43 protein-coding genes and 2 pseudogenes (1 of these 45 running past the window's edge) are annotated in these 57,671 nt (G+C 70.2%); 23 read left to right on the top strand and 22 right to left on the bottom strand.

The genetic code is table 11. From position 1 onward, the window contains the following. The 4 genes from HHX35_RS38290 to HHX35_RS38275 form a co-directional block, all read right to left on the bottom strand. A protein-coding gene (locus HHX35_RS38290; RefSeq protein WP_182903486.1) for a WD40 repeat domain-containing serine/threonine protein kinase crosses the window boundary here: on the bottom strand, positions 1–676 show its 5' portion. It extends 2,891 nt beyond the left edge of the window; only the first 676 of its 3,567 coding nucleotides appear in the window; the start codon lies at positions 674–676; its stop codon lies beyond the left edge, outside the window. Positions 677–1,033: 357 nt separating this feature from the next. Further along, entirely contained in the window at positions 1,034–3,133 is a 2,100-nt protein-coding gene (locus HHX35_RS38285) for a S8 family serine peptidase (RefSeq protein WP_182903485.1), read from the bottom strand. Positions 3,134–3,695: 562 nt separating this feature from the next. After that, a complete protein-coding gene (locus HHX35_RS38280) occupies positions 3,696–5,744 on the bottom strand; it encodes a bifunctional aldolase/short-chain dehydrogenase (RefSeq protein ID WP_182903484.1) in 2,049 nt (682 codons plus the stop codon). Between the two features lie 476 nt (positions 5,745–6,220). Further along, positions 6,221–7,027, bottom strand: a complete 807-nt coding sequence (locus HHX35_RS38275; protein ID WP_310739589.1) for an SAM-dependent methyltransferase — start codon at positions 7,025–7,027, stop codon at positions 6,221–6,223. 669 nt (positions 7,028–7,696) lie between these two features. On the opposite strand from HHX35_RS38275, the gene HHX35_RS44945 reads away from it, so the two are divergent. The 5 genes from HHX35_RS44945 to HHX35_RS38250 all read left to right on the top strand — a co-directional run bounded on the left by HHX35_RS44945 (position 7,697) and on the right by HHX35_RS38250 (position 16,090). After that, positions 7,697–10,630 carry a family 43 glycosylhydrolase gene (locus tag HHX35_RS44945; RefSeq protein ID WP_220506366.1) on the top strand — a complete coding sequence of 978 codons (2,934 nt, stop codon included), beginning with the start codon at positions 7,697–7,699 and terminating at the stop codon, positions 10,628–10,630. Between the two features lie 235 nt (positions 10,631–10,865). Next, positions 10,866–13,250, top strand: a complete 2,385-nt coding sequence (locus HHX35_RS38265) for a family 43 glycosylhydrolase (RefSeq protein ID WP_182903483.1) — start codon at positions 10,866–10,868, stop codon at positions 13,248–13,250. 144 nt (positions 13,251–13,394) lie between these two features. After that, on the top strand, positions 13,395–14,036 hold the full coding sequence (locus HHX35_RS38260) for a hypothetical protein (RefSeq protein ID WP_182903482.1): 642 nt from the start codon (positions 13,395–13,397) through the stop codon (positions 14,034–14,036). 42 nt (positions 14,037–14,078) lie between these two features. Continuing rightward, the gene (locus tag HHX35_RS38255; RefSeq protein WP_182903481.1) at positions 14,079–14,261 is read left to right on the top strand and encodes a hypothetical protein; all 183 of its coding nucleotides are present in this window, start codon (positions 14,079–14,081) and stop codon (positions 14,259–14,261) included. Between the two features lie 125 nt (positions 14,262–14,386). Continuing rightward, positions 14,387–16,090 (top strand): immunoglobulin-like domain-containing protein, encoded by a 1,704-nt coding sequence (locus HHX35_RS38250; protein ID WP_182903480.1) that lies wholly within the window; start codon positions 14,387–14,389, stop codon positions 16,088–16,090. Between the two features lie 81 nt (positions 16,091–16,171). Here the strand turns inward: HHX35_RS38250 and HHX35_RS38245 are convergent, their stop codons facing one another. Further along, entirely contained in the window at positions 16,172–17,626 is a 1,455-nt protein-coding gene (locus HHX35_RS38245; RefSeq protein ID WP_182903479.1) for an arabinofuranosidase catalytic domain-containing protein, read from the bottom strand. 718 nt (positions 17,627–18,344) lie between these two features. Between HHX35_RS38245 and HHX35_RS38240 the strand changes: the two genes are divergently transcribed. The 3 genes from HHX35_RS38240 to HHX35_RS38230 all read left to right on the top strand — a co-directional run bounded on the left by HHX35_RS38240 (position 18,345) and on the right by HHX35_RS38230 (position 22,453). Next, positions 18,345–19,166 (top strand): pectate lyase, encoded by an 822-nt coding sequence (locus HHX35_RS38240; protein WP_182903478.1) that lies wholly within the window; start codon positions 18,345–18,347, stop codon positions 19,164–19,166. A gap of 133 nt (positions 19,167–19,299) precedes the next feature. Further along, complete coding sequence (locus HHX35_RS38235; RefSeq protein ID WP_220506365.1) at positions 19,300–20,922, top strand: cellulose binding domain-containing protein; 1,623 nt, start codon at positions 19,300–19,302, stop codon at positions 20,920–20,922. Between the two features lie 55 nt (positions 20,923–20,977). Beyond that, positions 20,978–22,453, top strand: coding sequence for an arabinofuranosidase catalytic domain-containing protein (locus tag HHX35_RS38230; RefSeq protein ID WP_182903477.1), 1,476 nt, complete (start codon positions 20,978–20,980; stop codon positions 22,451–22,453). Between the two features lie 78 nt (positions 22,454–22,531). Here the strand turns inward: HHX35_RS38230 and HHX35_RS38225 are convergent, their stop codons facing one another. Next, a complete protein-coding gene (locus HHX35_RS38225; RefSeq protein ID WP_182903476.1) occupies positions 22,532–23,965 on the bottom strand; it encodes a hypothetical protein in 1,434 nt (477 codons plus the stop codon). Positions 23,966–24,180: 215 nt separating this feature from the next. Here HHX35_RS38225 and HHX35_RS38220 point away from each other — a divergent pair, with 215 nt between their 5' ends. Continuing rightward, the gene (locus HHX35_RS38220; protein ID WP_310739588.1) at positions 24,181–24,759 is read left to right on the top strand and encodes an NADAR family protein; all 579 of its coding nucleotides are present in this window, start codon (positions 24,181–24,183) and stop codon (positions 24,757–24,759) included. Positions 24,760–24,839: 80 nt separating this feature from the next. After that, entirely contained in the window at positions 24,840–25,298 is a 459-nt protein-coding gene (locus tag HHX35_RS38215; RefSeq protein ID WP_310739587.1) for a GNAT family N-acetyltransferase, read from the top strand. Positions 25,299–25,317: 19 nt separating this feature from the next. Here the strand turns inward: HHX35_RS38215 and HHX35_RS38210 are convergent, their stop codons facing one another. Next, the gene (locus tag HHX35_RS38210; RefSeq protein WP_182903475.1) at positions 25,318–28,062 is read right to left on the bottom strand and encodes a beta-L-arabinofuranosidase domain-containing protein; all 2,745 of its coding nucleotides are present in this window, start codon (positions 28,060–28,062) and stop codon (positions 25,318–25,320) included. Positions 28,063–28,626: 564 nt separating this feature from the next. On the opposite strand from HHX35_RS38210, the gene HHX35_RS38205 reads away from it, so the two are divergent. From HHX35_RS38205 to HHX35_RS45255, 6 genes and pseudogenes are all read left to right on the top strand, one after another. Beyond that, entirely contained in the window at positions 28,627–30,225 is a 1,599-nt protein-coding gene (locus tag HHX35_RS38205; RefSeq protein WP_182903474.1) for a lectin, read from the top strand. 227 nt (positions 30,226–30,452) lie between these two features. Beyond that, positions 30,453–31,124, top strand: coding sequence for a FadR/GntR family transcriptional regulator (locus tag HHX35_RS38200; protein WP_182903473.1), 672 nt, complete (start codon positions 30,453–30,455; stop codon positions 31,122–31,124). 73 nt (positions 31,125–31,197) lie between these two features. After that, entirely contained in the window at positions 31,198–33,411 is a 2,214-nt protein-coding gene (locus HHX35_RS38195) for a glycosyl hydrolase family 95 catalytic domain-containing protein (RefSeq protein WP_310739586.1), read from the top strand. 64 nt (positions 33,412–33,475) lie between these two features. Continuing rightward, on the top strand, positions 33,476–34,126 hold the full coding sequence (locus HHX35_RS38190) for a hypothetical protein (protein WP_182903472.1): 651 nt from the start codon (positions 33,476–33,478) through the stop codon (positions 34,124–34,126). A 244-nt stretch (positions 34,127–34,370) separates the two neighbouring features. Next, positions 34,371–35,648: a vanadium-dependent haloperoxidase gene (locus tag HHX35_RS38185; RefSeq protein ID WP_182903471.1), complete on the top strand. Its 1,278-nt coding sequence runs from the start codon at positions 34,371–34,373 to the stop codon at positions 35,646–35,648. Between the two features lie 597 nt (positions 35,649–36,245). Beyond that, positions 36,246–37,076: pseudogene (locus HHX35_RS45255) on the top strand (glycoside hydrolase family 44 protein); the annotation flags it as partial. Positions 37,077–37,621: 545 nt separating this feature from the next. On the opposite strand, the gene HHX35_RS45250 reads toward HHX35_RS45255, so the two are convergent. After that, positions 37,622–37,930: a hypothetical protein gene (locus tag HHX35_RS45250; protein ID WP_396781674.1), complete on the bottom strand. Its 309-nt coding sequence runs from the start codon at positions 37,928–37,930 to the stop codon at positions 37,622–37,624. A 1-nt stretch (position 37,931) separates the two neighbouring features. Here HHX35_RS45250 and HHX35_RS45245 point away from each other — a divergent pair, with 1 nt between their 5' ends. Further along, complete coding sequence (locus tag HHX35_RS45245; RefSeq protein WP_396781672.1) at positions 37,932–38,246, top strand: cellulose binding domain-containing protein; 315 nt, start codon at positions 37,932–37,934, stop codon at positions 38,244–38,246. Between the two features lie 42 nt (positions 38,247–38,288). Here the strand turns inward: HHX35_RS45245 and HHX35_RS38175 are convergent, their stop codons facing one another. Beyond that, positions 38,289–38,777, bottom strand: a complete 489-nt coding sequence (locus HHX35_RS38175) for a hypothetical protein (RefSeq protein ID WP_182903470.1) — start codon at positions 38,775–38,777, stop codon at positions 38,289–38,291. A 220-nt stretch (positions 38,778–38,997) separates the two neighbouring features. Between HHX35_RS38175 and HHX35_RS38170 the strand changes: the two genes are divergently transcribed. After that, positions 38,998–40,338: a M1 family metallopeptidase gene (locus HHX35_RS38170; protein WP_182903469.1), complete on the top strand. Its 1,341-nt coding sequence runs from the start codon at positions 38,998–39,000 to the stop codon at positions 40,336–40,338. A 132-nt stretch (positions 40,339–40,470) separates the two neighbouring features. Further along, a complete protein-coding gene (locus tag HHX35_RS38165) occupies positions 40,471–40,992 on the top strand; it encodes a YbhB/YbcL family Raf kinase inhibitor-like protein (RefSeq protein ID WP_182903468.1) in 522 nt (173 codons plus the stop codon). Positions 40,993–41,084: 92 nt separating this feature from the next. Here HHX35_RS38165 and HHX35_RS38160 read toward each other — a convergent pair whose 3' ends face one another. Then, entirely contained in the window at positions 41,085–41,474 is a 390-nt protein-coding gene (locus HHX35_RS38160) for a VOC family protein (RefSeq protein WP_182903467.1), read from the bottom strand. 136 nt (positions 41,475–41,610) lie between these two features. Here HHX35_RS38160 and HHX35_RS38155 point away from each other — a divergent pair, with 136 nt between their 5' ends. After that, on the top strand, positions 41,611–42,483 hold the full coding sequence (locus HHX35_RS38155; RefSeq protein ID WP_182903466.1) for a sigma-70 family RNA polymerase sigma factor: 873 nt from the start codon (positions 41,611–41,613) through the stop codon (positions 42,481–42,483). Between the two features lie 100 nt (positions 42,484–42,583). Here HHX35_RS38155 and HHX35_RS38150 read toward each other — a convergent pair whose 3' ends face one another. The 5 genes from HHX35_RS38150 to HHX35_RS38130 are packed head-to-tail and all read right to left on the bottom strand — an operon-like array spanning position 42,584 to position 47,803. Further along, positions 42,584–43,567, bottom strand: coding sequence for a PDR/VanB family oxidoreductase (locus tag HHX35_RS38150; protein WP_182903465.1), 984 nt, complete (start codon positions 43,565–43,567; stop codon positions 42,584–42,586). 37 nt (positions 43,568–43,604) lie between these two features. Continuing rightward, positions 43,605–43,826, bottom strand: a complete 222-nt coding sequence (locus tag HHX35_RS38145; RefSeq protein ID WP_142560815.1) for a hypothetical protein — start codon at positions 43,824–43,826, stop codon at positions 43,605–43,607. Further along, positions 43,823–44,899 carry an aromatic ring-hydroxylating dioxygenase subunit alpha gene (locus tag HHX35_RS44940; RefSeq protein ID WP_220506362.1) on the bottom strand — a complete coding sequence of 359 codons (1,077 nt, stop codon included), beginning with the start codon at positions 44,897–44,899 and terminating at the stop codon, positions 43,823–43,825. The genes HHX35_RS38145 and HHX35_RS44940 overlap by 4 nt, the downstream gene beginning before the upstream one ends. Before the next feature lie 3 nt (positions 44,900–44,902). Beyond that, the gene (locus HHX35_RS38135) at positions 44,903–46,438 is read right to left on the bottom strand and encodes a long-chain fatty acid--CoA ligase (RefSeq protein ID WP_182903464.1); all 1,536 of its coding nucleotides are present in this window, start codon (positions 46,436–46,438) and stop codon (positions 44,903–44,905) included. Between the two features lie 15 nt (positions 46,439–46,453). Continuing rightward, positions 46,454–47,803 carry an MFS transporter gene (locus HHX35_RS38130; RefSeq protein WP_182903463.1) on the bottom strand — a complete coding sequence of 450 codons (1,350 nt, stop codon included), beginning with the start codon at positions 47,801–47,803 and terminating at the stop codon, positions 46,454–46,456. A 447-nt stretch (positions 47,804–48,250) separates the two neighbouring features. Between HHX35_RS38130 and HHX35_RS38125 the strand changes: the two genes are divergently transcribed. The 3 genes and pseudogenes from HHX35_RS38125 to HHX35_RS44185 all read left to right on the top strand — a co-directional run bounded on the left by HHX35_RS38125 (position 48,251) and on the right by HHX35_RS44185 (position 49,540). Next, the gene (locus HHX35_RS38125; RefSeq protein ID WP_259405783.1) at positions 48,251–48,679 is read left to right on the top strand and encodes an SDR family NAD(P)-dependent oxidoreductase; all 429 of its coding nucleotides are present in this window, start codon (positions 48,251–48,253) and stop codon (positions 48,677–48,679) included. 32 nt (positions 48,680–48,711) lie between these two features. Continuing rightward, positions 48,712–48,873, top strand: a pseudogene (locus HHX35_RS44935) (sigma factor); the annotation flags it as partial. A 127-nt stretch (positions 48,874–49,000) separates the two neighbouring features. Further along, on the top strand, positions 49,001–49,540 hold the full coding sequence (locus tag HHX35_RS44185; RefSeq protein WP_259405782.1) for a sigma factor-like helix-turn-helix DNA-binding protein: 540 nt from the start codon (positions 49,001–49,003) through the stop codon (positions 49,538–49,540). Here the strand turns inward: HHX35_RS44185 and HHX35_RS38115 are convergent. The 7 genes from HHX35_RS38115 to HHX35_RS38085 all read right to left on the bottom strand — a co-directional run. After that, positions 49,468–52,008, bottom strand: a complete 2,541-nt coding sequence (locus HHX35_RS38115; RefSeq protein ID WP_182903462.1) for a CehA/McbA family metallohydrolase — start codon at positions 52,006–52,008, stop codon at positions 49,468–49,470. The genes HHX35_RS44185 and HHX35_RS38115 overlap by 73 nt on opposite strands. Next, positions 52,001–53,491, bottom strand: a complete 1,491-nt coding sequence (locus HHX35_RS38110) for an APC family permease (protein WP_182903461.1) — start codon at positions 53,489–53,491, stop codon at positions 52,001–52,003. Before HHX35_RS38110 ends, HHX35_RS38115 begins: the two co-directional genes overlap by 8 nt. Positions 53,492–53,563: 72 nt before the next feature. After that, positions 53,564–53,944 carry a cupin domain-containing protein gene (locus HHX35_RS44930; protein WP_220506361.1) on the bottom strand — a complete coding sequence of 127 codons (381 nt, stop codon included), beginning with the start codon at positions 53,942–53,944 and terminating at the stop codon, positions 53,564–53,566. After that, the gene (locus tag HHX35_RS38100; RefSeq protein ID WP_182903460.1) at positions 53,941–55,590 is read right to left on the bottom strand and encodes a N,N-dimethylformamidase beta subunit family domain-containing protein; all 1,650 of its coding nucleotides are present in this window, start codon (positions 55,588–55,590) and stop codon (positions 53,941–53,943) included. The genes HHX35_RS44930 and HHX35_RS38100 overlap by 4 nt, the downstream gene beginning before the upstream one ends. Then, positions 55,587–56,534: an agmatinase gene (gene speB, locus HHX35_RS38095; RefSeq protein WP_182903459.1), complete on the bottom strand. Its 948-nt coding sequence runs from the start codon at positions 56,532–56,534 to the stop codon at positions 55,587–55,589. Before speB ends, HHX35_RS38100 begins: the two co-directional genes overlap by 4 nt. A gap of 215 nt (positions 56,535–56,749) precedes the next feature. Further along, entirely contained in the window at positions 56,750–57,208 is a 459-nt protein-coding gene (locus tag HHX35_RS38090) for a MaoC family dehydratase (protein ID WP_182903458.1), read from the bottom strand. Further along, a partial coding sequence (locus tag HHX35_RS38085; RefSeq protein WP_182903457.1) for an amidohydrolase family protein occupies positions 57,205–57,671 on the bottom strand: 467 nt, incomplete at its 5' end. The genes HHX35_RS38090 and HHX35_RS38085, both read right to left, overlap by 4 nt.

The following is a 57,671-nucleotide window of genomic DNA, read 5'->3' as shown; positions in this document are numbered from 1 at the left end:
CGCGATGCATGACCGCACCGAGGCTCTCCGCCCGGAAGGGGTCGTCGCCGATCGCGGCGTACAGGACGACGGCTCCCCAGGAGAAGACGTCGGCCGGGGCTCCGGCGCGCCCGCCCATGAAGACCTCCGGCGCCATGTAGGTGGGCGTTCCGGTCACGAGCCCGCTCGCGGTGAGGGACATCTCCAGCGTCCTAGCGATGCCGAAGTCGATGACCCGCGGGCCGTCGGGCCCGAGCAGGACGTTGTCGGGCTTGAGATCGCGGTGGATGACGCCGGCGTCGTGGATGGCCGCCAGCGCGGTCGCGACGCCTGTCGCCAGGCGGTGCAGCTCGTCCCCCCGGAACCGGCGGCCGGACGCGATCGCCTGACGCAGGCTGGGGCCCTCGACGTACTCGCTGACGATGTACGGCTTGGGCCCTACGAGGTCGACGGCGAGAACCCGGGCCGTGCAGAAGGAGGCGACACGACGTGCCGCCATGGCCTCCTTGCCGAAGCGCGACCGCAGGCCGGGATCGCTCGCCGTGTCGCCGTGGAGGACCTTGACGGCGACGCGGACGCCGTCGGGATCGTATGCCTCGTACACGACTCCCTGGCCGCCCGCGCCGAGACGCCCGGCGAGCCAGAAGTCCCCCAGGCGCGGCGGGTCGCCGGGGAGCAGGGCGGACGCCGCGGCCATGCGACCACTCCCTCCGTCTCGTGACCGGTACGAGCGGTTGGACACCGGTCGGGGCGGAGAAGTTCTGCCCGCGACTCACGGCGGTGCGGGACGGGCAGTCCCGGCGCCCGCTCCATCATGCGGGTGCCGGGACCATTCTCACTCGTGATCAGCCGGCCCAGGGCGCACACCGTGTGGCCGCTGCGCGAGTACTCCAGCCTGCCCGGGTCGTGACCCTCGACCCGCCGGATTACGATTCCTTCTCGCGAGCCACGCCGCACGCCAGGTCACCGGTCGGAACATCGACGCCTGCGGCTTCGGACGCGTGACGCGCGAACGCCCTGCCGGCCACGGCCGGCAGGGCGTTGATGCGAACGCTCAGAAGCTGGGATAGATGTCGTAGGTCTGTCCGCCGACGCCGTAGTAGTTGGAGCCGGTGGACCAGAGGCTGTCGTTGACCAGGGGCTTGTAGAAGAACTGCTGCCCCACGGGGACGTTCACCCCGCACTCCCACAGATCGGCCGCCTTGCTGACACAGTCCTGGCCGGCCGTCCAGCTCAGGGGTGCGTCACCGCGGAGAACGATCCTGTTGCCCGCGCCCGGGTTGTAGTGGACGCGGACGGTGGTCGTGGTGGAAGGCACCTCGATGCTCGCGCCGAGCGCGGTGCGCAGCGACGCGCCGCCGGTCGCGGTGGCGGTCAGCACACCCCCGTACACGCTGGTGGTGCTGTTCACCTGGTGCAGGGTGACGGTGGCCTGGGCGGTGCCGTTGGCCGGCACCGTCACCTGGTTGGCGCTCAGGGTGAACAGGCCGGACGGGGCGGACGCGCTGCCGGTGGAGTCGGTGGCCGACACAGCCAGGTTGAGCGTGACCGGGGTCGCGGAGTCGTTGGTGTAGGTCACGGTCTGCGTGGCCGTGGGCTGGGCGGCGGTGACCGACAGGGCGGCGCTCGGCGGGTTCGCGGTGACCTGCTGGCTCACCGCGCGGGCCGCGTCGACCCGCCCGGTGCCGTAGGTGTAGGGGGTGGACCCGGCGGCGGCCGCGGCCGTGCCCATCAGGGCATCCTTCAGCCGCTGCGCGCCCCAGGCGGGGTGCCGCTGCTTGACGAGCGCGGCGGTGCCCGCGACGTGCGGGGTGGCCATCGAGCATCCGCTCATCGTGCCGTAGCCACCACCGGGCACGGCCGCGGTGATGTCCACCCCCGGCCCGGTCATGTCGGGCTTCAGGCCCTGGGTGCCGACGGGGCCGCGGCTGGAGAAGCCCGCCACGGTGTCGGTCAGGTCCACCGCACCCACGGTCAACGCCGACGCCGCAACGCCGATGGAGCTGATGGTGGACGTGCCGGGGCCGTAGTTGCCCGAGCATACGACGAACAGCGCATCGTACTGCGAGGTCAGCGTGTTGATCGCCGCGGCGACCGGGTGGTCGGTGTAGGCCGGGTCGCTCTGGATGCTCATGCTGACGATCTTCGCGCCCTCCTCTCCGACCGCCCATTCCATGCCCGCGATGATCGCGGAACTGGTGCCCCAGCTGTCGTCGCCGAGGACCTTGCCGACGACCAGGCTCGCGCCCGGGGCGACCCCCTTGTACAGCCCGCCCGAGGCGGCGCCGGACCCGGCGACGGTCGAGGCGACGTGGGTGCCGTGCGAATTGCCGTCCTCGACGCCGTTCGCGTTGCCGGTGAAGTCGGCGGAGGCGACGACCTTGCCCTGCAGGTCGGGGTGGTCGGTGTCGTATCCGGTGTCCAGCACCGCGACCTTGACGCCGGTTCCGTCGTATCCGCTCGCCCACGCGGTCGGCGCGCCGATGTGCGGGACGCTCTGGTCGAGGCCGGCCGACACCTTGCCGTCCAGCCACAGCTTGGTGACACCGCCGCGCAGGGTGCTCGGCGCGGCCGAGCCGCCGGTCAGGCCGCGCCAGCCGTCGGGGGCTGACTTCTTGCCGACGGCGAACGCGCTGACACCCAGGCGGGGGAAGGCGCGCCGGCGCTTGGCCGCCGAACCGAACGCGGCGTCGGCCCGCTCGGCGTTCTGGCTGGTGGTGCTCTTGGGGTAGGTGGTCAGGACCGGGATGGTCTGGCTACGCGCGTCGTCGTAGCCGTCCGCGATCAGCGTGCCCACCTCGAAGAGCTGGGGGTCGAGCCGGTTGGCCCGGATGAGGGGGGCCGCGTCCGACGGGACCACCGACACCTGGTCACCGCGGTCGGTGACCGCGAAGGTGATGCCCGTACGTCCCTCACCCGGCTCGACCGACAGGACGCGCAGGTCGTGGTTCTCCAGGTGCGCCTTCACCGTGTCACCGGTGACGAGGGTGACCGTGTGGTCGCCACCCGCGGCGGCTCCCGACGCCGCGGAAGGACCGGAGGGGGCAGAGGGGCTTGAGGGGTTTGAGGGGCCGGTCTGCGCCGCGGCGGACACGGCGGGCAGGCCGAGGAGGGCGGCAGTCGTGACGACGACGGCCACGGATGATCTCCGCAAGGGTTGTCTCCCGAGTGGTCGAGTTGATCACTACGGGAAACAGGCTAGGTTTTTTCGCGCAATTCTGAAATGTGCGGAATTCGTGTTATTTCATCGAGCCCATGATCATGAACTCGGCGCGCCGCGCGCCGATGTAAACGGTTTCCGTGATGATCGGCCCCGCAGGACGACGAGATCGGCAGACATACGCAGACATGTGGCTTCGATCACATCTGCCGATATTGTTTTCTTCGTTGCCCCTGGTATACAGGGCCACAGGGTGTCACCACAAGGAAGCGAAGCGCGTTATCCACCGCGAAACAAGGAGAGATTTCAACCTGCCGAACAATGCGTGAAAGAGATGTAACAGATTTTTATTTCATGAACCTTCTACTACTTCACGCGGCGGGGTGGCGATGACCGGTTACGCGAGCCCGGAAACACCGACAAGACCAAGCCGCTCGTCGTCCAGCTGTGGCATGACGACCTGGGCCGTCAGGCCGCCCACGACCATGGCGCCGAACCCGGCTGCGACCTGCCCGTCGGTCCGGCCGGCATCTCGTGCCGGCCGGGCACCGGCTCGTCAGCGCAGGAACGCGGCGGCCACTCCGGCGTCGACGGGGATGTGCAGGCCGGTGGTGAGGGACAGGTCGCCGCCGGTGACGGCGAAGACGGCGGCGGCGACGTGCTCGGGCAGCACCTCCCGCTTGAGCAGGGTGCGCTGGACGTAGAACTCGCCCAGCTCGTCCTCCGGCCCGCCGCAGACGGACGCCCGGTTAGCGCCCCAGCCGGAGGCGAAGATGCCGGAGCCGCGGACCACCCCGTCGGGGTTGATCCCGTTGACCCGGATGCCGTGCTCGCCGAGCTCGGCCGCGAGCAGGCGCACCTGGTGGGCCTGGTCGGCCTTGGCCGCTCCGTAGGCCACGTTGTCCGGCCCGGCGAACACGGCGTTCGTGGAGACGATGTAGACGATGTCGCCGCCCATGCCTTGTTCGATCATGATGCGGGCCGTCTCGCGGGAGACGAGGAACGAGCCGCGGGCCATCACGTCGTGCTGGAGGTCCCAGTCGTCCACGGTGGTCTCCAGCAGGGAGCGCGACAGGGACAGCCCGGCGTTGTTGACCACCAGGTCCACCCCGCCGAAGGCCAGCACGGCCTGCCGTACGGCCTCGGTGACCTGGGCCTCGTCGGTGACGTCGGCCTGCACGGCCACGGCGGCGTCGGCGGGGCGGTACGCGCGGGCCCCGATCTCGGCGGCGACCTTCTCGGCGGCGGCGAGGTCGCGGTCGGCGACCACCACGCAGGCGCCCTCGGCGGCCAGGCGGCGGGCGGTGGCCGCGCCGATGCCCGAGCCGCCGCCGGCGACCAGCGCGATCCGGGTGGCCAGCGGTTTGGGCGCCGGCAGGCGGCGCAGCTTGGCCTCCTCCAGTTCCCAGTATTCGATGCGGAACTTCTCCGACTCCTCGATGGGGGCGTAGACCGACAGCGCCTCGGCACCGCGCATCACGTTGATCGCGTTGAGGAAGAACTCACCGGCGACGCGGGCGGTCTGCTTGTCCTTGCCGAAGGAGAACATGCCGACGCCCGGAACCAGCACGATGGCGGGGTCGGCGCCGCGCAGCGGCGGCGAGGTGGGGATGGCGTTCCGCTCGTAGTAGGCGCGGTAGTCCTCGCGGTAGGCGGCGTGCAGCTCGCCGAGGCGGGAGATCGCGTCCTCCAGCGGTGCGCCGGCGGGCAGGTCGAGCACCATCGGCGCGACCTTGGTGCGCAGGAAGTGATCGGGGCAGGAGGTGCCGCGCTCAGCGAGCTCGGGGTGGCGTTCGCGGGACAGGAAGTCGAGCACCTCTGGGGTGTCGGTGTAGTGGCCGACCTGGCGGACGTCGGTCGAGCACAGGCCGCGCAGCACCGGGAACAGCGCCGCCGCCCGCTCGTGCCTGGCCGCCTCCGGCAGCGGCTCCCAGCCCGGCCTGACCGCGCCGAACGGCTCGGGCCTGCCGTGCTCGGCGATGTACGCCTCGGCGGTGCGGGTGATCCACAGGGAGTTGTCCGCGCATTCGGCGGAGGTGGCGCCCCAGGCGGTGATGCCGTGCCCGCCGAGGACGCAACCGACGGCCTGGGGGTTGGCGTCCTTGATGGCGGCGATGTCCAGGCCGAGCTGGAAACCGGGCCGCCGCCACGGCACCCAGACCACCCGGTCGCCGTAGACGCGCCGGGTCAGCTCCTCCCCGTCGGCGGCGGCCGCGATGGCGAGCCCCGCGTCGGGGTGCAGGTGGTCGACGTGCGCCGCGTCGACCAGGCCGTGCATCGTGGTGTCGATCGACGGCGCGGCCCCTCCCTTGCCGAAGGCGCAGTGGTCGAAGGCCGCGACCATCTCGTCCTCGCGTTCGACGCCGGGGTAGACGCCGGTAAGCGCGCGCAGCCGGTCGAGCCGGAGCACGGCCAGGCCGGCCTCGGTGAGCGTGCCGAGGTCGCCGCCCGACCCCTTCACCCACATCAGTTCCACGTCGGAGCCGGTGACCGGGTCGAGGGCCGTTCCCTTGGCCGAGGCGTTGCCCCCGGCGAAGTTCGTGTTGCGGGGATCGGCTCCCAGCAGGTGCGCGCGTTCGAGCAGCTGCTCAACCGGCGTGGTCATGAAATTTCCCCCTACGAGTGGTTCGATGGGTCCGGACGATGATGGCCTTATGGGATGAGTTATGACAAAACGGGCGACCGGCGGCAGGCTACAGCGACGGGCCGAGCGGCCGGAGACCGGCCCCCGGACCTGGCAGGCGGACCTGGCCGGCGGTAAGGCGCGACCGGTGAGGCGCGCCCGGTGAGGCGCGGAAGGATTCCGCAAGACGTCAGGCGCCCCAGTCGGCCCTGGTGCCGCCGACCCGCTCAGCCGGATCTCGCAGAAGCAGCCCGACCGGGCGTAGGCCCCGCATGGGGCCCACCGGGCGTAGGCCCGCATGGGATCGGGATCGAGTCTCATCTCCGGACGACTCCGCGACCTGGCGCGTCACAGCGCACCACTCCAGACCTGTCGTCCCCTCAGCGGGGAGACCGCCTGGGACCACGCCGAAGCCCGCCTGCCCACTCTCCCGTGAGCCGGGGTGTCCCGCTTCGGCGTCAGCGGACGCGGGCCACGCCGCCGAGCGCGCCGGCCTTCCCCTCCTGTACGAAGGGGTAGTCGGTGTCGGGCCTCCACTCCTGCAGCGGCACCACTCCCGGCTCGACCAGGTCGAGACCGTCGAAGAACGCGAGGATCTGGTCGTACGACCGGGAGGTGGTGCCGGGGACGGAGGTCCGGCTGAAGACCTTGCGGCCCTCCTCCTCCTGGTCATCGCTCAGGTCGCCGAGGGAGCCGTGCGACACGACCAGATAGCCGCCCGGCACGAGCGGGTCCTGGAGCGCCGCGACGATCTTCATCGCCTCGTCGTCGTCCGGGATGAAGTGCAGCACACCGAGCAGGAGGACGGCGACCGGCTGGGAGAAGTCGATGTGCTCCCGGACCTCCGGATGCCGCAGCAGCGCCTCGGGGTCGCGCATGTCCGCCTCGATCGCGCGCACCCGCTCGTTCTCGGCGAGGATGGCCCGCGCGTGGACGAGGACGATGGGGTCGTTGTCCACATAGACGACCCGGGACTCCGGGGCCAGTTCCTGGGCGACCTGGTGGACGTTGCGCTGCGTCGGAAGCCCGGCGCCGACGTCGAGGAACTGGCGGATGCCCTGCCGCGCGAGGTAGGTGACGGCCCGGATCAGGAACTCGCGGTTCTCCCGGGCGATGTCGGGGAGGTTGGGCAGGATCTCGATGATCTTCTCGGCGGCCTCGCGATCCGCCGCGAAATTGTCCTTGCCGCCCAGGTAGTAGTCGTACATCCGGGCCACGCTCGGCGTAAACGGGTCGACGCCCGCCGGCGCCTTACGCTCGTCCACAACACTCCCCTCGTCGTACATCAAGGATGGTACGTCCTTGATCGCGACAAGGGGGACGCGTCACCAATTCGTCATCGAACGCCAGAAACCGGCACGAAGAGGCTGAGTGTAGGCGAATCCGTTATCCACCTCGATGGACCGCTCCCTGACGTGCCGAGACGGTAATTTACCGACTTACGGACAGTACGTTACCGGCCTCGACGCACGTCTCACACTCTTGACAGTGCGCGCCGTCCCCACCTACGGTCACGGAAACATCGCCGCCATCCACCCGCAGCCCAAAATGTTAGCGCTAACAGGTCGAGGAGCCCCCACTGATGAGAGCGGTCCCCCCGCCGCAGCTCACCCCGCCCCTCCGCGGGAACGTTTCACGCCGCCCCGCCCTCACGAATACGACCTCCCTCATGCGCGATCGCCTCATGACCGCCTTACCTGCGCACCTGAGGTGAACGCCACCCTCTCCACCACGGCATAACCGGCAGGACATCGCCTTCGCCGCGAGTCCGCACGCTCCGCCCCTTCCAGCGGGACCGCCACCCCGGCCGGACCCGGGACGAGTCCTCCTTCGCGGGCCGACGCTTCGCCCGCATACCAGTCGACCGCCCGCTCAGATCCCACCCCCCACTCCCGTCAGGCATTTCCTGGCATTGCTCATCAGAGGAGTTTCGCGTGCCCGAAAATCGCCGATCCACGGCGATCCCCCGACGGTTCCGGAGGATCTCGCTCGCGACGGCCGCCACGCTCGTGTGCGGCGGTCTCGTGTCCAACGGTGGTGTGGCGAACGCCTCCGACGGATGGTCGCCGAAGCCGTCGTACACCTCGACCGACAAGGGTGACGGCACCTATACGGTGCCGATCCTCAACTCCGACGTGCCGGACATCAGCGTGGAGCGCGTTCCGGCGGCGGAGAACAAGGAGCACCGGGACGTCTACTACATGATCAGCACAACGATGCACCTGAGCCCGGGCGCGCCGATCATGAAGTCGTACGACCTGGTCAACTGGGAGATCGTCAACTACGTGTTCGACCGGGCCGACATCGGCGACGCGTTCTCCCTCCGCAACGGGCAGAACTCCTACGGCCAGGGCCAGTGGGCGTCGTCGCTGCGCTACCACGACGGCAGGTTCTACGTCGTCTTCAACACCAACAACCTCGGCGGCGCATACCTCTACAGCACCGACGACGTCGAGAACGGCAAGTGGACGCGCACGCCGCTGGGCCGCGCCCTGCACGACCCGTCGCTGTTCTTCGACGACGACGGCACGGCGTACATCTTCTACGGCTCCGGCAGCACGAGCGCCGTGCGCCTGAAGTCCGATATGTCGGGCATCGACAAGGACTTTCCAAGCATCTTCGCGGCGAGCGACTACGCCGGCAAGCCGTTCATCGGCGGCCTGTTCGAGGGCGCCCAGGTCTTCCACATCAACGGCTACTACTACGTGGTCATCATCACCTGGCCCTCCGGGCAGGGACGCCAGGTCGCCATGTTCCGCTCGAAGGACCTGCTCGGGCGCTACACCTCGGCGGACGGCTCGAACACCTACGAGGCGCGCGGGGTGCTCAACTCCAACGGCTTCGCCCAGGGCAGCCTCGTGCCGATCTCCCGCAACGGCGGCACCGACTGGTATGGCATGTTCTTCCGGGACAACTTCCCGATCGGGCGCACCCCGGCGCTCATCCCCGCCACCTGGCAGGACGGGTGGCCGACGTTCGGCAACAACGGGGTCGTGCCGGTGGGCGGCGCGTTCGACAAGCCGATCAAGCTGAGCGCGGAGGAGGAGAGGTTCGAGCAGCAGAAGAGCCTCGTCGCCTCCGACGACTTCGCCAACGACGCTCCGCACAAGGCGTACATGGACGAGCAGTGGACGATCCCTGACCCGCCCACGTACGACGACTCGCTCATCGGCGTCGAGCTCCTGCAGAACGCCGGGTTCGAGTCCGACGCGGTCGCGCCGTGGGCCGGGCAGTTCGGCGCGACGCTCAGCCGCGACACGAGCGATCCGGCCGCGGGCTCGGCGGCGCTGAAGGTGAGCAACCGCACGCTCAACGGGTCCGGGCCGAACCAGTACCTGAACGGGAAGGTGCAGCGCGGTGTGACCTACACCGTGTCGGCGAAGATCAAGTACGCCTCGGGCCCGAGCAGCATCCGGTTCAATCTCGTGGCCGACTGGGGCGCGGGCGTCCAGACGATGGCGTCCGGGAACGTTCCGGCCGGGCAGTGGACGACCGTGACGGGCCAGTACACCGTCCCGGCGACGGCGAACGTGGACAACTTCAAGTTCGCGGTCGAGACCCCGTGGGGCAACCCGCAGCCGGCGTCGTCGAGCGTGGACTACCTGATCGACGACGTCTCGATCGTCGGTCAGCCGGTGACGACCGAGAACCCCTCCAAGGAGGAGATCGCCCCCAACGGGTCGCGGCTCGGCCCGGTGTGGGAGTGGAACCACGCCCCCGACAACCGCTACTGGTCGCTCACGGACCGGGACGGATGGCTGCGGCTGACGACCGGCAAGGTGGTCACCGGCAAGTACGTCTACACCAAGCTGTCCAACCGGGACGAGCTGACCTGGTTGGAGGAGGCGCGGAACACGCTGTCACAGCGGACGTTCGGGCCGCGGCAGTCCGTCGAGACCAGGATGGACATCTCCGGCATGAAGAACGGTGACGTCGCCGGCCTGGCCGCCTACAACCGCGGGTTCTCCTACGTGGCGGTCAAGCGCGTCGACGGCCAGAACACCCTCGGCGTCGTCAACCGGGTGCAGCCGTTCGCGGTCGACATCGACCAGTCGGCGATCGAGAACTTCGTGCCGGGCACGACGGTGCCGCTGGGAGACGCGACCCAGGTGTACGTGAAGGCGGACCTCGACTTCAGCTCGCCGGTCGGGCAGCTGTGGACGACGTTCTACTACAGCCTCGACGGGCTGAAGTGGACCCAGCTGGGCAGCCGGGTGGGCCCGCAGACGCTGGACGGCAGCCTCTCGCACTTCATGGGACACCGGGTCGGCCTGTTCGACTACGCGACGAAGGAGAAGGGCGGGCACGTCGACTTCGACTACTACGAGCTCAGCGACACGCTGACCGCCCAGAACAAGCCGCTCGACACGAGCGCCCTCGACGCGGCCATCGCGTACGCGGGCACGCTCGACAAGCGCGACTACCCGGCGGACGCCTGGGCCGGCATGCAGGCCGCGCTCGACGGTGCGAAGGCGGCGCGGGCCGGTCAGTTCGGCACCCAGAACCAGATCGACGCGCCGGAGCGGGCGCTCAGCTACCAGCTGGCCCGGCTCGGCACGCTCAAGGCCGCCTCGCCGGAGGTCAAGCTGACCGTCACCGCCGCCTCGCGCTGCATCGGCACCTCGGCCTACGTGGCGGTCACGGCCGTCAACAACGGCGATGTGCCGGCGACGATCACGCTGACCACCCCGTTCGGGTCCAAGACCGTGGCCGACGTGGCCCCGGGCAAGCAGGCCTACCAGTCCTTCAACACCCGCGCCGCCCACATCGACGCCGGCACGGCGACCGCGAAGGGCACCGCCACGATCGACGGCAAGCAGGTCACCACGTCCTACGACGCCGCCTACACCGCGGCCGGCTGCGACTGAGCCGCTCACCCCGCGGCCGGCCACGGCCGGCCGCACCGGCGGTGACCACCGTCCACGTGTAGGGGACACCGCCACAGCACAACCGGGGCCGGCCGGCCGACCGGCTCCGCCCCCTAACACGTCGCGCGCGTCCGCGCGGTTCGCCGGGGCGGCTGCCCATCCCTGTCCGCAGTGAGCCGACCCGCCCCGGGGCGTCCGTGTCCCCGGAAAAGGCTGAGGTCAAGGAGGATATTTCGTGTTGAAGCGTGTTCGAAGGACGACCCGCCGACGAGTCGCCGCTATGGCGGTGGCCGGCGCCATGCTGGCCGCGGCGGTCGCCGCGACGGCGGGGCCGGCCCAGGCCGCCGCCCCGAACATCATCGTGAACGGCGGGTTCGAGGACGGCCTCGGCAGCTGGTTCGTCAACAACGGCAATGCGACCGACGGCGCCACGCTGTCGCCCACAACGGACGCGTACGCGGGCGCGAGCGCCGTGCTCGTCACCGGCCGCAAGACGACCGGATCCGGTCCGATGCAGGACCTGTCCGGCAAGGTGCAGGCCGGCAAGACGTACGCGATCACGGCGCGGGTGAAGTACGAGAACCCCAACAGCCCGGCGACCAAGCAGTTCTTCGCCACCATGCACTACGGCGGCTCGACCTACACGAACGTCGGCACGGTGACGGTGGCACGCGGACAGTGGGGGCTCATCCAGGGCACCTTCACGATTCCCGCCGGGCAGAGCGTCTCCACCGCGAGGCTGTTCTTCGAGACGCCCTGGACGTCGGACCCCGCGTCCGCCCCGGACACGCACCTCATGGACTTCAAGGTCGACGACGTGTCCGTCTCCGAGTTCGTGCCGTCGACGACCATCGAGGCGCTCGGCAAGAACCCCGGAGAGGGCAACCCGCTTATCTCGCACAAGTTCGGCGCGGACGGCAACGCGTTCGTCCACAACGGCCGCGTGTACATCTACATGACCAACGACACGCAGGAGTACAAGCCCGGTCCCACCGGGGTCTCCTCGACGAACACCTACGCCAGCATCAACACGATCACGGTCATCTCGTCCGACGACCTCATGAACTGGGTCGACCACGGCGAGATTCCCGTCGCGGGCCCGAGCGGGATCGCCCGCTACGCGAACAACTCGTGGGCCCCCGCCATGGAGAGCAAGGTCGTCGACGGCAAGGAGAAGTTCTTCCTCTACTTCGCCAACAGCGGCGGCGGCTCGGGCGTCATCGTCGGCGACTCGCCGGTCGGTCCGTGGCACGACGAGCGCGGCAACCTGCTCATCACCAGTGCGACGCCAGGTGCGTCGGACGGCAAGAACTGGCTCTTCGATCCCGGCGTGTTCATCGACGACGACGGCCAGGGCTACCTCGTCTTCGGTGGTGGCGGCGACGACGGGTCGCGCAGCGCCGAGAACACCAACCATCCGAAGTCCACGCGTGTGATCAAGCTCGGCGACGACATGATCAGCACCGAGGGCTCGGCGGAGGTCATCGACGCGCCGCTCGTGTTCGAGGCCGGCTACCTGTTCAAGCGCGACGGCAAGTACTACTACTCGTACTCGTCGAACTTCGGCTTCGGCGGCCCGATCGACCCCAACGGCCCGCCGACCGGGGCCATCGCGTACCTCATGGCCGACAGCCCGATGGGCCCCTGGACGCCGGAGACGTACAAGGGCGTCATCTTCCGCAACCCGGGCACCTACTTCGGCGCCGGCGGCAACAACCACCAATCGGTGTTCAAGCTCGGCGACCAGTACTACTTCACCTACCACGCCCAGACCCTCAACAGCCGCATCACGGGCGGCGCCACGCAGGGCTTCCGCAGCCCGCACCTCGCCAAGCTCGACTTCAACGCGGACGGCACGATCAAGGAGGTGAAGGGCGACTACAAGGGCGTCGAGCAGATCCGCAACCTCAACCCGTACCGAGTGATCGAGGCCGAAACGATCGCCTGGCAGCAGGGCATCGCGACGAAGAAGATCGACGGCGGGTCGGAGGAGTTCGGCGCGCAGGCCCCGAACCTCGTCGTGCACGACATCGACAACGGCGACTGGACGTCGCTCGCGAAGGTCGACTTCGGCACGGACGGCGCCGGGGCAGTCACCGCCAAGGTGCGCCCGCTCGTGGCCGACGGGAAGATCGAGATCCGTCTCGACGGCCGCACCTCGCCCGTGGTGGCGACCATCCCCGTCGACGCGCCGCTTGGCGAGTGGACGAAGCTGACCGCCAAGCTCGACGGCGTCAAGGGCGTGCACGACGTGTACTTCACCTACGCCGGGCCCGACGGAGCGGACCTCTTCGAGGTCGACTCCTGGTCCTTCGCGACCGCCTCGTCGCCGGTCAAGCTGACCGTGACGGCCTCGCCGCGCTGCATCGGCGCCTCGGCGTACCTGGCGGTCACGGCCGTCAACAACGGCGATGTGCCGGCGACGATCACGCTGACCACCCCGTTCGGGTCCAAGACCGTGGCCGACGTCGCCCCGGGCAAGCAGGCCTACCAGTCCTTCAACACCCGCGCCGCCCACATCGACGCCGGCACGGTCACCGCGAAGGGCACCGCCACGATCGACGGCAAGCAGGTCACCACGTCCTACGACGCCGCCTACACCGCGGCCAGCTGCGGCTGAGCCGCTCACACCGCGGCCGGCCACGGCCGGCCGCACCGGCGGTGACCGCGGTCCCCACAACGGGGACACCGCCACAGCACAACCCGGGGCCGGCCGGCCGACCAGCCGACCGGCCCCGCCCCTCATCAATGGAGCGATGATCATATGAAAAGCACCAGGACCACCGAGCTGCTGGCCGCGTCCGTGCTCGGCCTCACCCTGGCCGGCGCCGGCCTGGCCGGCCCCGCCGCGGCCGCCGACGACCCCGGCACCGGCAACGGCATCGACGTGTCGGTGAACATCACCCCCACCACCACCCCCGGCCAGCTGTCGATGACCGTGGCCGACAACAACGGGGTGTCCCTGCAGGAGAACGGCTCCGACGCCGCCGCCCGCCAGTTCACCGGCACCCTGCCGACGGTCACGGTGACCGACACCCGCAGCCCCGAGGAGATCCCCCAGGGCGAGTACTGGGCGGTCGTGGGCCAGGCCAGCCAGTTCGTCGCCACCGGCGACCCGGCCAAGACCATCGGCCCCGAATACCTGGGCTGGAAGCCGCGCCTGCTGAGCGACTCCTCCACCGGCGCGGTCTCGGCCGGTGAGCCGGTCTCCAGTGTCGTCTCCGACGGCACCGGCGCCCCCGAGGTGGGCCTGAAGGGCCAGGAACTCCTCGTCTCCACCGCCAACTCCGCCGACGAGATCGGCACCTCCAAGGTCAACGCCGACCTCGCCCTGCGCACCTCCCCCGACGTCGCCGCCGGGGAATACCACTCCACCCTCACACTGTCACTGTTCAACCAGTCCTGACCCCGCAGGCGGGACACCACCGCCGTGTCCCACGCTGTCGGCGTGATCGTCGTGGTTGCCATGGTCGCGTTCGCCGTCCCGGCCGGGGCCGACACCACCTGGTCGGTCGTCCCGGCCGACGCGAACGGCCCCGACAAGAAGGTCGTCACCGCCGCCCAGGTCAGGGCCGCGCTCCTGCGTGACGCCGACGCGCTGATCGTCCATCATGGCGGCGTTCGCCTGTGAACGCGCGCTACGGCACATCCTCGAAGGAGGCAGGCAATGGCGATGACAAAACGACGGAGACGGCATTCGGCTGCGTCAACGGCAGCGGCGCTCGCGGCCGTGGGCCTGTGAAGGGAGGCGGTCAGATGGCACGCGCCGAGGGCACCGCGGCGGCCAGGCGCGCGGAGCAGGCCCTGGCAGGGATCGCGATTCCCAACGCCGACGACGTGCGGGGGAACGTGAGCCTGCCGACGACGGTGGCGACGGCACCGGGCGCGGTGGTGAAGTGGACCTCGTCGAACCCGGACATCGTGTCCGATCAGGCGGACGGCGCGATCGCGGCGGGCGTGGTGAAGCGCCCGCCGGCCGGGGCCGGGCCGGCCACGGTGACCCTGACGGCGTGCGTCACCGTCGACGCCGCCGAGGCTCGCCGTGAGTTCCTCCTGACGGTGCGCCCCGCGGTGAAGCTCGCCCCGTTCTCACGCTACGGAATGGTGAACTTCGCCAGGTCGAACAGCCAGGCGGGGCAGCAGATCTACATGGCCACGAGCGTCGGCAACGACCCGACCCGCTGGGCGGCGGTCAACAACGGAGAGATGGTCCTCCAGTCCACCAAGGGCATGCACGCCGTGCGCGACCCGTCGATCGTCCGGTCGCCGGAGGGAGACAGGTTCTACCTCGTCGCCACGGACCTGAACGTCGACGGCACGGCCTACGGGTGGAAGGGCTGGGACTGGGCGCAGAGCGGCGCCAGCCGCTACATCGAGGTCTGGGAGTCGCGTGACCTGCGGACCTGGTCGGAGCAGCGGCACGTCCGGGTGGCCCCGGACGAGGCGGGGATGGCCTTCGCCCCGGAGGCGATCTGGGACGAGGCGATCGGGGCCTACGTCGTCTACTGGACGTCGTCGATGTATCCACCCGGGACCTACTACACCCCTGACCACGACGACCCGAACGGCCGCTATCCGCTGACGAGGAATCAGACCCTCTACACCACGACGCGCGACTTCGTGACGTTCACGCCGGCGAAGGTGATGAGCGGCAGGCCCGGCCACGGGACGCTCGACGCCGTCATCATCAGGGACGACGAGGACGGGTCCTACCACCGGTTCGTCGCCGACCGCATCTCCACCGGCGTCGGGGTCACCACGTACGTCCCCGGCTGCGCGATAGACGACATCTATCAAGAGCGTTCGACGTCGGTGCTCGCGCCGCCCGAGGACTGGGAGCTCGTCAGGGGCCGCATCACCCACGAGGCGATGAACACGACCTACGCCGAGGCGCCGATGGTCGTCAAGGCGAACCCCGGCGACGTACGCGGCAAGGGCTACTACCTGTGGGCGGACCAGAAGTGGGCCGGCGCACCCGCGGGAGACTATATGGAGGAGCAGCTCAGCCCTTACTGGGGCAAGGACCTCGCGTCGGGCCAGTGGTCGCCCATCACCTGGGAGACACCGGGCTACAGCCTCGCGAACGGGGTCATCCGCCACGGGCACGTCTTCGCGCTGACGCAGGCGGAGCACGCCGCCCTGCGCGGCGCCGACCTGTCGTCGGTCTCGGTGAGGACGCCCCCGGCCACGACCGTCTACGCCATCGGTCAGCCCCTCGACCTGACGGGCCTCACGGTGACCGCCGACTACACGGACGGTGTGAAGGACGAGGTCCTGGCCGAGGGATACGGCGGATACTCGGTGTCGGGGTACGACCCGGCCATCTCCGGGACGCAGACCGTGACCGTCTCGTACACGGTGGCCGGTGTGACGAGGAGCGCCTCGTTCCAGGTCCACGTCGTGAACGTGTCCGGCTCTAAGCCCTCGGCTACCGCGCCATCCTCGAACCGGCCCATGTGACCACGATCAGCCGCGCACCCCGGCCGGTCGTGACCGGCCGGGGTCCGCTGGCGCATTCCTACGCACCGCCCGATTCTCGGATCAGCGGTAGCCGGCGGAGGTGACGTCGGCCTGCACCGCGTTCTCGGTCGCGTCGGACGGGTAACCGGCGACCATGGCTCCCTCGTAGAAGGTGCCCTGGCTCAGGTTGGTGTTGGTGGCGCAGCAGTCGCCGCCGCTGCCCAGGATGATCGCGCCCTGCTTCTTCATCGGGCTGTAGCCGCGGGGAAGCGCGCCGTCCCACAGCGTGGTCATCGCGCCGGTCTGCGCGTTGCCGCCCTTGATGGCGAAGCGCGACGTGCCGTTGTTCTTCAGCATCGCGGTGACGAACTTGCTGGTGAAAGCCCGCTGGTTCGGGTTCCACGACGAGCTGCCGCCGGGGTAGAGGCCGTATTCGAGGTCGGCCTGCACCCACGGGCCGGTCCCCGAGCACCCGCCGAACCAGCAACTCGTGCCGAAGTAGATGGCGTCCATCGCGCCGGCCCCGTCGGCCTTCCTGGTCGTCTCGCTGTTGCCGTAGTCGAAGCAGCAGCCGCTGTTGACGTGCGTGCCACTGGTCACCATGTACATGCCCTCGGGCGCGCTGCCGGTCGGCACGCCGGTCAGGTGACCGTCCCGCCAGTAGCTGTTGCCGGGCTTGATGTAGAGCGAGTAGGCCTTGCTGCCGCCGACCGTCAGCGACTCGGTTGTCGCGGTCGCGGGGGTGTCCTTGCCGCCGGCCCCGCCGGGTCCCTGGTAGAGCATGTTGTTGCCGTGCCCGGACTGGTCGTAGATCACGGTGATGACACATGAGGTGCCGGCGCAGAACGAGTCCTGCGCCGCCGCGTTGGCGGTGCCGCCCGCGGTCAGGACGCCGATGTCCCTGGTCGCGTTGTCGGAGGAGCGCCTGACCTGGTACAGGTTGCCGCTGTAGGAGTGGTAGAGCGCCCGCGTCGTGCTGTGCGCGGCCACACAGGGCGTGCCGCCCGCGGCGTAGATGTCACACGGCTTGCTCGCCACCGGTGTGGATGACGGGCTGGCCGAAGGACTCGGGGAAGGGCTCGTGGAAGGGCTCGTGGACGGGCTGGGGCTGGGCGAACCAGTGACGCCGCCGGTGCAGGTCACGCCGTTGAGGGCGAAGCTCGTCGGCACCGGGTTGGAGCCGTTGAACGCTCCGTTGAACCCGAAGCCGGTGCTGCCGCCGCTGGGGATGCTGCCGTTGTAGTCCACGTTGGTCACGGTGACCTGGGAGCCCGACTGGGTGTAGGTGCCGTTCCACAGCTGGGTGATGGTCTGCCCGGCGGAGAACGACCAGGTCAGCTTCCAGCCGTTGATCGGGTCCCCGAGGTTGGTGACGTTCACGTTCGCGCCGAAGCCGCCCGGCCACTGGTTCGTGACCGAGTAGTCCACGCGACATCCTGTGGCCGCGTGCGCGGCGGGCGCGGTCAGCGCACCGGCCACGCCGGCCACGGCGGCGAGCCCGGTGGCGAGCCAGAGCCGCAGGCGAGGGACCTTCATCCGTACTCCCGGGGTTCGTTTCACGTCTTCATGCGGTCAGCGACAACACAGGTGGCTCGGACTTCTCGTGAGCCGGCAGAGGTGGTGAATTCGTTGTTAGCGTTAACAATTCTTCTGCGGAATCGGTCCTTCTCTGTCGGGGGCATGTGTGATGGTGGTGCGGCGGAGCAAATACGACGCGAGGGAGCCTCGTCAAGGTCCGGGTCTTCTCCGCGCCGGCCCTCGGTCCGTCGGCAGCCTGTCCCACCTGCTCCCATCAGTGCGCGGTCCGGGCGCCTCGCGGGGTTCGGGTGGTGAAACTTTCACAGCTACACCGACGTAACGTTCTGAGCGCCATCGGCCGACTGACGACCATAAAGGCGTTCCGCGATGGAGCTGGGGAATCTTTTCACTGTTCAGGTCGCTCACCAGCGCAGGCCAGCAAGGATGAGGCCCCGCACCTCAACGAAACAATTTCGAGATTCCCTTGACAGGTTTCTTCGCGGTTTCCAAACTGAGTCCCGAAGCGGCCTCCTGCCGGGGTCGGTGGTGAGCGGCAGGGGTTCCCGGTCGCGACGTCGTGAGTGTCGCGTCCGCAGATGATCGGGCCGCGAATCCGCCAGGTCTGGCTTCCGCTCGCTCTCGTGCACGTCGATGGAGCACCGGCCGGCCTGAGTTCCCGTCAGCCGGCATCACCGCGCGCGGCGGCGTAGTCGCCGTGTCTCCCCCTGGAGTGTGAATGAACAGGTCCGCACGATTGCGCACGGCGTTGTTCGCCGCCTCGGCGGCCGGGATGGTTCTCGCGGCCGGTCCGCCCGGCAGCGCGTCCGCGGGCACCGTTCCCGGTTCGGCCCCGGCGGCCGCACTGCGCCTGGCCGCCTGGCCGTCCCCCACCGGTCAGCAGGCGGTCGGCGCCACGATCAACGTCTCGGGCACGCTCGACGGGGGGATGAAGCGCTACTACGGCACCGGCGCCCTCGGCAGCGGCAGCCAGAGTGAAAGTCAGCCCCCCATGTTCAAACTGGCCGACGGCGCGGTGCTGAAGAACGTCGTCATCGGCGCGCCCGCCGCCGACGGCGTCCACTGCATGGGCACGTGCACCCTGCAGAACGTGTGGTGGGAGGACGTCGGCGAGGACGCGGCCACGTTCAAGGGCACCTCGTCGTCGCAGACGATGACCGTCGACGGCGGCGGCGCCAGGGCGGCCAGCGACAAGGTCTTCCAGCACAACGGCCCCGGCACCATGTACATCAAGAACTTCCAGGTGCAGAACTTCGGCAAGCTCTACCGCTCCTGCGGCAACTGCTCGACCCAGTACAAGCGCAACGTCGTCATCCAGAACGTCACGGCGACCACGCCCGGCAAGGTGCTGGCCGGCATCAACACCAACTACGGCGACACCGCGCGCTTCTCGCAGATCACGATCGTCAACGACCCCGGCAGGAAGGTCGTCGTCTGCGAGAAGTACAGGGGCGTGACCAGTGGCGAGCCGACGAAGATCGGCAGCGGTGCCGACGGCGTCAACTGTGTCTACTCGTCGTCCACCATCACCTACCGGTAGACCCGCCACCCGGAACTCAATTCACGAGGATTCCCGGTCCCCGATTTCCGGGCCCCTGATTCTCGGGACTCCGATTTCGTGGGCCTCTCCTCGTCATTCCCCATGCACCCGTAGCTCATCTCAAGGAGGATTCGTGCGAAAGGTGAGAGTCCTGCTCGCCGCCGGCATTCTCGCAGGCGCCCCGATCGCCCTGCAGAACCCGGCCGGCGCCCTGGAGAACGGCGTGGCCCGCACGCCGCCCATGGGCTGGAACAGCTGGAACACCTTCGGCTGCAACATCTCCGAATCGCTGATCAAGCAGATGGCCGACGCCATCGTCAACTCGGGCCTGCGCGACCTGGGCTACAAGTATGTCGTGGTGGACGACTGCTGGTTCAACCCCACCCGCGACTCCGCGGGGAACCTGCAGGGCAACCCGTCGCGGTTCCCGAGCGGAATGAAGGCGCTCGGCGACTACCTGCACGGCAAGGGGCTGAAGTTCGGCCTCTACGAGGTGCCGGTCGACAAGACCTGCGCGCAGTATTTCAGCAGCTACCCGGGCGCGACCGGAAGCCAGGGGCACGAGGCGCAGGACGCCCGGCAGTTCGCCGCCTGGGGCGTGGACTACCTGAAGTACGACTGGTGCTCGCCCAATGGCACCATCGACGACCAGGTCCGTACGTTCGCGAAGATGCGTGACGCGCTGGCCGCGACCGGACGGCCCATCGTCTACAGCATCAACCCCAACAGCATCCACGCGAAGACGGGGCCGCAGCGCGACTGGGGCGACGTCGCCAACATGTGGCGGACGACCGAGGACATCACCAATAAGTGGGACACCGGTCAGACCAACGGTTACCCGATGGGCATCCAGAACATCGTCAACGTCACCGTCCCACTCGCGTCGTACGCGAGACCGGGAGCGTTCAACGACCCGGACATGATGGAGGTCGGCCGTGGTGGCATGACCGACACCGAGATGCGCAGCCACTTCGCCCTCTGGGCGATGATGGCCTCACCCCTGATCGCCGGAAACGACCTGCGCTCCATGGACTCGGCGACACAGACCATCCTCAAGAACCAGAACCTGATCGCCATCAACCAGGACCCGCTCGGCCTGCAGGCCCGCCAGATCAGCAACGACGGGACCCGGCGCGTGCTGGCCAAAAAGCTCGGCAACGGCGACGTCGCGGTCGCCCTGTTCAACCAGGGCGGCAGCACCACCACGGTCAGCACCACCGCGGCCGCGATCGGGCTGTCCGGCGGTTCGTTCATCCTGCGCGACGCGTGGACGAACGCCGTCAGCGGCAGCAACGGCACCATCTCGGCCGCCGTGCCGGCGCACGGCACCGTCGTCTACCGGGTCAGCGGCGACACGACCCCCTCGCCGACTCCCACGCCGTCGCCGTCCTCCACGCCGTCACCGTCCCCCACGCCGTCACCGTCCCCCACACCGTCGCCAAGTGCGCGACCCGGCGGGTGTACGGCGACCTACCGGCTGGTCAACAACTGGGGCGGCGGCTTCCAGAGCGAGGTGACCGTCGGCAACACCGGGTCGGCCACGCTCAACGGCTGGACCGTGACGATGACCCTGGCCGGCGGGCAGACCGTCACGAGCCTGTGGAACGGCGTGAACACCGGCACCAGCGGCGCGATCACCGTCAAGAACGCCCCCTACAACGGCGCCGTCGCCGCCAACGGGTCGACGACGTTCGGCTTCACCGCCGAAGGTGACGGCTCGATCGCCCCGACCAGCGTGACCTGCACGAGCCCGTGACCGAGCGGAAAGCCGGAGCTCGCGAATCATCCACTCAGAGATTGAGGAAACACCTGTGCGAGATGTCAGCTCTTTCCACCGGCGGTTGAGGCTGTCGGCCGCCGCCGTCGCCGCGCTGTTGGCGGCCGGCGTCGGCGTGGCCGGTACGCACACCGCGTCGGCCGCCGCGGCCGGATGCCAGGTCACCTATACGGTCACCAACCAGTGGCCGGGCGGCTTCGGCACGAACGTGAACGTCACCAACCTCGGGGACCCGATCAACGGCTGGAAGCTGACCTGGTCGTTCTCCGCCGGGCAGACCATCACCCAGCTGTGGAACGGCACCTACACCCAGTCGGGCTCCCAGGTCACCGTGACCAACGTGGACTACAACGGCAGCATCCCCAGCGGCGGCAGCACCGGCTTCGGGTTCAACGGAGCGTTCAACGGCTCCAACCCGGTGCCGACGAGCTTCGCCCTCAACGGCGTGACCTGCACCGGCGGCGTCACCTCTCCGTCGCCCGGCACCTCCCCCAGCACCTCCCCCAGTGCCTCCCCCACCGTCTCGCCTTCCACGTCCCCCTCGCCGCCGTCGTCCAAGCAGCCGTGTGACATCTACGCCGCGGGCGGCACACCGTGCGTGGCGGCGCACAGCACGACCCGCGCCCTGTACGCGAACTACAACGGCTCGCTCTACCAGGTGCGCCGTTCCTCGGACAACACCACCCGCGACATCGGTGTGCTGAGCGCGGGCGGAGCCGCCAACGCCGCCGCGCAGGACTCGTTCTGCTCCGGCACCACCTGCCTCATCACCAAGATCTACGACCAGTCCGGCCGGGGCAACCACCTCACCCAGGCGCCTCCCGGCGGGTTCTCCGGCCCGGCCGCGGGCGGCTACGACAACCTCGCGACCGCCACCAAGGCGCCGACCACGGTCTACGGCCACAAGGCCTACGGCGTCTACGTCGACCCTGGCGTCGGCTACCGCAACAACGCCACCAACGGCGTCGCCAAGGGCGACCAGCCGGAGGGCATGTACGCGGTCTTCGACGGCACCCACTACAACGGCGGCTGCTGCTTCGACTACGGCAACGCCGAGACCAACAGCCGCGACAACGGCAACGGCACGATGGAGGCCATCTACTTCGGCAACATCAAGGTCTGGGGCTACGGCACGGGCAACGGCCCCTGGGTCATGGCCGACCTGGAGAACGGCCTGTTCTCCGGCGTTAACCCCGGTTACAACGCCAACGACCCGAGCGTGAACTACCGATACCTGACCGCCATCATCAAGGGTGAGCCCAACCACTGGGCCATCCGGGCCGGCAACGCCCAGTCGGGCGGTCTGTCGACCTTCTACGACGGCAAGCGGCCCAACGCCTCGGGCTACAACCCGATGAAGAAGGAGGGCGCCATCATCCTCGGCATCGGCGGCGACAACAGCCACGGTTCCGCCGGCACCTTCTACGAGGGCGTGATGACGTCCGGCTACCCGACCGCGGCCACCGAGAACGAGGTGCAGGCGAACATCGTCGCCGCCGGATACAAGTAGACCGGCGACGACCACGACGGATCGGGCCGTCCCCGGGCACAGCCCCGGGGACGGCCCGCCGCCGGTTGTGCCATCTCGTCATGACGTCGCCGCGGGCTCAAGGATCTCCGGCAGCCGGTCGCCCCGCTCGATCGCCTGCGCCAGCCGTACGACGTCGACGACGTCGCCGTCCGGCCCGGCGAGCTGCCGGTGGCGCAGCGCGTTGACGTAGGTGTAGCCCTTCAGCCGCAACGTGCGGTGGAGGACCGGGAAGAGGGCGCACACTCCAGCGGACGGGTGTGTGCACGCCCCCTGTCTGTGCTCCCACTCGAGCCGCGCGCCGCGCCCGGCCACCACGATCTCCACCAGGTCGGCGAGCACCGGGTCCGGCCGGCCGGACAGGCGGGCCGTAGCCCGGAGGACGCTGTCGTAGCCCTGTTCGATCAATGCATCCCAGACCGAGAAGGGCATCTCGGCGAAGTTGACGTACCAGTGCACCGTCCGGCCCGCGGTGTAGTGGCTGAGCAGCCGGCGGGCGAACCGATCTTCGACGGCCGGGTGGAGCGCCCCCACGATCGCGTCCTCCGCCGGCCGGGGTGGATCTTCCGGAGTGACGCCGAGTGCGGCGATCCGGTCGATCACGAACCCGTGGCCGGCCGGGTCGGCCGCGTACAGCTCACGGTAGCGGGGCATGAGCCGGGCCGGCAGGTCGTCCTCGTACACCTTCCAGCGCCAGCCCTGATAGAGGTCCACGGCGAACAGCCCATAGGAGGGCAGATCCGCGGCGTAGCGGCCGAGGAACCAGCCCAGCGAATGGCCCAGGAGCGCACCCCGAAGAAGCGCGGTCGCCACGGTTCGCCGATCGGACACCCGGCAGCTCTCTTCGTCGGCCTGGACGAGGAGGGCACTGACGGCGGCGGCGATCTCCGTCCGGACGGCGTCCTTCTTTTTCGGCCCCGATGCCCACAGCTCGATGAGCGCACGGACCGGCCATCTCCTGCACGCCTCCAGGAGGGCGAGCTCGAAGGCGATGACCCCGCGCAACTCCGCCCGGTCGAAACCCATGGCGTACGGCAGGCCGATCCACAGCTCCGTACGCCGCGGTCCCAGCGGGGTGGCGCCCGACTCCGCGATAGGCGCGAAACACACGCGTGAAGGACGCCGGACTCCCAGCGTCCCGGCCACCTCGTCGACCATCGCGTGGAGCTCCGGGTAGTCCGCCCGCCGGGCGAGGTGCCGATGGCGCGCGCGGCGCGGCCAGGCGAAGGGGATCACGCGCACGGCGACCATCACGATGCCGGCGATCACTATCGGCGCCTGCTCCCGGTAGCCGTGGCTCCAGGCGACCGCCCCGGCGACCACGCCTGCCGTCACCGGGAGAGCCGCGTTCTTCAGCCACCCGGGGAGGAGTCTCCAGTGCCACACTCCCCGCAACGCGGGCAGGGGCGGCCACCGGCCGTCCCTCAGCCACAGGGGGATGAAGGCCCGGGGGCGATGAGCCAGCACGAGCCAGGCCACACGTCTGCGGGTCATGCCTCCTGGTAACACGGACGACTCCTCCCAAGACCGGTCACCGCGCCCGGAGCAGTTCCTCGGGGCTCACCGCCGCGGCGTGCCGACGAGCGGTGTGATTCGGCGAAGCCCGGCCTGACGAGCCGGTTCGGTCAGCTTAGGGCCCGGCGTCCGTGCGAGGCGTCGCGCCGGGCACCGTAACTCGATGGCCGCAACGGGGCCGCCTGTGGCACGGTGTGTGCGTGTCCGAGCAGATTTCGCCGCCTCGCAGCGTGGACGAGGCGATCGCCGCGGAGCAGGCGGGCCGTAGCCTCCGTTACCTGTACTTCTGGGGCCACCGGCCGGCCCGTGACGGCGGGGTCGGCCCCGGCTGCCTGTCGCAGTGGTGGCCGGCCGCCTTCACGGAGGACGGCCATACCTTCGCCTCCGCGGAGCATTACATGATGGCGCACAAGGCCTGGCTGTTCGGCGACACGCGGACCGCCGAAGCCGTCCTCGCGGCCGGTCATCCGGGCGAGGCCAAGAAGCTCGGCCGGACCGTACGCGACTTCGACGAGCAGGTCTGGGCCGCTGACCGGTTCGCCATCGTGGTCCGCGGCAGCATCGCCAAGTTCGGCCAGAACCCCGAGCTGTCGCGCTTCCTGCTCGCGACCGCCGACCGGGTGCTGGTCGAGGCCAGCCCACTCGACCGGATCTGGGGCATCGGCCTGACGGCCGACGACGAACGCGCCGCCTCCCCCTCGACCTGGCAGGGCCTCAACCTGCTCGGCTTCGCCCTGATGGCGGCCCGCGACGCCCTGCGGACCGGCTCGTGAGCGCCGGCACCCCCGCTGCCCGGCCGGACCGCGCGGGACAGTCCGCTCACGGCACTGTGTCACGCACTGTGTCACACACTGTGTCACGCACTGTGCCGCTGATCCGCCGCGCCGGGACCGGTGACAGTGACGCCGGAGGCGTCGCCGAGGTGTTCCTCGCCGCCCGGGCCGGGATGACCTATCTGCCCCGCCTGCACTCCGACGAGGAGACCCGGGCGTGGATCGCCGGCGTCATGCTCCCCTCGTCGCAGGTGTGGGTCGCCGAGCTGCGCGGCCGGATCGTGGGATTCGCCGCCCTGCGCGGACAGTGGCTGGACCACCTCTACCTCGCGCCCGCCGCGCAGAGCGGCGGCGCTGGGAGCGCGCTGCTCGACCACGCCAAGAAGGCGCGCCCCCGCGGACTCGACCTGCATGTGTTCCAGCGGAACACCGGTGCCCGGCGTTTCTACGAGCGGCACGGCTTCACCCTCGTCGCGGAGAGCGACGGCAGCGGCAACGAGGAGAACCTGCCCGACGCCCACTACCGCTGGCGGCCCTGACCGCCCGCTCCCCTCCGGACTAGAGGAACCGCCAGAGGTGGTCGTTCGCTCCGTTGTCGTCGGCGAGGACCACCTGGGCGCCCTGGGCGGTGGAGCCGCCGCTGACACCGAGGACCCGGCCGCCGTTGGCGCACTGGATGCGGAAGCACCCGTTGGATCCGTACCGCAGCCGCCACCGGTGGTCGGCGGTGCCGTTGTCGGCCCACTGGAGCACCCGCGCGCCGGCGGCCGTGCTCGCGTTCTCCACGCCGAGCACCTTGCCGCTGTTGGAGTTGCGCAGGCGCAGATAGCCGCCGGAGTCCACGACGGCGGTCCACAGGTGGTCGGCCGTGCCGGTGTCGCCCCACTGGATCGCCAAGCCGCCGTCGGCCGTGGACATGTCCTGCACACCCAGCACCAGCCCGCTGGCCAGGTTCTGGATGCGCCGGGCCCCGTTGGGCACGAACCGCCACTGGTTGTCCGCGCTGCCGTTGTCGGAGTCCTGCACCGCCTGGGTTCCGTTGGCGGTCGAACCGCCCTGGATGGCGAGCAGCTTGCCGCTGTTGACATTGCGGATCTTGTGGGAGCCGTCGCCGGCGTCGATGATCGTCCAGCGGTGGTCGGCGGTGCCGTTGTCGCTCCACTGCAGGACGCGGGCGTTGTCGGTGGTGGACATGTTCTCCACGCCGAGAACCTTGCCGCTGTTGACGTTGCGCAGCCGTACGGCGGTGCCGTCGACGACCATCTCCCAGTCGTGGTCGGCGGTGCCGCTGTCGTTCCACTGCAGCGCGAGCCCGCCGTCGGCGGTGGACATGTTCTGGATGCCCAGGACGAGGCCGCTGGCCGCGTTGACCAGCCGGTAGGTCGCGGTCCCGCCTCCGCCGCTCTGGCCGTTGGCGCTCCAGTAGACGGTGTAGTTGTACCCGTGGGCGTCGTAGAACGGGCCCAGGTTGACCGTGGCTCCGTTGGCGGTGGCGGTGAAGGTGAGCGCCGTGGTGCCGGTCCGGGTGATCGACGCGGTGTTCAGGGCGGGCAGCGCCGACAGCGCCGTGTTGCCGTAGTTCCCGGACAGGACGACCGGGCCGTACGTGATCGCCGCGACGTTGGGGTTGTCGTTGGCGGCCTTCATGACCACGCGCATCGGCAGGCTGACCGTGACGGTGTCGCCGGAGGTCCAGGTGCGGGTGAGGGTCGCGTAGGTGCCGGGGGTGGTGTCCACGTTCTGCTGCTCGCCGTTGACGCTGATCGTCGCCCCGGTGGCCCAGCCGGGGATGCGGACGCGCATCGACCACGACCCACCGGCGTCACCGGTGACCTGCAGGGTGACGGTGTCGCTCGCCGGATAGGACGTCGTCTGGGTGACCGTGATCCCCCTCTGGGTCCAGTTCAGGACCGACGGCGTGAACAGGTTCACGATCAGAGTGGTGCCGTTGTAGAAGTAGACGGAGTCCATCAGCGCCGTGTTGACCTCCACACCCGTGCCCTGGCAGCACCAGAACGAGTTGTAGTCGGTGCTGTAGGTGCCGCCGCCCCACGCCGGGCCCACGCCACGGCGGCCGCCCGGCTTGAGCGGCGTGAAGTAGGTGACGTGCCCGTGGCCGTCGGCCGGGTTCTGCGCGCCGATGACGTGGTTGAACAGCGCCTGCTCGTAGAAGTCGAAGTACGCCGCCCGGTTCGGGTCGAGCAGCCACAGCTCGCGGGTCAGCTTGAGCATGTTGTAGCTGTTGCAGTGCTCGCAGGTGTCGTTGGTGAGATACCCGGCGATGGCGTTGGGAGCCCGGAAGTGCTCGGCCTGGCTGTTGCCGCCGATCGCGTAGGTGTGCGCGCCGACGGTGATGTTCCAGGCGTTGGCGGCGATGTCCCGGTAGCGGGTGGTGCCGGTCGCCTTGTACTCGCGGGCCGCACCGATCCACTTGGGCACCTGGGTGTTGGCGTGCAGACCGTTGAGCTGGTCCTGGTTGGCCGCGAGGGGGTTGAACACGGCCGCGTGGTCGAACCGCTGAGCCGCGGTCAGCCAGCGGGCGTCGCCGGTCTGCTGGTAGAGGTCGGTCAGCACGGCGTTCATGCCGCCGAACTCGGTGCCCAGCATGGCCTGCATCTGGCTGCCGCTCAGCCTGCCGGTCCGCCAGTCGACCCACCCGGCCAGCGCCAGCAGCACGTCACGCGCCTGCGTGTTGCCGATGTGCCGCCACACGTCGAGCAGCCCGGCCATCGTCTTGTGCACGCAGTAGTACGGGACGTTGCCGTTGCTCAGCGTGCGGGCCTCGAGGGCGGTGAAGTCGGACTCGGGGAAGCCGGACAGATACCCGGCGTTGAACCCGGCGGCGCCGTTGTTGGCCTGGCACTTGGCCAGCTCCGCCACCATGTGGTTCGCCTTGTCCCGGCACGTGGTGTCGCCGAGCACGGCGTAGGCCTGGGCCCACGCGGTGAGGAAGTGTCCCTGCACATGGGTGCGGAACGGGAAGCTGGGGGCGTCCCACCCCCCGTTCGCGGCGGCGCCGTTGGTGGACAGCCGGTGGTTGGCCCGGAAGTTGTACAGCAACCGGTCGGCGTCGACGAACCGCAGATACGACAGCGTCCGGTTCTGGTTGTCCAGCCAGCGGCCCCCGGTCAGCCGCACCTGCCCGAGCTCGAAGGCGTACGCCGACACGCCGATGTCGGCTCGGGCCGGCGCGACCGCGGCTCCGGCCGCCCGGGCGCCGGCGACCTCCCCGACGGCGGAGACCACTGCGGCGGCCCCGGCGGCCTGGAGCAGCCGGCGTCGGCTGAAGGATGAGGGCGACACGTGGCCTCCTGGACGTCCTTTGTTAGCGCTAACAATCTGCCTTGCTCGCCACCCGCTGTCGGATGACGTCGAACGAGGCGCGGGACACCCGCGGAATCGACGGCGCGGCCCCGTCGCGGGAGCGTGCGGTGGGCGGCGAGACCGCCGCCCACCGCCGCTCCGACAGGAGACCACCCGGGCTCAGTGTGGAAACCGTCACGAAAAGTGTCAAGACGAGCCGGAAAGTTTCGTGTGATCACTCGCTCGCAAAACACTCCTGCCTGGGACGATGAGGAATGCCGCAGCGGCAACGTTCCGAGAATGCGCAGCACTGGCTCTCTGGGCTGAAACTTTCACCGGAGCGCGCGCCCCGGATCGACGACCGCACCCGGTAAGGGCAGGCGGCGCGGCATCCTGCGAGGCACGCGCACCGGAGCCCTCTTGACGGGATCGGCGGGGTCGTATTTGCTCCGCCGCACACCACAAACCCATCCCACGTGAAGGCCGAGCCGGCGCGAAATGTTACCGATAACAGGCCCCGATTCGCTCCCACGGGCGACGGACCGGCCACGGGTAAGGAGTCAGATGCACAAGATCGTTCGATGGACGCTGGCGGCGGTGCTGGCCGCCGGGTCCCTGGTCGCGGCAGGCGGCATGACGTCGCCGGCCGCCGCGCTGGACAACGGGCTCGCCCGTACGCCCCAGATGGGGTGGAACGACTGGAACAGTTTCGGCTGCAACGTCAGCGACAGCCTGATCCGGCAGACCGCGGACATCATGGTCTCCAGCGGCATGGCGGCGGCGGGCTACCAGTACGTCAACATCGACGACTGCTGGTCGACCAAGAGCCGCAACTCCAACGGCGACCTGGTGCCGGACCCGCAGAAGTTCCCCAACGGGATCAAGGCCGTGGCCGACTACGTCCACTCCAAGGGCCTGAAGCTCGGCATCTACTCCTCGGCGGGCCTCACGACCTGCGCGGGCTATCCGGCCAGCCTCGGCAACGAGCGGCGGGACGCGGCCCTGTGGGCGTCGTGGGGCATCGACTACCTCAAGTACGACAACTGCGGCGACCACCAGGGCAAGAACGGGCAGCAGCGGTACGCGGCGATGCGCGACGCGCTGGCCGCCACCGGGCGTCCGATCCTGTTCAGCCTGTGCAACTGGGGCCAGGAGAGCGTCTGGACCTGGGGCATGCAGACCGGCAACTCCTGGCGCACCACCGGCGACATCCAGTCGAACTTCGGCTCGGTCATGGGCATCCTGGACCAGCAGGTCGGGCTGGAGGCGTACTCGGGGCCGGGCGGCTGGAACGACCCCGACATGCTCGAGGTCGGCAACGGCTCGATCACCGGGACCGAGGGCAGGGCGCACTTCAGCCTGTGGGCGCTGCTGAACGCGCCGCTCATCGCCGGCAACGACCTGCGCACGATGAGCGCCGACACCCGTACGATCCTGACCAACACCGAGGTCATCGCGGTCAACCAGGACTGGGGCGGCCGGCAGGGCACCAAGATCAGCGACAACGGCAACCTCGAGGTCTGGCGCAAGCCGATGTCGAACGGCTCGGTCGCGGTCGTACTGCTCAACCGGGGCAGCGGCACGGCGACGGTGTCCACCACCGCCTCCGCCCTCGGCCTCGGCGCCGCGGCCTCCTACTCCGTACGCGACCTGTGGGCGCACACGACCGGCTCCTCGTCCGGGACGATCAGCGCATCGGTGCCCGCGCACGGGGCCGCCATGTACATCGTGAGCGGAGGGGGCCTGGTCACGCCGTCCCCCACACCCACTCCCACCGGAGGGAGCGCGATCAAGGGTGTGGGGTCGGGCCGGTGCCTGGACGTCACCGGCGTCTCCCAGACCAACGGCGCCCAGGCGCAGCTCTGGGACTGCAACGGCCAGGCCAACCAGCAGTGGACGCCGACGGCCTCGGGTGAGCTGCGGGTCTACGGCACCAAGTGCCTGGACGTCAACGGCGGCGCCACGGCCGACGGCACCAGCGTGATCATCTGGGACTGCAACGGCCAGAACAACCAGAAGTGGCGCCTCAACTCCGACGGCACCATCACCGCCGTCGGCGCGAACAAGTGCCTGGACGCCTACAACAACGGCACCGCCAACGGCACCAAGGTCATCATCTGGACCTGCAACGGCCAGGCCAACCAGCGCTGGACCCGCGTCTGACCACGCGTACCATCGCCCGGGGCGCCCTCGTCGCGAGGGCGCCCCACCGGGCGCCCTCCTCCGAAGGAGATCGGAGGAGGGCGTCGATGCCGTTCCCCCTTCTTGACGCCGCGAAGCGGCAGGGCTCAGCGCAGGCACGTCCGGCGCGGACGCGACCTCCACTCCTTTACACTGCTAGACATCCGATGTATGCGGCCTCGTTCGCGAGGAGACAGTGGGGAGGCTCCGTGGCGGTCACGGACGCGGCGATCGACAGGATCAAGCAGATGATCACGTCGGGCGAGCTCGCTCCGGGTGACCGGCTGCCGAAGGAGGCCGATCTGGCCGAACGGCTCGGCCTGTCCCGCAACTCCCTGCGAGAGGCCGTCCGCGCCCTCGCTCTCATCAACGTGCTCGACGTGCGGCAGGGCGACGGCACCTACGTCACCAGCCTGCAGCCCCACCTGCTCCTGGAGGCGATGTCGTTCGTCGTGGACTTCCACCGCGACGACACCGTGCTGCAGTTCCTGGAGGTGCGGCGCGTCCTGGAGCCCGCCGCCACCGCGATGGCCGCGATGAACATGCCGGACGAGGACGTCAAGGAGCTCCGCGCCATCCTCGACGCGCTGCCCGACGATCCCAGCGTGGAGGAGCTGGTCGCCAACGACCTGCGGTTCCACCAGCACATCGCGGCGGGGGCGGGCAACCCGGTGCTGTGCTCGCTGATCGACAGCCTCTCGGGGCCGACGACGCGGGCCCGGGTGTGGCGCGGCCTCACCCAGGAGGGAGCGCTCGACGACACCCGGGAGCAGCACGTCATGATCTGCGACGCGATCGCGGCCCGGAGGCCCGAGGTGGCCAGGGCATGGGCCACGGTCCACGTGGCGGGCGTCGAGGAGTGGCTCCGCCGCACGCTCTGAACCGGTGCCGGCCCAGGGTCACGCCTCGGCCTGCGGTCCGACGGCTCGCTCATGCCGCCCCCCGGAGGAATGTGTGACTCACTCCCCGTTACGACTCCCGGCCGTCCTCGCGCCGGCCGCGGGTCTCGCCCCGCCCGCGCAGGCGGCCGCGGAACCCACCGCCCACGACCTGACCCTCTGGTACGACAGGCCCGCCAGCGACTGGGAAACCCAGGCGCTGCCGATCGGCAACGGCCCGCTGGGGGCCATGATCTTCGGCGGCGTGGCCACCGAGCAGCTCCAGTTCAACGAGAAGACGCTGTGGACCGGTGGTCCCGGCTCTCCGGGCTACGACTTCGGCAACTGGAAGACCCCGCGGCCGGACGCCATCGCCGAGGTCCGGCGGCAGATCGACCGCGACGGCACGATGGCGCCGGACGCCGTGGCCGCCAAGCTGGGCCGGCCCAAAACGGGTTTCGGCGCCTACCAGACCTTCGGCGACCTGTATCTCGACTTCGCCGGCGCGCCTCTGAACCCCACCGCGTACCGGCGTGAGCTGAGCCTGCGCGACGCCGTGGCCCGGGTGACGTACGCCGCCGGCGGCGTCACGTACTCGCGTGAGTACTTCGCCGGCCACCCCGGCAACGTGATCGTCGGCCGGCTGTCCGCCGACCGGCGCGGCAAGGTCTCCTTCACGCTGCGCCACACCTCGCCGCGCGACGACAAGACCGTCACGCACCTGGCCGACTACCGCGGCCTGTTCGACCGGGTGAAGCTGGACATCGGCCAGAGCGCCCCGGCCGTCCCGACCGACCGGCTGCGCCGCGCGTACACGGGCGGCGGCTCGGCCGACGACCGGGCGCTGGAGGCGCTGATGTTCGCCTACGGCCGCTACCTGCTGATCTCCTCCTCGCGGGAGAACGACCTGCTGCCCGCCAACCTCCAGGGCGTGTGGAACAACTCCACCAGCCCGCCCTGGTCGGCCGACTACCACGTCAACATCAACCTGCAGATGAACTACTGGCCGGCCGAGCAGACGAACCTGGACGAGACCACCCGTCCGTACGACAGGTACATCTCGGCGATGGTCGCGCCCGGCGCGCAGACCGCCCGGGAGATGTACGGCGCCCGGGGCTGGGTGGTCGGCAACGAGACCAACCCGTTCGGCTTCACCGGCGTGCACGACTGGGCCACCGCGTTCTGGTTCCCCGAGGCGGCGGCCTGGATCACCCAGCAGCTCTACGACAGGTATCGGTTCACCGGCGACCTGGACTACCTGCGCGACACCGCCTATCCGGTGATCAAGGGCGCCGCCGAGTTCTGGCTCGACTTCCTGCACACCGATCCGCGCGACGGCACGCTGGTCGTGTCGCCGAGCTACTCCCCCGAGCACGGCGACTTCTCCGCCGGCGCCTCGATGTCCCAGCAGATCGTGCGCGAGGTCCTCACCAACGCGCTCGCCGCCGCGCAGAAGCTCGGCGTGGACGGGAACTTCCAGGCGGAGGTGAAGGCGAAGCTCGCCACGCTCGATCCGGGCATCCGCGTCGGCTCCTGGGGCCAGCTCCAGGAGTGGAAGAGCGACGGGGATTCCACGACCGACGACCATCGGCACGTCTCGCACCTCTACGCGCTGCACCCCGGCGACCAGATCACGGCGGGGACGCCCGAGGCCGAGGCCGCGAAGGTCTCACTCGCCGCCCGCGGCGACGGCGGCACCGGCTGGAGCAAGGCCTGGAAGATCAACTTCTGGGCCCGGCTGCTCGACGGCGACCACGCGCTGAAGATGCTCAGCGAGCAGATCAAGACCTCCACCCTCGACAACCTCTGGGACACCCACCCGCCGTTCCAGATCGACGGCAACCTCGGCGCCACCTCCGGGGTGGCGGAGATGCTGGTGCAGAGCCAGCACGACTACGTGCACGTGCTGCCGGCGCTCCCGTCGGCGTGGAAGAACGGCTCGTTCTCCGGCCTGCGCGCCCGCGGCGACATCACCGTGGACGCGACCTGGAAGAACGGCGCCGCCGACACGATCACCGTGCACCCGGGCTCGACCGGACCGATCCGGGTGAAGTCCGGCTTCATCGCCGGCCGCTACCGCGTCCACGACGAGAAGGGCCACGAGGTCGGCCCGCACCGCGACGGCGACACGCTGACGTGGAACGCCACGGCCGGCAAGGCGTACACCATCCAGAACGAGGCCGCGATCGCCGTCACCGCGGGCCCGCCGACGGCACCGGAAGCACGCGGATCACCGCCACGGCGACCGGGGACGGCGGAACCGTCGGCGCCTCGGCCACCGTGGCGCTGAACCCCCGCGCCACTCCCTCGCCGGACCGGCCGCTGGTGGCCTGGGCCCCCTCCTCCGGCACACCGTGAGCGACGCGTTGGGCAACGGGCGCGACGCGCGGGTCGTGGGCGGTGCGGCCTACGACGCCACCGCGCCGAGCGGCAGCGGGCTGGTTGTGTCCGGCTCGACCTACCTGACGACGGGTGACACCACCCTGGGCTACCTGGTCCGTCGCCGGCCCGCTGCCGCTCCGCGGTGGGTCGAGGCGGACGGAAAAATGAGTCAAGTGAAGGCGTGCGCGCCGCGCAGGGATCAAAGCTACAGTCCCGGCATGTCACTCCCCCGCCGCTTGCTCCATTCACTCACAGGCGAAGTTTCGATTCGTCCTGCCTTTCTCATCACGATCGTGGTTGGCGCCGCCCTTATCGGGGGCGTCGCGGCGCAGAACCTGCCCATCGGAAAGGTCTCGTTGATCGCCGCTGAGGGGTATGCCCAGCTCGTTGCCAACGGCAGTGGCGGCTCGTTCACCCCGGACGGCAGGCAGACGATGCAGCTTCCAGCCGAGGTGCCGTGGACGGGTCGCGACGGCATGCTTCACATCGGTGGTCGCCCCGAATGCCTTTGGGGCGAAGGAGAGACCAGGAACATCGGTGCCCGGGTCGAGGCGGGTTATCGATGGATGGAGCTACCGAATGGGGGCGGATATCCGCTGGTCGCCTGGCTTCGATGCCTATAGAACCACCGGTAAACGGGAAAGATCCGCGACACCTGCGAGCCATACGGGCCGCACTGGTCATCCCCGAAGTCCGGTGACGCATCCTATCCGGCATGATCAGGGCATGAATAGCTCGCAAGTTGACGAAGCTCATTCCGGTTGGGTAGATATCGATTTTTCGGCGCATTGATCACTGTAACGTTTTTCGGCGGCATAGTAGTTTGCGTTCATGTTCAGCCCATTTGCTACATGCCGGGCAGCGGCTATGCGAGCCGCAGTCGTCTGGGCGGCCGTCGCCGGGGTCATCGCCGCCGGGTCGCCGACCGTACTCGGCTCGTCCCCCGCATACGCGGAAGATTCGGGCTCCTCCGCCAACTCCGTCATCGTCTGGGACCGTAATGCTCAGACCGCGATTTGGGACATTGCCGGTCAGCAGCCGCAGGTCCAGGCTCGCAGCTTCGCGATGGTGCACGGAGCGGTCTACGACGCGGTGAACGCGATCGCCGGTGCTCCCTACCAGCCGTACCTGGTCGCACCGGCCGCCAATGGCACCGAATCGACGGACGCGGCCGTCGCGACCGCGGGTTACCGGGTGCTGCAAGCGCTGTTTCCCGACCAGCAGGCGAGGTTGAAAACCCAGTACGACGAGTCGCTGGGCGCGATTCCCGACGGCGCCGCGAAACAGCGTGGAATCACCGTGGGCACGCAGGCGGCCGATGCGATGATCGCGGCGCGACGAGACGACGGGGCGTTCGGCGACCAGACCTGGCCCGTGGGCACCCGCCCTGGTCAGTGGCGGCCGACGCCGCCCACGTTCGCCTCGGACGGAGCATGGGTCGGTCACCTCAAGCCGTTCCTCATCCCCAGCGCGTCCGTCTTCCGTACGTCCGGCCCGCCGACGCTCACCAGCCGCCGGTACGCCCGGGACTTCAACGAGGTCAAGGCGGTCGGCTCGGCGACCAGCACGGTCAGGACCGCCGACCAGACGCAGGCCGCGATCTGGTGGCACGACCGGCATCTGGCCGAATGGGAGATCAAGCGTCAGCTCGCGACGCGGCAGCGACTGAACACCCTTCAGACGGCGCGAATGTTCGCGATGGTCGACCTGGCCGAAGCCGATGCCACGATCGCCTGTTACAACGAGAAGGCGGCATGGAACTTCTGGCGGCCGGTCACCGCGATCCGGCTGGCCGACACGGACGGCAACCCGCAGACGTCCGCCGATCCCGAATGGACGCCGTTGCTTGTCACGCCACCGCACCCCGACTACACGTCCGGGCACACCTGTTTCACCGCGGCGAGCATGTCGGCGTTGAGGCACTTCTTCGGCCGGGACGACATCCCCTTCAGCGGTTACAGCGCCGACTCGGGCACCACCAGGTATTTCCGCGGTTTCTCCCAGGCGCTCGCCGAGGTCATCGAGGCCCGCATCTGGGGCGGCATCCACACCCGCACGGCAGACGTGCAGGGCGCGAAGATCGGCGCGCAGGTCACCGCCTACATGGTCGCGCACTATTTCAAGCCGAGGCCGAGAAGCCGGTAGAGCCTCGCGGCCCCGCCACCGCCTCGATCCGTGACAGGCAGTCTCCTGATATGCGGCTTGTCAGTCTCAGGCGTCCCAGGACGACTCGGGGACTCAGGAGAACCAGACTCCTGGGAGAAGCCCGCGGTACGCAGGAAGTCGCTCGACCTCCGCAGTGGGCGGCGGCGCCTCGTCTGAGTCTTCCAGCCCAGGAACGGGTCCCTCGGTTGTGCGATGCGGCACGCCGTGGGGGCCCGGCCGGGGTCCGGTGTCCTCGTGAAACTTCCATCCGCGGGTGAGGGGGTGTGGCTGCTCAACGCGTGCCCGCGGTGCTCCGGCGAACCGCGTTCTTGTTCCCCGCCCGGGTCTTGGCCAGCGTGATGGCCTGGCCGCGCGACGGGTGCTCCCCTCGCATCCGGCGGCCCCGGAACCCCAGACCCCCAGGGACTCGAGAGGAGACCCGTGCGAACGCGAACGCTCCCGATCGCCCTCACCGCGGCGATCGCCCTGTCGATCGGCGCGGCGGGCCAGGTGCCCGCCCTCGCGGCGGCCGACGGCCCCGCGCTGACGGTAGACACCACCACCGGGCGGCACCCCATCAGTCCGTACATCTACGGCATGAACTTCGCCGACGAGGCGCTGGCCAAGGAACTGCGTCTCCCGGTGCGCCGGTGGGGCGGCAACGCGACGACCCGTTACAACTACCTGTACGACACCAGCAACCGCGCCTCCGACTGGTACTTCGAGAACATCGCCGAGGACAACCCGGACCCGTCGAAACTGCCGGACGGCTCCACCACCGACCGGTTCGTCGAGCAGGACCGGCGCACCGGCACCGACACAATCCTCACCGTCCCGCTGATCGGCTGGGTCCCCAAGGGCCGCGACGCCTCCTGCGGGTTCTCCGTCGCCGAATACGGCCCGCAGCAGCAGACCGACCAGTGGCGTCCCGACTGCGGCAACGGTGTGAAGCCCGACGGCACGAAGATCACCGGAAACGACCCCCACGACACGAGCGTCGAGGCCGGCGCGGCGTACGTGAAGGACTGGATCGGCCACCTCACCGGCAGGTACGGCACGGCCTCGGGCGGCGGCGTGAAGTTCTACAACCTCGACAACGAGCCCGACATCTGGCACAGCACGCACCGGGACGTCCACCCCGAGGGCGCGAGCTCGGTCGAGCTGCGCGACAAGGCCTACCTCATCGGCGCCGCCGTGAAGGCCGCAGACCCCGGCGCGAAGACGCTCGGCCCGGTCGGCTGGGGCTGGTCCTCCTGGGACTACTCCGGCCTCGACCAGGAGACCTGCGGCCGCACCAACTGCTGGTCGAACCCTCCGGACAAGGAGGTACGCGGCGGCCTTCCGTTCACCACGTGGTACCTCCGGCAGATGAAGAACTACGAGGACGAGCACGGCCTGCGCGTCCTCGACTACTTCGACGAGCACTTCTACCCGCAGGCGTCCGGCGTCGCCTTCGGCTCCGGCGGCGACCCGGCCACCGACGCCCTGCGGCTGCGCTCCACCCGGGCGCTGTGGGATCCGTCGTACACGGACGAGAGCTGGATCAACACGCAGGTCCGGCTGATCCCCCGGATGGAGGAGCTGGTGGCCGCCGAGTATCCCGGCACCAAGACCGCGATCACCGAGTACAACTGGGGTGCCCTCGACCACATCAACGGGGCCCTGGCCCAGGCCGACATCCTCGGCATCTTCGGCCGCGAGGGCCTCGACCTCGCCACCCTGTGGGGGCCGCCCACGGCCTCCCAGCCCGGCGCGTACGCCTTCCGGATGTACCTGAACTACGACGGCGAGGGCGGCCGGTTCGGTGAGACGGCGGTCGGCGCGACCAGCGCCGACCAGGGCAAGCTGGCGGTGTACGCCGCCGAGCGGGCCTCCGACCACGCGCTCACGCTCGTCGTGGTGAACAAGACCGGCGACGACCTGACCAGTGAGGTCGCCGTCAAGGGACGCGACGGCGGCGCGACCGCGCAGGTCTACCGGTACGGCGCGGCCGACACCTCGGCCATCAGGCGCGACGCCGACGTGCAGGTCGGGGCCGGCGGCTTCACCGGCACGTTCCCGGCCGACTCGATCAGCACCGTCGTGATCCCCGCCGGCACCGGCCCGTCGCCCTCCCCCTCGCCGTCCCCGAGTCCCTCACCCTCCGCCTCGCCGTCCCCGAGCCCCTCTCCCAGCCCCTCGGCGTCCCCGAGCCCCAGCCCGTCCCCGTCCCCGAGCCCCAGCCCGTCCCCGTCGCCCAGTCCCTCTCCCAGTTCCTCGCCGACGCCGGCCGCCGCCTGCACGGTGACGTACACGATCACCAACCAGTGGCCCGGCGGCTTCCAGGCCGGGGTCCGGATCGTCAACCGGGGGGCCACGGCCGTGAAGGGCTGGCGGCTCGGCTGGACGTACGGCAACGGGCAGACCGTGACCCAGCTGTGGGACGGCTCCTACACCCAGAGCGGGTCGAAGGTGACGGTGACCAACGCCGGCTACAACGCCACGATCGCGGCGAACGGCGGCAGCGTGACCTTCGGTTTCCTCGGCCGCTGGGACGACGGCGCCAACCCCGCGCCCAAGCAGTTCACCCTCAACGGCTCGCCCTGCTCGACGAGCTGACCCGCCGATCCCGGTGCCGGCCTTCCCCGGCCGGCACCGGGATCAGTCCACCATCGCGCCCTTGTCGCGTCCGCACGCGCTGAAGTCGTCGTGCCGGCCGCAGGCCTTGACGAGGGTGTAATCACGCCAGACGGCCATCGGAGAGGAGACCGCCTGGCCGTCGCGGCCCACGGGGAAGGGGCCACACCGATGCCACGGGCCGCCACCCGGCGGCCAGACGTCGAGCCAGACCGCGTCACCCGGACGGGTGCGGCCGGTAAGGGCCGCCCAGTAGTGCCACTCCCCGCGCGGCCCCGCGTCGCCGCGCCACAGCGTGACGTCCACCTCGTTGCCCCACTTCCCGCTCGTCAGCGAGTACACCGGCCTGGCGTTCTTCACGGTGTGCGGGTTCGGCCACGACCAGCCGCGGCAGTCGATCGGCCGATCACCGCCGGGACCGGCGGAGGCCGCGCAGGACGAAGAAGGGAGGGCCAGGAGCACGGTCGCGGCGACGATCGCCGTGGTGGTCCTGCCACGCCTGGTCCGAACCACCCTGGCCCTCCCCGAGTGCGGCTGTCACCCGGACGAGTATCGATGACAGTTCGTCCCCGTGCAATCACATCGCGTAACCAGGCAACCAATGCCAGCCGGGGCAAATCTTGTCGCTAAAAGCACCAGAACGGCCAAAAAGAAATCATTGACCGCCATTTGACAAAAAGTTACATTATGTCGGCAGATCGGGGGTCCGGGCGCTCGAAAGGAGACCCTCCTCATGGTGCGACGATTCCTGATCACCACGGCGGCGGCCGTGCTCGTCCTCGTCTGGGGCGTCCCGCCGGCCGCTCACGCCGTGGACGGGACCAGGACGCCGGGATCGCCCTCCTACACGGTCACCCTGACCAGCAACGCCTCGGGCAGCACGTGGACGGGGCATGAGAGCGTCACCTTCGCCAACCCGTCTGCGGACCCTCTGACGGAGGTCTATCTCCGTCTGTGGGACAACTATCACGGGACGTGCCCGTCCACGCCGGTCACCGTGACCAACGTGACCGGGGGCACGCCGTCCCCGCTGTCGGTCTCCTGCACCGCGCTGAAGATCAACCTGCCCGCCCCGCTCCCCCAGAACCAGAGCGCCTCGATCGGGTTCGACCTCAGCATCGTCGTGCCCAGCGGCGCCGACCGGTTCGGGCGCGACGGGTCCTACACCTTCATCGGCAACGCGCTGCCGGTCCTGGCGGTCCGCGACGCGAGCGGCTGGCACCTCGATCCGTACAGCAACAACGGCGAGTCCTTCTACGCGCTGATCAGCGACTACTCGGTGACGCTCGACCACCCGACGTCGCTGCTGGTGCCGGCGACCGGCACCTCCGTCGACACGGCGGGAACGTCCGGCCGCACGATCACCAAGGCGACCGCGAAGAACGTGCGCGAGTTCGCCTGGGCGGCCGGGCCGTTCGTGAAGACCACGAGCACCACCACGACGGGCGTCGTCGTGAACGTCTACCGGGTGAGCTCGATCAGCTCCGGCAGCGCGAGCTCGATGATGACCACCGCGAAGAACGCGCTCGTCGCCCACGCGGGCCGGTTCGGCGCCTACCCGTACGGCGAGGCGGACGTGGTGCTGGACAACAACTTCTGGTTCGGCGGCATGGAGTATCCGGGCTTCGTGCTCGACGTGGTCAGCTCCACCGCGCTCGCCCACGAACTGGCCCACCAGTGGTGGTACGGCATCGTCGGCGACGACGAGTACAGCAGCCCGTGGCTGGACGAGTCGTTCACCGACTACGCCACCGACCTCTACAACGGCATCTCGGGCACCAACTGCTGGAACAGCGTCTCCTGGCAGTCATCGGCCGAGAAGATCAGCAATTCGATGGCCTACTGGGACGCCCATTCGAGCAGGTACGGCACCGTCGTCTACACCTACGGCAAGTGCGCGCTGCACGACCTGCGGCGCGCGATCGGCACGACGGCGATGCAGAACCTGCTGAAGAACTACGCCGCCGCCCACTGGTACGGGATATCGACCACCGCGGACTTCAAGGCCGCCGCGCAGGCCGCCACCTCCGTCGACCTGTCGTCGTTCTGGACCACCCACCGCATCGACGGCTGAGTGCGCCGAGCCGTCGCGCTCCCGGCGTGGCCGGGGGCGGGACGGCTCGCATCGCTCTTCCCGGCGGCTCGGCGTCGCACACGCCGCGCGCAATGACGGCGCTGACCTGCTCCGGCCGCCTATCCTGGCCGAATGAAGATCGGCAAGCTGGTGGGCGGTGTCCTCCTGACGGTCGTCCTCCCGGGGTGCTCGGCCGAGGGCGCCCCGCCCGCGGACACTTTGAAGGTGAGCACCCCCGCCTTCGCCGAGGGCGCCAAGATCCCCGGGAGATACGTGTGCGCCCGGCAGGGAGGCCAGGACGTCTCGCCCCCGCTGGCCTGGAGCGGCGTTCCCAAGTCCGCTCGCGAGCTGGCGATCGTGGTGGACGACCCGGACGCCCCCGGTGGGACGTACATCCACTGGATCGTGACCGGCATCCCCGTCACCGAGACGAGCGCGCCCGAGGGCCGCGCCCCGGGGAAGGTCCTGCCGGGCAGCGACGGCAAGGCCGCCTACGCCGGCCCCTGCCCGCCGAGCGGGGTCCATCACTACCACTTCATCGTGTACGCGCTGCGCGGCCCGATCACGCCGGGCGGCGACGCGACAGCGGTGCACCAGCGAATCAAGGATGCGGCGATCGCCTCGGGCGAGACCGTCGGCACCTGGAGTAGCTGACAGGCGAGATGGGGGATCGCCGCGAGGAGCCCGGCCTGGTCCCCGGCCTCACCGGGGTGGCGCGGCCGGGGACCCCGCGTGAGTTCTACAGGTCAGGAGGCGTAGGTGGTGACTTTCCACAGATAGCCGTCCGGGTCGCTGAAGTAACCGAAGTACCCGCCCCACTGGGCGGGAGCCGCCTCCTTGACCACGCTGCCGCCGCCGGCCACCGCGTTGCGCAACATCTCATCCACCGCTTGCCTGGAGTCGGGGTTGAAGTGGAATGAGGCACCGCGAAATCCGGATCCCTCCGCGGAGACTCCGGCGTCCTGTGCCGCCGCCTCCCACTCGTAGAGAGCCAGCTGCGGGGATCCCTCGCCCAGGCTGAACGAGACGAAATGGCGGGTGTCCTTGTCGATCTCGCAGCCCAGGCCTTCATAGAACTTCTTGGCTCGGGTCAGGTCCTCGACGCCGAGCATGATGGCGTTCACCTGCAGTGACACGGTTCTCTCCTGATGGTTTCGGGGGTATTCGCCGGCTGAACCGGCAGGCCGGGCATCCGGACCGGGCCCGGATGTCACATCGGCGTGGTTCCGCCGGTCATTTGGTATGACAGGCGGCGACGGAGGAATGTGACACATGGTCGAGCAGGACTGGCTGAGCGAGCGGTTCGCCGAGCACCAGGGCCGATTGCAAGCGGTGGCCTACCGGATGCTCGGCTCGCCCAGTGAAGCCGAGGATGCGGTGCAGGAGGCCTGGCTGCGGGCCGGCCGCGCCGACACCGGCCAGGTGGAGAATCCGGCCGGGTGGCTGACCACCGTCGTCGCCCGGGTCTGCCTCAACATGCTCGAGGCACGCCGGACCCGGCCTGAGGAGTCGGCCGGGACGCTGCCGCCCGAGCCGGCCGCGCCGCACGCGGGCCCCCACCCCACGAGCCAGGCCGGCCCCGAGGACGAGGCGCTGCTGGCCGATTCCGTCGGTGTCGCGCTGATGGTGGTGCTGGACACGCTGACTCCCGCCGAGCGGCTCGCGTTCGTCCTGCACGACGTCTTCGCCGTGTCGTTCGACGAGATCGGCGCCATCATCGACCGCTCCCCGGCGGCGGCCCGGCAACTCGCCAGCCGGGCCCGGCGCCGGGTGCGAGGAGCGGCCGGGGCATCCGATGCCGCGCGATCCGCGAAGCGGGAAATCGTCGCCGCCTTCCTTGCCGCCTCCCGGAGCGGGGATTTCGCCGCCCTGCTCGAGCTGCTCGATCCGGACGCCGTGGCCGGCGACGTCCGCGGCGCCGACGCGGTGGCGGCTTTCTTCGCCGGACGAGCTCAGGCCGCCCGGCTCGCTCTGGTCGACGGCGTTCCGGCGGCCGTCTGGTCGCACCGTGGCCGGCCGAAGGCCGTCTTCACGTTCGACGTCAGCGACGGGAAGATCACCCGCATCGCCGTCGACGCCGCCCCGGACCAGCTCCACGACCTCGACATCGTCTTCCTCGGCGCCGACGACAAGGAGCGGCGGTGACTGCCGTGTAGACGCCGTCACGGCCCCGTTCGAGGCCGGCGAGTGTGTCCACCTTCTCGGAGCCGGTCGCGCCGGCAGGCGACCTCCGCTTCGGAGCGGGTCAGAGTTCGAGGACGAGACGGTCGGACCGGGCCCGGGACACGCAGATGAACATGACGTCCCCGGCCTCGCGCTCCTCCTCCGTGAGCAGGTCGTCGCGGTGGTCGGGGACGCCGCCGAGCACCGCCGTCTCGCACGTGCCGCAGGTGCCCTCGCGGCAGGACGACAGCACCGCGACCCCCGCCTCCTCGACCACCTCCAGGATCGAGCGGCCCTCCGGCACGGTCAGCGTCGTGCCGGTCAGGGCCAGCTCCACCTCGAAGGCACCCTCCGCCGTGCCGTCCGCCGTGCCGTCCGCCGTGCCCGCGCCGTTCCGGGCCGCGGGCACGAAGCGTTCGACCCGCAGCGCTCCCTTCGGCCAGGAGGCGCACCGCTCCTGCGCCGCCGCCAGCAGCGGCTCGGGTCCGCAGCAGTAGACGAGGGTGTCCGCACGCGGGACGCCGAGCAGCGCGTCGAGGTCGAGCAGGCCCGTCTCGTCCTGCGGGCACAGCTCCACCCGGCCCGGGTGCTGCCGCACGAGCCGATCGGCGAACGCCATCGAGGTCCGGGTGCGCCCGCCGTACACCAGCCGCCAGTCGCACCCGCGCCGCGCCGCCTCCTCGATCATGGGCAGGATCGGGGTGATGCCGATGCCGCCGGCGACGAACAGGTAGCGCGGTGACTCGGCGAGGCCGAAGCGGTTGCGAGGACCGCGCACCCGGATCGTGTCGCCCTCGGCGAGCCGGTCGTGCACGTACGCCGAGCCGCCCCGCCCGCCGGTCTCCCGCAGCACCGCCACCTGGAAGACCGAGGGATCGCCGGGGTCGCCGCACAGCGAGTACTGCCTGACCAGTCCCGGGCCGAGCAGCAGGTCGACGTGTGCGCCCGGCGTCCAGACGGGCAGCGGGCCGCCGTCGGGACGGACGAGACGCAGGAGGACGACGCCCTCGGCGACGGGCACCTTGCCCGCCACCTTGACGTCGAGCTCCGGTTCCGTGACGGGCATGGTCGCCGAGGCTTCCTTTCTTGGAGGATGTCGTGTCTCAGACGAGCGCGGCGGCCGGGGCCGGGGAGTCCTGCGCCGCCGTGGGCCGGGGCCGGTGGCCCTCCGGGTGGCCGAGCAGCCAGTCCCACAAGGCCACCGGGTCCTCGAACTCGCGCTCCGCGCCGCAGAAGCAGGAGGCGTGCAGCCGGTCCGTCCCCGGCAGCCAGCGGATGCGGTAGACGGTGCGGCCGGCCCGCGCACCGGAGTCCCGCGCGTTCATCGAACGGCGGTCTGCGAGGGCACGGAGTCGGCCGGCACGGGGCCGGCCATCCGGGCGAGGAGGCGGCGGGCGGCCAGCCCGCCGGTGTCGATGTTCACCGACAGCTCCTGGTATCGGTCCGGCTCCGCGGCGAGGACCTGCTCCAGCGTGTTGAGCGCGGCCACGTCCTGCAGGACGACGGTGCGGTTGCTGTCCCGCAGGAAGTCGGAGACCTTCTCGTCGTCGAGCGCGAAGTCGCGCGCCACCGCCCAGAAGTCGTAGGTGGCGTTCTCCGTCGACGGGGTGATCGCGTACACGACCTCGACGTGGAAGGCGTGCGGGTCCGTGCCGTCGGCGGCGGGCGGGGGCGACCCGACCGGGGCGACGCGGCTGTGCAGCAGATACAGGCACGGCGGGTGATACTCGATGTCCTGCCAGCGGGTGATCCGGCCCTTGATGCCGGTCGACTCGGCGTAGAACGGCGGGCAGGCCGCGTCGTCCATGTGGCGGCTGACGTAGACGACGGCCGCGTCCTCGTCGACCTCCGTCGTGATCGGGGTCTCGGCCACCTCCGGAGTGCCGATGTACCCGCCGTGCAGGTACGTCTCGTGGGACAGGTCGAGGAGGTTGTCCACGAGCAGGCCGTACCGCGCGTTCAGCGGCTCCATCCCGCACACCGTTGCGTAGTCGGGCGAAACCAGCCAGGGAGCGCGCGGCGGCAGCGTGTCGCCCGGCTCGCGGTCGCCGATCCACACCCAGACGAACGAGTCCTGCTCCACCACGGGGTAGGTGCGCAGCCGCGCGGTGCGCGGGATGCGCTGCTGCGCGGGCACGGCGACGCAGACGCCGTCCGGGCCGTAGGTGAAGCCGTGGTAGCCGCAGACCACGCGGTCGCCGACCAGATGGCTGGGCGATTCCGACAGGGGGAACCGGCGGTGCACGCAGCGGTCGGCCATCGCCACGGCCCGCCCGTCCTCGGTGCGGTAGAGCAGGATCGGCTCGTTCAGGATGGTGCGGCCGAGCTGACGCCGGCCCACCTCGTGGCCGTAGGCGGCCACATACCACTGGTTGCGCGCGAATTCGGTGACGATCACGAGTCACTCCTCGGGGCCGGCGGGCAGGGGCCGCCGGCGCAGGTCGGGTTTGCGGATCTTGCCGGAACCGGTCTTCGGCAGCGCGTCGACGACGTCGACGTAGACCGGGATCTTGTACTTCGCGAGCCGGGGGCGGAGGAAGTCGCGCACCTCGCCGGGGGTGACGGCCACGCCGGGGCGCGGCACGACGAAGGCCCGGCCGACCTCGCCCCACGTGTCGTCGGGCACCCCGACCACGGCGGCCTCCGCCACGGCCGGGTGCTCGAAGAGCACGCCCTCGACCTCCGCCGGGTAGACGTTCTCCCCGCCGGAGATGTACATGTCCTTCACCCGGTCGACGATGTAGAGGTGGCCCTCGTCGTCCACGGTGGCGATGTCTCCGGAGTGGAACCAGCCGCCCTCGGTCAGCGCGGCGGCGGTCGCCTCCGGATCGCGCCAGTAGCCGGGGGTGACGTTAGGCCCCTGCACGAGCACCTCGCCCGGCTCGCCGGGCGCCACGGGGGTGAGGTCGGGCCGGACCACGCGCACGTTGGCGAAGAACACCGGCACCCCGGCGGAGCCCACCTTGCGCACGCTCTCGCCCGCCTCCAGGAATGTCGCACCCGGCGCGGTCTCGGTCATCCCGTAGCCCTGGCAGAAGACCAGGCCCCGTTCCTGGTAGGCGCGGATCAACGCGACGGGGATGGCCGCACCCCCGGACATGAGGGTGCGCAGCGAGGACAGGTCGGCGCCGGGCCACCGGGGCGACCGCGCCAACGCGGCGAACATCGCGGTGACCCCGAACATCCAGGTGACCCGGTGCCTCTCGATGAGGTCGTAACACCGGTCGACATCCCATGACGGCATGATGACCGAGATGCCGCCTTTGAGGAAGGTCGGCAGCAGGGTCTGGTTCAGGGCCGCCACGTGGAACAGCGGCGCGCTGATGAGCGTGACCTCGGTGCTCGTCACGTCCACGCCGATCATGATGTGGAAGCAGTTCCACGCCAGGTTGGCGTGGCTGAGCATGGCACCCTTGGGCCGTCCGGTGGTGCCGGAGGTGTAGAGGATGAGGGCGATGTCGTCGAGCGCCACCGGGATGTCGATCGGCGTGGGGTCGCCCTGCGACAGCCACGTCTCGTAGTGCCGCTCCCCCTCCGCCGGTGACTCGAGCGCCACGACCGTGCGCAGACTCGGGAAGCCGGGGAGATCGCGGACCACCGTCGCGCACTCCGGCCCGTAGACGAGGACGGACGCGCCCGAGTGCTCGAGCATGTACGCGATCTCGGGCGCGGCCAGCCGGAAGTTCAGCGGGACGAAGATCCCGCCGAGCACGTGGGTGGCGAACATCGTCTCGGCGAAGGCGACGTGGTTGGGACCGAGGTAGGCGACCCGGTCCCCCGCCCGCACCCCCGCGTCACGCAGCCGCGACGCGAGCCTCGTCGTCCGCTCGTGGACCTCCGCGTAGCTGAGCGGCCGGTCCGCGTAGACGAACGCGGTGCGGTCCGGGCTCATCTGGGCCCTGCGGGCCGGCCAGCCTCCCAGTCCGGCGTTGCGCATGGATGGCACTCCTCGTCAGGCGGAGGACGGTTTCGCCGTGTCGGCGACGCGACCGGACGCGGGCGCGGCGGAAGTGACCGAGGTCAGGTCCTGGCGGCTGGTCTCGCGCAGCGCCAGGACGCAGACCACGGTCAGCAGGCAGCAGGCCGCGATGATCACCGAGATCGTCGTCGTCCCGCCGCCGGTCGACGCGTCGAGCTGGGCGAACAGCAGCGGCGCGAGACCTGCCCCGAGCCCGGCGATCTGGTAGCCGAGCGAGGCTCCCGTGTAGCGGCTCCCGGTGGCGAACAGTTCGGTGTACAACGCCGCGAGCGGGCCGTACATCAGCGGATGGATGAGCGACTGGCCGAGCACGAGCGCGAGGGCGAGCACGGCCGTGCTGCCGGAGTCCACCATCGGGAAGAGCGCGAAGCCGTACGCCGCCATGAGCACCGCGCCCACGAGCACCACCGGCCGGCGCCCGACCCGGTCCGACAGCGCCGACCAGCCGACGATGCCGAGGACGGCCAGCGCGGACGAGAGCGTGAGCGCGTTCAGCACCGCCTGCCTGGCGAAGCCGGCTCGCACACCGTACGCGATGAGGTAGGTGGTGAGGGTGCCCTGGGCCACGAAGGCGGACAGTCCGACGCCGACCCCGAGCAGGAGGGCCTTCGGGTGGTCGCGGAACACGTCCAGCAGCGGCAGCCGCGATGCGCGTTTCCCGGCGGCCTCGAACACCGGGGTCTCCTCGACCCGCAGCCGGACGAAAAGACCGACCGCCAGCAGCACGATGCTGATCAGGAACGGCACCCGCCAGCCCCAGCTCAGGAACGCCCGCTCGTCCATGACGGCGGCCGTGCCGCTGAGCACCGCCGTGGACAGCACCATGCCGAAGGGGGCTCCGGCGTTGGTGAAGCTCGCCCACAGGCCGCGCCTGCGGGTCGCGTGCTCGGCGGACATCAGCACCGCGCCGCCCCATTCGCCGCCGACGGCGACACCCTGCAGGACCCGGAGCACGATGAGTGCGATGGGCGCGAGGCTGCCGATCTGCGCGTAGGTGGGGAGCAGGCCGATGAGGAAGCTGGCGACGCCCATCAGGGTCATGGTCAGGACGAGCATGCGCTTGCGTCCCAGCCGGTCGCCGTAGTGACCGAAGATCACGCCGCCGAGCGGCCTCGCCAGGTAGCCCGTGGCGAACGTGCCGAAACTGGCGACCGTCGCGGTGACCGAGTCGAGGGAGGAGAAGAAGACCTTGTTGAAGACCACTGCCGACGCCGTGGCGTACAGCAGGAAGTCGTAGTACTCGATGACGCTGCCCAGGAAGCTGGAGGTCACCGCGCGGCGGAGCTGAAGCGGGCTGGGGGGTGCGACTGACAGGTTCGGCATGACCGAGCTCCTCGTCCGGGAGCGAGTTGAGACTCTCGCCTTCTCGTCCGGAGGTTAGGCAGATTTCTAACGGAGGTCAAGACTTTGCCCAATATGCATCCGGGCAGCCCGGTCCGGGCGCACGCGTGCCCGGCCCTCGGCCTCCCTTCCGACCTACCCTGTCCGGTCGCGGCACCCACGGGCCACAGGCGTGCTGTGCCACGCGTGCCCGAGAGACGCAGGTCACATTCGGCGGCTGTTATATCCGTGGCGGCGACCAGCTCGTCGAGGCTCGCGGTGTTCCGCGCGGTCGCGGCCACCTTGTCACCGCGGGACAGTGCGGCCTCGACGAAGTTGCGGCCCAGACCGCGGGACGAACCGGTGACGAACCAGACCTTGCTCATGATGACTTTCCGTTCTTTCTGCGGTTGTCTGCTGTTTCACCCCCTAGACACACAACCCGGCGCGATGCCGCTGGGCGGTGCGTACCATGCCTCCAAGTGGGCCCTGGAAGCCCTGAACGAGACCCTCGCCCACGAGGTCGCCGACTTCGGCGTCAAGGTGACGGTGATCGAGCCCGCCGGCTTCGCCACCAGGTCCGGCAAGAACCCCGATCCGCTCGACAACGGTCACGTGGCCGAGGCCGACCCGGCCTACGACGGCCTCCGCCGGCGCCTCGCCGGGGTCATGGGAAAGCAGCCCGCCGGCGATCCGGCCGCCGCGGCCCGGGCACTTATCAAGATCGCCGACTCCGACGACCCGCCCCTGCGGGTGCTCTTCGGGCAGGGCTTCTACCCGATGCTCCAGCAGGTCTACGCCGACCGGCTCAAGACCTGGGCCGACTGGCAGGACCTTTCGAGGGAGGCTCAGGGAAAGCTCGACCAGGAAGATCGGTGACAGGGCCGGTCGCGGAGGAGAAGAACCGAGACATGAGCGGCCATGCCGGCAACCCGGCGACCGAGACCTTCCTCGCCCACCGCAACCTGCTTTTCACCGTCGCGTATGAGATGCTCGGATCGGCGGCCGACGCCGAAGACGTCCTCCAGGAGACCTGGCTGCGATGGGTCAAGGCCGACGTGGAGCAGGTGCACGACCAGTGCGCCTACCTGATTCGAATCACCACCCGCCAGTCCCTCAACCGCCTGCGCAGCATGAAGCACACCGCTGCTCACCGCGCCGGACGCGGCCGAGGACGTCGAGCTCGCCGAGAGTCTGTCGATGGCGCTCATGCTCGTCCTCGAGACGCTGTCGCCGACCGAGCGCGCCGTCTTCGTGCTGCGCGAGGCCTTCGACGTCGGCTACGACGAGATCGCGGCCGCCGTCGGCAAGAGCCCCGCGGCCGTCCGCCAGATCGCCTACCGCGCCCGGCGGCATGTCGACGCCCGCCGCCCCCGCGAGGCCGTCTCCTCCGGTGAGACCCGGGCGGCCCTGGAGGCGTTCCGGCGCGCGCTCGAAGCCGGCGACCTGCAGGGCCTGCTTGACGTGCTCGCTCCCGAGGTCGTCTTGGTGAGCGACGGCGGCGGCGTCAAGCAGGCCGCACCTCGGATTCGAGACCCCGCTCACCCTGCGGTGAACGCCGGTGGCCGAACAGCCATGGCCGACCTCTGGCGTGGACCAGGACGGCTGCCGCCCACCCGTGGAGCGACCCGGGCGGCAGCCGTACGGGATCGCGCGGGGGGCGCCGATCAGGTGGCGGCCCGGCGCTCCCGCAGCAGTTCGCGGGCCTGCAGGAACGGCGCGCGCAGGAAGGCCAGATGATCCTCCTGCCTGTGCCGATGGCAGACCTGGCCGGGCCACAGACGCCTGCTGCGCTCGTCGATGTAGGCGAGGGAGCCGTCGACGAGGTTCAGCATGTGGTCGACCGTGGCCGCGTCGAACCGGGCGTACTCCCCGCCGGTGCGCAGGTAGACCGGAGACGTGTGCGCCATGATCGGCCTGGCCCACACGTCGTGGTGGCGGGCGACGCCGGCGCCAGGCCCGTAGCAACGTGCGGCGATCCAGCTGTCCTCGGTCACGGGCACGTCCGCGGTCAGTTCGAGCGTGCGGCCGGGAGTGTCGATCCGGCGCTCGGCGACGACGTGGCCGTTGACCACGATCTCGAGCCGGTCGACGTCGAAGATCGACCGAACGCGGGCCTCGACGCGTACGGTGCCGCTCGCGGGCACGCGGGCGTCCTCGCCCGGCCGGCGGCCGTCCACGCCGAGCCACAGGAGCGGCCCGCTGGTGACGAAGGTCGCGCCCTCCCGGACGGCGCGGCACCAGGCCCAGTAGTCGAACTCCTCGTCCGCCGGCACGTGCGCGTACGTGCGGATGAGGCCGATCGGCACCTCGCTGCTCATCTTGTCTGTGCCGCCCACCAGGGTGATCCGGTAGCCGGCGTTGAGGTAGCGGTAGTACTCCTGGATGTTGTAGGGGTCGTAGGCGATCATCTCGACGGCGTCGAGCCTGCCGGTGGCGAGCAGGGCCGCGGCCTCGCCGTTGGGCACGGGGAAGTGCGCCAGCACGACGGTGCCGCCCTGCTCGTGGCATTCGTCGGCCCAGTGGGACAGCGTGGTCTCCAGGCCGCCGCCGAGTTCCGACTCCTCGGCGCCGCCGGTGCACCACGGCATGATCGGGCGGCGCAGGCCGAGCAGGTTGATGTGGCCGAGCATGCCGCTGCGGTTCTCCTGGCCGGCGAACACGTGCGTGTGCCCGTCGTGGGAGGTGTGCGGGTGCCCGGTGAACTCCTCGGTGCCGGTGAACAGGTGTCCCCACTGGCTGAGCAGCAGGTTGGTGACCCGGACGTCCTCGCCGCGGGCCTCCAGCTCCGCGCCGAGTGTCGAGACGAAGTGCACGTGGGTGTCGCCGCTGTACCAGCCGTCGGCGGCCAGGTCCGTCACCCTGGCCAGCGTCAGGTCGAGCTCGGCCTGGTCCGGCCGGATGGTGACCGTGGTGTGCAGCGGCTCGTACTCGAACCCGCGAGCCGCCTCGACCGTGACCTCCCCCAGCGGCAGCCAGCCCTCGCACGTGCCGTCGATGTAGGAGTAGGTCGTGGTGCCGAGGCGGACGTCCCCGCCGATGTCGAGGTTCCAGGTGTTGCCGTCGGAGTTGATGTGCCCGTGATGACCGTGGGGCGGGTAGGGCACGCCGTCGGCGGACCGGAAGTGGATGCGGCACGGGACCGGCTCACCCGTGGCCGCGTCCCTGACCGTGGTGCGCACCCAGGCCCGCCCGGCGTCGGGGACCCGCCAGCTGACCCCTCCGTCGTCGTGCCGCCCGGCGGCGAGCAGCTCGCCCCACCCGCAGGCGCTGATCACGTGTTCCCCGCGGGTCAGCGTCAGCCGCGCCGAGGGCGTGGCCGCGACCCGTACGTAGCCCTGGTGGTGCTCCTCCACGGGCGTCCCCCAGGCCGGTGTGCCCTCGGCGGCGCCGGCCGTACGGGAGTAGACGTAGGTCGCCGAGCCCCGGTCGACGGTCACCGCCAGGTCCTCCGAGATCGGCCCCACCGGCGGGTCGAGGTCGAGCAGGACGTCGCGCCACACCGTACGCCCGAAGGGGTCCTCGTCGAGCTCGCTGGTGGTCAGCGCGCCGACGAGGATGGCCGGGCCCCCCGAGTGGATCTCCAGGGCACGGACCGTCGCGCCCGGGCGCGGGTTGCGGCAGGGCCACAGGTAGAACCGGTAGGGCAGGACGTACGGCGACCGGGCCTGCGGGTCGTCGATGTCGACGAACCGGGCCCCGGCGGCGTCGAAACGCCCGTGGGTGCGCGGCATGAGCCGGTGCTGGGCGTCGGGGACGGCCAGGAACGGGGTCTGCCCCCAGTCGAGCGGAATGGCGCGGTCGCTCCACAGCCGGGGCGTGGGCCCGATCTCCAGGCGCTGGCGCACCGGCAGCCGCTCGGTGGTCCCGTCGTCGTAGACGAGCGTGTAGTGCCCGCAGAGCTGACCGGCCATCTGCCCGTCGAACAGGTCTGGGGACTCCAGGGCGTGGGCGACCACCATCCACGTGAACGCGCGGTCCACCGCCACGGTGACCGTCGCCGGGTCGGGCCCGCCCACGCGCAGCAGGGCCGCGCCCGCGTTCCCTTCGTCGCCGAACAGGAACGGCAGGCCGTAGAGCGTACGCGGCCCGAGCGGACAGGAGTCGCCGTCGTCGAGGACCGAACGCGGCGCGTTCAGCACGCCGGCCAGGTCGAGCGGCAGGTAGCCCCGGCAGCCGCCGGGCGATGACGTGTCGTGATCAGGCATTTCCGATGGCGGGCTCTCTCCGCCCCGCGGGCGGTTCGTCGACGGACGTCTGGGCCAGTCCGGCGTAGAGCCGGGGTGCGCGGGCCCGCAGATACAGGGCCCTGGTCACGCCGGCGACGACGGCGGCCACGCCGAGACCGACGATCAGGATGTTGGTGGTGGTGCCGGCGCCGGTCAGCAGCGGCAGGTTGCTCAGGACGAGGAAGAGCACCACGGCCAGGGCGGCGAAGCTGAGCCCGGGAGCGATCGTGGTGCGGAAGATCCCGGCCTCGGGCGCCTGCCGGCGCAGGAAGCGGATGATCGCCAGGGAGCAGAACGCCCACAGGCAGATGATCCCGATGAACCCGAGCGCGCTGCCCCACAGCAGGAGCCCCAGGTAGGGGTCGATCCCGAAGACCGCGAACACGACGACGGCCACCGCCGCCAGCACGGTCTGCACGAGGCCGGCCGCCAGGGGGGCCTTGGTCCGCGGGTGGGTGCGGCCGAGCGCGCGCGGCAGCAGACCCTCGCGGCCCATCGCGTAGAAGTAGCGGTTGGCCGCGTTGTGCAGCGCGAGCAGCGCGGCGAACGCGCTGGTCAGCAGCAGGATGTGCATCACCTCGGTGATCGGGGCGGGCACATACCTGTCGAAGACGGTGACGACGAGGTTGACCGGGTCGGCCTCGGCCGCGGGCCCGATCTTGTCGACGCCGTAGGCCATCACGATGACCCAGGTGATGAAGGCGTAGAAGACGGCGATGAACCCGACCGCGATGTAGGTCGCCCGGCGGACGGTACGGATGCCGCCCCGCGCCTCCTCACTGAAGATCGCGGTGGCCTCGAAGCCCATGAACGCCCCGGCGACCAGGGCGAACATCGCCCCGTTGCCCGGGTCGAAGACCCTGCTGGGCGCGAACGACTCGGCGGACCAGTCACCGGCGCCGCCCTTCGCCAGGACGTAGGCCGCCAGCACGACGAGCACGACCGTCTCCAGCACCAGCAGGGTCCCGAGGATCCGGGCACTGGTGTGGATGCCCCGATATCCGAGCCACCCCACGAAGATCAGGCCGACGATCGCGAACACCCACCACGGCACGTCACGGTGGAAGTAGTTCTTGAACGTCTCGTTGGCGTACACACCGAGCGCGCCGTACGTGCTGATCTGCAGGGCGTTGTAGGCGACGACGGCGAGCATCGCCGCGCCCGAGCCCGCCGGCTTGCCCAGGCCGCGCGAGATGGTGGCGTAGAACGCTCCCGCGTTGCGGACGTAGCGGCTCATGGTCATGAAACCGACGGCGAACAGCGCCATGACCACCCCGGCGACCAGGTAGCCGCCGGGGACGGCGGCGCCGCCCTTGAGGAAGTGCAGGGGGGCGACCGCGACGATGAGCGTCAGCGGGGCCAGCGCGGCCAGGACCGTGAAGACGAGATCCTTGGTCCCCATGGCGTCGCCGGCCAGGGAGTCGGGCGCGTTCGCGGAGCTCCCGGGGGGATGACCTGGCATGGTGTGTGTGCTCCTTACTGCGGGTCGGCTCGGGGCTGGAGGAAGGGGGGCCCGAAGGCGGGAAAGGGGAGCTCAGCGGCTGACCGCGACGAAGACCTTCTCGCTCGGCTCCAGGGTGATCCAGTCGCCGCGGAAGCCCTGCGGGATGTGGAACGACTCCCCCGGGCCGAACTCCTTGCGCCGCCCGGACTCGTCCTCTACGGCGACACGGCCCTTGAGGACGAAGCAGATCTCGTCGTAGGGCCAGGAGTCGAACCGCACGGCACCGGGCTCGCCTCTCCAGAAACCGCCGGTGAACGCGCTCGCGCCGCCGCCGAAGACGCGGAACTCCGCCTCCGTCCACTCGGCGGACAGCAGATGGTAGTCGCTCAGCGGGGGCACGAAGCGCTCGCCGTTCTCCGCCGTGATCGCGCGGACGGCGTCGATGCCCACCGGGGTCCGCCGGTCGTTCACGACGCCACCCCCTGGTGTTCGACGCGACCGCGCAGACCGAAGCGGCGCAGGACGTTGTGGGTGATGCGCTCGACGAAGGGGTCGCCGAGGCTGAGCACGTGGGACCACTCGGTGGTGCCGCCGTTGAAGACCTCGCCGTCGCCGCGCGTGAACGCCGCGATCATCCCGGCGCCCCGCATCTCGCCCTCGTGCACGTAGCCGGGCAGGTCGTCGCCGAGGTCCGCGTTGTAGTTGTAGACCTCTTCCTCCGGCCCGCCGATCGGCACCCGGCCGCCGAAGCGGTCCTCCTCCCCGCGTACGGCCGGGGCGAGAGCCAGGATCTCCAGCGTCTCCGGGGCGCCGTCCTCGAACGTGGGGTACGGCAGGCCGCGCCGGAAGGTGTACTCGACCGAGTCGAGCTCGAAGGCCGCCAGGAAGTACGGCGGCCCGCCGAGCAGGTCGCCGTAGTAGAGGTCGGTTCCCTCGAACGCCCAGTGGTGCGGCCGGTAGACCGTGAAGCCTCCCGACGAGCGGGGAGCAGCGACGCCGTAGCGGTTGTAGATCCCGCCGAGGCCGTTGAGCCCGATGGTGGTGGCGCCCGGCCGTCCGACCGACTTCGCCTCCCACACCGTGGTGGCCAGGTGCGGCGTCTCGGCCGCCTCGGGGTCGAGCGACGGCAGCCGGTAGCAGTACTGCGTGGTCCCGTCGTCGCTGAGCCGCACCTGCCACTGGTAGTTGCCGCCGAACCTGGCCAGGTTGCCGCCGGCGTCCACGAACGCGTCGACCGTGTCGCGCATGCGCCACGACCAGTACTCGTCGTGCCCGGCGACGACGGCGCAGGAGTAGCCGTCCAGCGCGTGGGGGTCGAAGTGCAGGTCGTGCTGGGTCAGGTAGTCGATCTCGTAGCCGTTGCGCTCGGCCCACACCACGAAGTGCCGCTCGTAGGTCGCCCAGAACGCGTCGGCGTGGTGGCGGCTGTACCCGAACAGGCGCGCCCACTCGTACGAGGGGTAGCGGGGAGCGCCGTTGATCGGCAGCGTGCCGGGGTTGGCCTCCCGGGGCGCGCCCGCCGGCTTGCGGATCATGCCCCGGGCGATCGGGCGCTGCGTCGAGGCCAGCGGCGATCCGTTGTCGGAACGCGGGTCGTCGCCGAGGCCGCGGTAGTGGTTCGCGCCGCCCCAGTCGTTGTAGGCCAGCATCGTGCCCGTGGTCAGCACGAGCGCGGCGGGGGAACGTCGCCCGGCCGGCGCCTTGACCACGAAGAAGTGCTCGCGCTCCCACAATTCGCCCGACGGCGTGACCGCGCGCACGGTGACGATGTAGAAGCCGCTCCGCCAGTCGTCCGGGATCTCCAGCTCCAGCCCCACCGGCCAGCCGCAGCCGACCGCGTGGGCGTCGGCCGGCGCCTCGAACCGGCCCGCCGACAGCCCCTCGCGCGACCAGACGACGCGCGGCTCCAGCCCGTCGCGGACCACCTCCAGGTCGAAGGACGGGACGCTCGCGCTGAGATGGAAGCGGACGGTCTCCCCCGGGAAGTACGAGAACCGGTCGGTGTAGCACCACACCTCGGCCGCGCCGGGCGTGCCGAAGGCACGCTCGGAGGGCCAGCCCTTCGGGGACCATGCGAAGGCGGCGGGGAGCCTCTTCGTCGCGTTCGTGTCGCTCACTTCTCCTCCTTGAGTGCGAGCAGGCCGATCAGGTCGTAGGCCACGTGGGAGGCCGCGACGGAGGTGATCTCGGCGTGGTCGTAGGCGGGCGCGACCTCCACGACGTCGGCGCCGACCAGATCGGCGCCGGCAAGGCCGCGCAGGATCTCCAGCAGTTCCCGGCTCGTCAGCCCGCCGGCCTCGGGAGTGCCGGTGCCGGGCGCGTGCGCCGGGTCGAGCACGTCGATGTCGATCGAGAGGTAGAGCGGGCGGCCCCCGATCCGCTGCCGCAGCGCGCCGGCGACCTCGTCCACGCCACGGCGCATCACGTCGGCGCTGGTCACGATGCCGAAACCCAGCCGGCGGTCGTCGTCGAGGTCCTTCTTGCCGTACAGCGGGCCGCGGGTGCCGACATGGCACACCGCCTCGGTGTCGAGGATGCCCTCCTCGACCGCCCGGCGAAACGGCGTGCCGTGGGTGTACTCGGCCCCGAAGTAGGTGTCCCAGGTGTCGAGATGCGCGTCGAAGTGCAGCAGCGCGACCGGGCCGTGCCGCCGGGCGGCCGCCCGCAGCAGCGGCAGCGCGATCGTGTGGTCGCCGCCGATCGTGACCAGCCGGGTGCCGCCCTCCATCAGCCCGGAGGCGGCCTCCTCGACGGTCTCGACCGCCTCGCGGATGTCGAACGGGTTGCACGCGATGTCGCCCGCGTCCGCCACCTGCATCTCGGCGAACGGCGAGACGTCCAGGCCCGGATGGTAGGGCCGGAGCAGGCGGCTGGCCTCGCGGACGGCCGATGGGCCGAACCGGGCGCCTGGGCGGTAGGAGACCCCGCTGTCGAACGGCACGCCCACGACCGCCACATCGGCGTGCTCGACCTCCTCCAGCCGCGGCAGCCGCGCGAAGGTGGCCGGTCCGGCGAATCGCGGAACCCGTGAGGAATCGACGGGCCCCCGGGGCACGCTCATACCTGATCCTTTCTCTCCGCCGCGAAGCCCCAGGTCAGGGGCCTATGGATCGGCAAGTCTGCACGCAACCGGACTAAACCGGCAATTGGTGCAACAACGGAGAGTCAGGGGCAGGTTTGTGGATGAGAACAAACGCGGGCGACCCGGCGACCGGGGCGGTCGCCGGGTCGCCCGGCGGAAACGGCCCTCAGCCGCCGGGTGTCAGGTGCGGGGTGTCAGGCGTAGTGCCGGTAGATCGCCCGGGCGACGCAGGCCGGCTTGTTCGCACCTTCGATCTCGACGGTGAAGTCGAGCAGCATCTGGACACCGTCGCCGGGGACGTCCTCGACGGAGACGACGGCGGCGGCGAGGCGGATCCTGCTGCCCACCTTGACCGGGCTGGGGAAGCGGACCTTCTCCAGGCCGTAGTTGATGCTCATCTTCACGCCCTGGATGTCGAGCAGTTCGTTGAACAGCGGAATGACCAGGGAGAGCGTGAGGTAGCCGTGGGCGATCGTGCCGCCGAACGGGCCGTCCTTGGCCCTGTCGGGGTCGACGTGGATCCACTGGTGGTCGTCGGTGGCGTCGGCGAAGGTGTTCACCCGCTCCTGGGCGATCCCCAGCCAGCCGCTGTGGCCGAGATCCTTGCCGGCCAGCGCCCTGATCTCGTCGAGCCCGTTCACCGTGATGGTCATGTGCCTGCCGTCCCTTCCGCGGAGCCGTCCTGCGCGCCTTTTCCGGTGCCGAGCCCGAGCAGGCGTACGGCGTTGTCCTTCAGGATCTTCGGGCGGACCTCGGGCTTGATCTCGAGCTTGTCGAAGTCGGCCAGCCAGCGGTCCGGCGTGATCACCGGATAGTCGGAGCCGAAGAGCACCTTGTCCTTCAGCAACGTGTTGGCGTACCGCACGAGCTGCGGCGGGAAGTACTTCGGCGACCACCCCGACAGATCGATGTAGACATACGGCTTGTGCGTGGCGACGGCCAGCGCCTCGTCCTGCCACGGGAACGACGGATGGGCCAGGATGATCCGCAGCTCGGGGAAGTCCACGGCCACGTCGTCCACCAGCATGGGATTGCCGTACTTCAGCCGGATCCCGCCCCCGCCGGGGACGCCCGCGCCGATGCCCGTCTGCCCGGTGTGGAACAACGCCGGAACGC

Source organism: Microbispora sp. H10830 (assembly GCF_014161375.1).
In the GTDB taxonomy this organism is placed as follows: domain Bacteria; phylum Actinomycetota; class Actinomycetes; order Streptosporangiales; family Streptosporangiaceae; genus Microbispora; species Microbispora catharanthi.
Note: the sequence above shows the minus strand (reverse complement) of the source record. Positions and strands in the feature narration are given on the sequence as shown.

Coding starts and splice junctions, on each gene's coding strand:
- HHX35_RS38165 (WP_182903468.1), top strand. CDS start 40,471: ATGAAGATCGGCAAGCTGGTGGGCGGTGTCCTCCTGACGGTCGTCCTC.
- HHX35_RS38115 (WP_182903462.1), bottom strand. CDS start 52,008: ATGCCTGATCACGACACGTCATCGCCCGGCGGCTGCCGGGGCTACCTG.
- HHX35_RS38090 (WP_182903458.1), bottom strand. CDS start 57,208: ATGACCATCACGGTGAACGGGCTCGACGAGATCAGGGCGCTGGCCGGC.
- speB (WP_182903459.1), bottom strand. CDS start 56,534: ATGAGCGTGCCCCGGGGGCCCGTCGATTCCTCACGGGTTCCGCGATTC.
- HHX35_RS38150 (WP_182903465.1), bottom strand. CDS start 43,567: ATGCCCGTCACGGAACCGGAGCTCGACGTCAAGGTGGCGGGCAAGGTG.
- HHX35_RS38145 (WP_142560815.1), bottom strand. CDS start 43,826: ATGAACGCGCGGGACTCCGGTGCGCGGGCCGGCCGCACCGTCTACCGC.
- HHX35_RS38170 (WP_182903469.1), top strand. CDS start 38,998: ATGGTGCGACGATTCCTGATCACCACGGCGGCGGCCGTGCTCGTCCTC.
- HHX35_RS38225 (WP_182903476.1), bottom strand. CDS start 23,965: ATGACCCGCAGACGTGTGGCCTGGCTCGTGCTGGCTCATCGCCCCCGG.
- HHX35_RS38245 (WP_182903479.1), bottom strand. CDS start 17,626: ATGAAGGTCCCTCGCCTGCGGCTCTGGCTCGCCACCGGGCTCGCCGCC.
- HHX35_RS38205 (WP_182903474.1), top strand. CDS start 28,627: ATGCACAAGATCGTTCGATGGACGCTGGCGGCGGTGCTGGCCGCCGGG.
- HHX35_RS38125 (WP_259405783.1), top strand. CDS start 48,251: ATGCCGCTGGGCGGTGCGTACCATGCCTCCAAGTGGGCCCTGGAAGCC.
- HHX35_RS38185 (WP_182903471.1), top strand. CDS start 34,371: ATGCGAGCCGCAGTCGTCTGGGCGGCCGTCGCCGGGGTCATCGCCGCC.
- HHX35_RS38260 (WP_182903482.1), top strand. CDS start 13,395: ATGAAAAGCACCAGGACCACCGAGCTGCTGGCCGCGTCCGTGCTCGGC.
- HHX35_RS38155 (WP_182903466.1), top strand. CDS start 41,611: ATGGTCGAGCAGGACTGGCTGAGCGAGCGGTTCGCCGAGCACCAGGGC.
- HHX35_RS38250 (WP_182903480.1), top strand. CDS start 14,387: ATGGCACGCGCCGAGGGCACCGCGGCGGCCAGGCGCGCGGAGCAGGCC.
- HHX35_RS38130 (WP_182903463.1), bottom strand. CDS start 47,803: ATGCCGAACCTGTCAGTCGCACCCCCCAGCCCGCTTCAGCTCCGCCGC.
- HHX35_RS38240 (WP_182903478.1), top strand. CDS start 18,345: ATGAACAGGTCCGCACGATTGCGCACGGCGTTGTTCGCCGCCTCGGCG.
- HHX35_RS38280 (WP_182903484.1), bottom strand. CDS start 5,744: ATGACCACGCCGGTTGAGCAGCTGCTCGAACGCGCGCACCTGCTGGGA.
- HHX35_RS38135 (WP_182903464.1), bottom strand. CDS start 46,438: ATGCGCAACGCCGGACTGGGAGGCTGGCCGGCCCGCAGGGCCCAGATG.
- HHX35_RS38110 (WP_182903461.1), bottom strand. CDS start 53,491: ATGCCAGGTCATCCCCCCGGGAGCTCCGCGAACGCGCCCGACTCCCTG.
- HHX35_RS44185 (WP_259405782.1), top strand. CDS start 49,001: ATGGCGCTCATGCTCGTCCTCGAGACGCTGTCGCCGACCGAGCGCGCC.